Origin of the sequence: Gimesia fumaroli, assembly GCF_007754425.1 — a bacterium.
Taxonomy (GTDB): domain Bacteria; phylum Planctomycetota; class Planctomycetia; order Planctomycetales; family Planctomycetaceae; genus Gimesia; species Gimesia fumaroli.
In genome coordinates this window covers 4,300,648-4,358,318 of the sequence record NZ_CP037452.1, presented here as the reverse complement: position 1 = coordinate 4,358,318, position 57,671 = coordinate 4,300,648, and the positions used below count along the sequence as shown (strand labels likewise).

Annotated in this window: 37 protein-coding genes and 2 pseudogenes (2 of these 39 only partly in view); 21 read left to right on the top strand and 18 right to left on the bottom strand. The window is 49.9% G+C overall.

Annotation, left to right across the window (positions count from 1 at the left end; translation table 11 throughout):
• A protein-coding gene (locus tag Enr17x_RS16425) for a hypothetical protein (protein WP_145310554.1) crosses the window boundary here: on the top strand, positions 1-2,505 show its 3' portion. It extends 78 nt beyond the left edge of the window; only the last 2,505 of its 2,583 coding nucleotides appear in the window; its start codon lies off the left edge, out of view; its stop codon occupies positions 2,503-2,505.
• A gap of 170 nt (positions 2,506-2,675) precedes the next feature.
• Here Enr17x_RS16425 and Enr17x_RS16420 read toward each other — a convergent pair whose 3' ends face one another.
• A complete protein-coding gene (locus Enr17x_RS16420) occupies positions 2,676-3,674 on the bottom strand; it encodes a S1/P1 nuclease (protein WP_198000619.1) in 999 nt (332 codons plus the stop codon).
• 293 nt (positions 3,675-3,967) lie between these two features.
• Here Enr17x_RS16420 and Enr17x_RS16415 point away from each other — a divergent pair, with 293 nt between their 5' ends.
• The 4 genes from Enr17x_RS16415 to Enr17x_RS16400 all read left to right on the top strand — a co-directional run bounded on the left by Enr17x_RS16415 (position 3,968) and on the right by Enr17x_RS16400 (position 7,788).
• Complete coding sequence (locus Enr17x_RS16415; RefSeq protein WP_145310550.1) at positions 3,968-5,329, top strand: hypothetical protein; 1,362 nt, start codon at positions 3,968-3,970, stop codon at positions 5,327-5,329.
• A gap of 72 nt (positions 5,330-5,401) precedes the next feature.
• The gene (locus Enr17x_RS16410; protein WP_145310549.1) at positions 5,402-6,325 is read left to right on the top strand and encodes a hypothetical protein; all 924 of its coding nucleotides are present in this window, start codon (positions 5,402-5,404) and stop codon (positions 6,323-6,325) included.
• Between the two features lie 123 nt (positions 6,326-6,448).
• On the top strand, positions 6,449-7,315 hold the full coding sequence (locus Enr17x_RS16405) for an endonuclease/exonuclease/phosphatase family protein (protein WP_145310547.1): 867 nt from the start codon (positions 6,449-6,451) through the stop codon (positions 7,313-7,315).
• Between the two features lie 86 nt (positions 7,316-7,401).
• A complete protein-coding gene (locus Enr17x_RS16400; protein WP_145310545.1) occupies positions 7,402-7,788 on the top strand; it encodes a hypothetical protein in 387 nt (128 codons plus the stop codon).
• Positions 7,789-7,832: 44 nt separating this feature from the next.
• Here Enr17x_RS16400 and Enr17x_RS16395 read toward each other — a convergent pair whose 3' ends face one another.
• The 4 genes from Enr17x_RS16395 to Enr17x_RS16380 form a co-directional block, all read right to left on the bottom strand.
• A complete protein-coding gene (locus Enr17x_RS16395) occupies positions 7,833-8,852 on the bottom strand; it encodes a hypothetical protein (protein WP_145310543.1) in 1,020 nt (339 codons plus the stop codon).
• A gap of 189 nt (positions 8,853-9,041) precedes the next feature.
• Positions 9,042-10,640 (bottom strand): GNAT family N-acetyltransferase, encoded by a 1,599-nt coding sequence (locus Enr17x_RS16390; protein ID WP_198000618.1) that lies wholly within the window; start codon positions 10,638-10,640, stop codon positions 9,042-9,044.
• 4 nt (positions 10,641-10,644) lie between these two features.
• A complete protein-coding gene (locus Enr17x_RS16385; RefSeq protein WP_145310539.1) occupies positions 10,645-11,823 on the bottom strand; it encodes a M20 metallopeptidase family protein in 1,179 nt (392 codons plus the stop codon).
• Positions 11,824-12,029: 206 nt separating this feature from the next.
• Complete coding sequence (locus Enr17x_RS16380) at positions 12,030-12,407, bottom strand: potassium channel family protein (protein ID WP_145310537.1); 378 nt, start codon at positions 12,405-12,407, stop codon at positions 12,030-12,032.
• Between the two features lie 368 nt (positions 12,408-12,775).
• Here Enr17x_RS16380 and Enr17x_RS16375 point away from each other — a divergent pair, with 368 nt between their 5' ends.
• Positions 12,776-13,882, top strand: coding sequence for an alpha/beta hydrolase (locus Enr17x_RS16375; protein ID WP_145310535.1), 1,107 nt, complete (start codon positions 12,776-12,778; stop codon positions 13,880-13,882).
• A 79-nt stretch (positions 13,883-13,961) separates the two neighbouring features.
• A complete protein-coding gene (locus Enr17x_RS16370) occupies positions 13,962-15,152 on the top strand; it encodes a serine hydrolase domain-containing protein (RefSeq protein ID WP_145310533.1) in 1,191 nt (396 codons plus the stop codon).
• Positions 15,153-15,194: 42 nt separating this feature from the next.
• On the opposite strand, the gene Enr17x_RS16365 is transcribed toward Enr17x_RS16370, so the two are convergent.
• The 4 genes from Enr17x_RS16365 to Enr17x_RS16350 form a co-directional block, all read right to left on the bottom strand.
• Positions 15,195-16,307 (bottom strand): C45 family autoproteolytic acyltransferase/hydolase, encoded by a 1,113-nt coding sequence (locus Enr17x_RS16365; RefSeq protein ID WP_145310531.1) that lies wholly within the window; start codon positions 16,305-16,307, stop codon positions 15,195-15,197.
• Positions 16,308-16,329: 22 nt separating this feature from the next.
• Positions 16,330-17,364: a N(4)-(beta-N-acetylglucosaminyl)-L-asparaginase gene (locus tag Enr17x_RS16360; RefSeq protein ID WP_198000617.1), complete on the bottom strand. Its 1,035-nt coding sequence runs from the start codon at positions 17,362-17,364 to the stop codon at positions 16,330-16,332.
• A gap of 106 nt (positions 17,365-17,470) precedes the next feature.
• Positions 17,471-17,887 (bottom strand): DUF2721 domain-containing protein, encoded by a 417-nt coding sequence (locus Enr17x_RS16355; RefSeq protein ID WP_145310529.1) that lies wholly within the window; start codon positions 17,885-17,887, stop codon positions 17,471-17,473.
• Positions 17,888-17,955: 68 nt separating this feature from the next.
• Positions 17,956-19,401: a sulfatase-like hydrolase/transferase gene (locus Enr17x_RS16350; protein ID WP_145310526.1), complete on the bottom strand. Its 1,446-nt coding sequence runs from the start codon at positions 19,399-19,401 to the stop codon at positions 17,956-17,958.
• A gap of 191 nt (positions 19,402-19,592) precedes the next feature.
• Between Enr17x_RS16350 and Enr17x_RS16345 the strand changes: the two genes are divergently transcribed.
• Both Enr17x_RS16345 and Enr17x_RS16340 read left to right on the top strand, forming a co-directional pair.
• Positions 19,593-21,083 carry a glycoside hydrolase family protein gene (locus tag Enr17x_RS16345; RefSeq protein ID WP_145310524.1) on the top strand — a complete coding sequence of 497 codons (1,491 nt, stop codon included), beginning with the start codon at positions 19,593-19,595 and terminating at the stop codon, positions 21,081-21,083.
• A gap of 77 nt (positions 21,084-21,160) precedes the next feature.
• Entirely contained in the window at positions 21,161-22,876 is a 1,716-nt protein-coding gene (locus Enr17x_RS16340; RefSeq protein WP_145310522.1) for a LamG-like jellyroll fold domain-containing protein, read from the top strand.
• Between the two features lie 109 nt (positions 22,877-22,985).
• Here Enr17x_RS16340 and Enr17x_RS16335 read toward each other — a convergent pair whose 3' ends face one another.
• On the bottom strand, positions 22,986-25,790 hold the full coding sequence (locus Enr17x_RS16335) for an SIR2 family NAD-dependent protein deacylase (protein ID WP_145310520.1): 2,805 nt from the start codon (positions 25,788-25,790) through the stop codon (positions 22,986-22,988).
• A 563-nt stretch (positions 25,791-26,353) separates the two neighbouring features.
• Between Enr17x_RS16335 and Enr17x_RS16330 the strand changes: the two genes are divergently transcribed.
• On the top strand, positions 26,354-28,012 hold the full coding sequence (locus Enr17x_RS16330; protein WP_145310519.1) for a hypothetical protein: 1,659 nt from the start codon (positions 26,354-26,356) through the stop codon (positions 28,010-28,012).
• A complete protein-coding gene (locus tag Enr17x_RS16325) occupies positions 28,009-28,353 on the top strand; it encodes a hypothetical protein (RefSeq protein ID WP_145310517.1) in 345 nt (114 codons plus the stop codon). Before Enr17x_RS16330 ends, Enr17x_RS16325 begins: the two co-directional genes overlap by 4 nt.
• 13 nt (positions 28,354-28,366) lie before the next feature.
• Here Enr17x_RS16325 and Enr17x_RS16320 read toward each other — a convergent pair.
• The 5 genes and pseudogenes from Enr17x_RS16320 to Enr17x_RS30255 form a co-directional block, all read right to left on the bottom strand.
• A protein-coding gene (locus Enr17x_RS16320) for an IS3 family transposase (RefSeq protein ID WP_449267334.1) occupies positions 28,367-29,466 on the bottom strand; the annotation gives its coding sequence in 2 pieces (ribosomal slippage) (positions 28,367-29,211 and positions 29,211-29,466; 1,101 coding nt in all).
• 75 nt (positions 29,467-29,541) lie between these two features.
• On the bottom strand, positions 29,542-29,931 hold the full coding sequence (locus Enr17x_RS16315) for an IS3 family transposase (RefSeq protein WP_198000616.1): 390 nt from the start codon (positions 29,929-29,931) through the stop codon (positions 29,542-29,544).
• A 21-nt stretch (positions 29,932-29,952) separates the two neighbouring features.
• Positions 29,953-30,296: pseudogene (locus Enr17x_RS16310) on the bottom strand (transposase); the annotation flags it as partial.
• A gap of 262 nt (positions 30,297-30,558) precedes the next feature.
• Positions 30,559-30,693, bottom strand: a pseudogene (locus tag Enr17x_RS30440) (IS110 family transposase); the annotation flags it as partial.
• 132 nt (positions 30,694-30,825) lie between these two features.
• Positions 30,826-30,960 carry a hypothetical protein gene (locus Enr17x_RS30255; RefSeq protein WP_261343394.1) on the bottom strand — a complete coding sequence of 45 codons (135 nt, stop codon included), beginning with the start codon at positions 30,958-30,960 and terminating at the stop codon, positions 30,826-30,828.
• Between the two features lie 1,391 nt (positions 30,961-32,351).
• Between Enr17x_RS30255 and Enr17x_RS29650 the strand changes: the two genes are divergently transcribed.
• Genes Enr17x_RS29650 through Enr17x_RS16290 form a run of 4 tightly spaced genes read left to right on the top strand, consistent with a single transcriptional unit; the run spans position 32,352 to position 51,334 of the window.
• Positions 32,352-32,882, top strand: coding sequence for a golvesin C-terminal-like domain-containing protein (locus tag Enr17x_RS29650; protein ID WP_198000615.1), 531 nt, complete (start codon positions 32,352-32,354; stop codon positions 32,880-32,882).
• Entirely contained in the window at positions 32,812-50,523 is a 17,712-nt protein-coding gene (locus Enr17x_RS16300; RefSeq protein WP_198000614.1) for a Calx-beta domain-containing protein, read from the top strand. The genes Enr17x_RS29650 and Enr17x_RS16300 overlap by 71 nt, the downstream gene beginning before the upstream one ends.
• 12 nt (positions 50,524-50,535) lie before the next feature.
• Positions 50,536-50,943, top strand: a complete 408-nt coding sequence (locus Enr17x_RS16295) for a DUF6960 family protein (RefSeq protein ID WP_145310508.1) — start codon at positions 50,536-50,538, stop codon at positions 50,941-50,943.
• On the top strand, positions 50,921-51,334 hold the full coding sequence (locus Enr17x_RS16290) for an RNA 2'-phosphotransferase (RefSeq protein ID WP_145310507.1): 414 nt from the start codon (positions 50,921-50,923) through the stop codon (positions 51,332-51,334). The genes Enr17x_RS16295 and Enr17x_RS16290 overlap by 23 nt, the downstream gene beginning before the upstream one ends.
• On the opposite strand, the gene Enr17x_RS16285 is transcribed toward Enr17x_RS16290, so the two are convergent.
• The 3 genes from Enr17x_RS16285 to Enr17x_RS16275 all read right to left on the bottom strand — a co-directional run bounded on the left by Enr17x_RS16285 (position 51,310) and on the right by Enr17x_RS16275 (position 53,560).
• Complete coding sequence (locus Enr17x_RS16285; RefSeq protein ID WP_232100747.1) at positions 51,310-51,669, bottom strand: hypothetical protein; 360 nt, start codon at positions 51,667-51,669, stop codon at positions 51,310-51,312. The two genes, Enr17x_RS16290 and Enr17x_RS16285, sit on opposite strands and share 25 nt — an antisense overlap.
• 210 nt (positions 51,670-51,879) lie before the next feature.
• A complete protein-coding gene (locus tag Enr17x_RS16280) occupies positions 51,880-52,176 on the bottom strand; it encodes a DUF6959 family protein (protein ID WP_145310506.1) in 297 nt (98 codons plus the stop codon).
• A 25-nt stretch (positions 52,177-52,201) separates the two neighbouring features.
• Positions 52,202-53,560, bottom strand: coding sequence for a polymorphic toxin-type HINT domain-containing protein (locus Enr17x_RS16275; RefSeq protein WP_198000613.1), 1,359 nt, complete (start codon positions 53,558-53,560; stop codon positions 52,202-52,204).
• Between the two features lie 385 nt (positions 53,561-53,945).
• Here Enr17x_RS16275 and Enr17x_RS30075 point away from each other — a divergent pair, with 385 nt between their 5' ends.
• The 6 genes from Enr17x_RS30075 to Enr17x_RS16250 form a co-directional block, all read left to right on the top strand.
• Entirely contained in the window at positions 53,946-54,137 is a 192-nt protein-coding gene (locus Enr17x_RS30075; protein ID WP_232100746.1) for a hypothetical protein, read from the top strand.
• Positions 54,137-54,391 carry a transposase gene (locus Enr17x_RS30070; protein ID WP_232100745.1) on the top strand — a complete coding sequence of 85 codons (255 nt, stop codon included), beginning with the start codon at positions 54,137-54,139 and terminating at the stop codon, positions 54,389-54,391. Before Enr17x_RS30075 ends, Enr17x_RS30070 begins: the two co-directional genes overlap by 1 nt.
• 275 nt (positions 54,392-54,666) lie before the next feature.
• Positions 54,667-55,911, top strand: coding sequence for a hypothetical protein (locus Enr17x_RS16265; RefSeq protein WP_145310504.1), 1,245 nt, complete (start codon positions 54,667-54,669; stop codon positions 55,909-55,911).
• A gap of 236 nt (positions 55,912-56,147) precedes the next feature.
• Positions 56,148-56,414: a hypothetical protein gene (locus Enr17x_RS16260; protein WP_145310503.1), complete on the top strand. Its 267-nt coding sequence runs from the start codon at positions 56,148-56,150 to the stop codon at positions 56,412-56,414.
• A 645-nt stretch (positions 56,415-57,059) separates the two neighbouring features.
• Positions 57,060-57,257 carry a hypothetical protein gene (locus tag Enr17x_RS16255; protein WP_145310501.1) on the top strand — a complete coding sequence of 66 codons (198 nt, stop codon included), beginning with the start codon at positions 57,060-57,062 and terminating at the stop codon, positions 57,255-57,257.
• Positions 57,258-57,583: 326 nt separating this feature from the next.
• Positions 57,584-57,671: the start of a ParB/RepB/Spo0J family partition protein gene (locus tag Enr17x_RS16250; protein WP_198000612.1), read on the top strand. The gene runs 1,382 nt beyond the window's last position; only the first 88 of its 1,470 coding nucleotides appear in the window; its start codon is at positions 57,584-57,586; its stop codon lies off the right edge, out of view.

The window sequence follows — 57,671 nt, the reverse complement described above, 5'->3', positions numbered from 1 at the left end:
CTGATGGCCCAGGAATCGAAGGACGCCGCAACTAAGCCGGTGCCGGGAGAGGAGTTGCCCGATCTGGAAGCACGCCTGCGTGCCGTCAAAGGCATGGAGAAACAAGCGGGTGAAGATCAACTGAGTCTGCATGAGCTGGTTCGGCAGGAAAAGTATGCGGCGGTCATTGGGCGGATCCGTGCAGGCGCTGATCTAAGTGCGCTGGATGAGCAGGGACAGGCTCCTTTGCATATTGCGATTACGGAGCGTCAAATCACGATGTCGCTGATCCTGGTTAATAACGGGGCCGATATCCATCAGAAAAATCAGCAAAATCTGACGCCCCTGGATCTGGTGAAACAGGATTCCGATCCGGAGAGTGCCGCGGAGATGATCTCGTTACTCGAAAAACGATTTGCACTGGTGAAAGCGGGGAAGCATAAAGTCCCGCGACCGGAGCGGACTCGCCCGGTTTCGGTCTGGCTGGAGCCGTTGAAAGCCCATCACGCGAAACTTAAGAAAATCGATGAACGCTTCCGGATTCTGGGCGCAATGCAGACTCTCCCTCCGAAAAAGGATGTGAAACAACAGGGGGAACTGCTGGTCGCTGCCGCGCAAGCCGCCTGTGCGTATCTGGATCAATATTCGAATACGAACCGGGGGCCGCGACGCGGTCTGTTTGAAGAACGGGAACTGGTGCGCGAGATGCGTGCGATGATGGAACGCTCGACCATTATCCTGCAGCAGCTTTCACAGTTGCAGATGCCTCAGGATAAAGATGCGGGATATGCGGCCCGTTCCCGGAGTGTTGCCCATGAGGCGGTGTTATTTTATCTGAAACAGGAAGTGGAAGAGAAACTCGACCAGGAAGGGTTGGGGGCGTTCATCAAATCAGAACATCTGCAGATGTTCCGAGATCGCTCTACCCAACAGATCGAGAAATCGATGAAGGGTTACCTCGATCAGCAATTGCAGCAGGTCATTGGCATTCGGCTCAATGATATGAAGTCGCTTCAGGCGGCCGCACGGGCCAAGGTGCGGAATGAGATTAAAGCCCAGGTGGCCAAATTGGTCATGAATATTTCCAGCTATCATTTGGTGATCCGTTTTGCGCAGGACGTGGTGCTGGAGTTGCTTGAAGAAAAATTGTGGCCTAAAATTCGCGAGGAGTTGCGACCGAAAGGGAATCTGGAAGCCCGCACCAGGGCTTCGGTGGCGACGTTAGAAAAGTCTTACGAAGAACTGGCAGAATTAAGCAACCAGGATCCTACCACGCTGGATCTGCGCGAAGCATCCAAAGTTCTCCGCCGGGCCGAGGGGCGGGAGAAGGCGATGAAATATCTGCTGAAAGATGCCAAAAAAGCGAAGCGTCAGGATCTGCTGGACGAGCTGGAAACGACGCAGAATATGTTAAATCTGCGCTACAATCTGGTGACTTACCAGTTCATGCTCAGGGAAGACAACCAGGTTGCCGAGCAGGTGAAAGACGAAAATACAATCATGAAAGGCCTGCTGGAAGTGGCCCGCTATCTGGTGGGGCATATTTCCGATTCGAATCTGGTGCTGCTGGGAGTCGATTCTCCCCGAACGACGTCCTCTTTCACTATTTTTCCAACAGTCATGGAATTCGATCAAAAAGGTTACCAGCGCGAGCAACTGAGCCGACCGGATATCACCGTCAAAAAGAAGCGGTACTATAAGGTCTGGGAAAAAGAATATGTAGTGCGGAGCAGACTGAAAGGTCGCACGCTTTACAGCTACCGTTTCTGGAGGCCCGCGCGCGGCGGACAAATGATGTCGCGAATGGGGAACGATGCCTGGATCTGCGGCATGACCCCCGGCATGCATGTCGTCCAGGCGCGTGTGGTGACGCTGGACGGGGAAATCTACGACTTTGAATATGAATTAGAAGTCCGACCTCTTTCAAAACGCGATCAGGATTTGATCAATTATGCTTACCAGAAAGTTAAAAAGGAACGAGCCAATTTTACCCGCGCCGATTCAGCCGAGGAAAAAGCCCGTGTGGCCCGTTACTACAGCGGTGCGCTCACTTCGTTGATGTACACGCTGATGCGTTATGGGGGAGAAAAGAGCTGTGAGGTGCAGCGCTTCCTGGATGAGTGCAATGCCGTCGCTTCGTTCATGCTGAAGGGCGAACCGGATGAAGGGCGGACGTTAGAGGCTCAGTACATTAAAACGATGGCTGCCATGTGTCACATTTGTAAACAGCGGGGAACACCGGAATTCTTCGAGAAAGCGAAGCAGTATACAGCCCAGGCCGAGAAGGTGCAGGCCCGCCCCGGACTCAGAAAAACCCAAGAGATGGCGGGCTGCTACGATGCCTTGAAACAGATGTCGGTGACGATCTTCAATGATGTTGCGGAAGGACGCAACTATCATGAAAAATCGATCCAGGCCAAACTCAACGCGGGGATCCGGCTGTTTGACATTGACTGGTTACGCAGTGAGTTTCCGAAGCAAATTAAAGTGCCTGAGAAAACAAAGGAAGTCACGTCGAAAGAGTGAAAGTCTTTTTTAAGCAGTCAGGAGTAGTCTGCCGTTCCTCAACGATTGATATCTGGGAGGTTCTACATTGAAGAATCAGAAATTGGATTTCCTCGTGGTTTATGTTTGTCTGATGGAAAGTCATACCATCTGAAACGGATGCAGTACGCTGACAGGAAGAAGGTTTAGGTTCATTGAACATTCTTGATCAGTTCTGCCAGTCGCCAGCCTGACTGGGCGGCTCGTTTGGCGGCGATGGTGCCGGCCTGCTGGTAGTAGCTTTTCGGCAGTGAAGTCAGCTTTTGGAATTTACCGTCGGTTACTTCACTCTTTAGAGCGGCATCCAGAATTTCAGAGCAGTAGGCTTTTTCGCGGGCCAATTCATGGCTTTCGTTGATCCAGGTAGAGAAGTCCATCTGCTGTGTTGCTTTCTCGCCGAGTTGTTTCATTGCCGGATTGCGGGCAATGCCGACCGCGTGGCCGACGATGTCGGAATATTTGAAGCTGTTTCCCAGTAAGCCGTCCCATTGGGAATGCAGATTGGATTTGCCAATGCGGATGCTGTTGCCGCCTAGATCGCCTTCGGGAAACGTCTTTTGGGAGAACAGAGCCGAGGAATGCAGAGGCTGATGACTGTCGCCGGTCAGGTGCATGATCCAGCAGAGGTAGACGGCTTTGTCCGCTTTACTGACGGCGGAGTCTTTCATTTGCGTCACACAATATTCGAGTGCCTGCAGGATGTTAAACTGCGTTGGGTCGTCGCCTTCTTTAATCGACGTTGCAATATTAGTAGGAAGAATCGGGCTGAGGAACTGTTTCGACTCTGCATTCAGGTAGATCGGCTGGTTGATGTAGTGCCAGGTTCCGTGGTGATACTTTTCGCGATTTGCATCATCAAATCGGCGGGCAATATCGGGCCAGGTCGCAGCACGCATGAAGAGCCAGCGGTTCTGGATTGCTGGACTTGCTGTTTTGATGACATCTGGCATTCGCGATTGAAAATCCTGTTCGTACCGGGGATGCTGTTTCAGTAACTCCACCATTGCCAGTTGCGTTGCGGGTTCCAGTTGATCATAGGCGATACTCGCAATGATGCGATGCCCGGCAAAGTTCCAGGCGTGTGCAAAACATTGTGAAAACAAAACCAAGACAACAATCAGCGGAATGATTCGCAGTGAGTAGCGTTTCACGGTTAGAACACCTGATGAGAGGAATGAAAATGAGAATCGAAGTCTCATCTATAAAGAATCTCCTGAAGAGAATACAAGCAGCGAACGACTCGGTTTATCAAAAATTCATAATCGTCCGATCGTATCAATGCTAGTTTTCAGCATCCTGTTCACTACGGTTCGAAAATGCTTGATACTTCCGGCAGGGGTGTCTAGACTGAAAGAACATGTAAACTCCTCACCCCGGTTAGATGCATCGTGGCGCCCGATCACATTGCGACTCCCACCGTCATTCATGAAAAGAACCCGGTACCATGCAGTTCTTGATACGAAGCCTTAGCGTTCTCGTCTTGCTCACGACCTCTCTATCTCAGATCTCAACAGCGGCTGACGGAACATTTCCCGTAGAATCAAATCTGAAAGCCGGCGTTGCCAAAGTGGACATCACGCCTGCGGAAGTCAAACAACTGGAAGTCGTGGGGCATCGTCGCAAGGTGACTGGCGTTCGTGATCCTCTGCGTGCCGGTGTGCTGGTGTTGGATGACGGTCAGACCAAAGCAGCCATCGTCACGCTGGATTTAATTGGTGCCTATAAAGAACTTGTGGAGTTATCTCGCCAGCAGATTGAGAAAGCAACAGGCATCCCGGCGGCGAACATCATGGTGACCGCCTCCCATAATCACTCTGGACCCGGCTTTGATGCAAACTCAGTGTGGGGGCAGGAATTGATTGCTAAACTCGGAGATGCAGCAAAGCAGGCGACCGCGAACATGAGTCCCGTGAGTGTTGGTTACGCAGAAGACAAAATCGGTTTCAGTATCAATCGACGCAAAGTGATCAACGGACGGGCTGTGGTACGGCTCAATGAGGAAGGTCCTAATGATCCGCGGGTTAAAGTGCTGCGGTTCGACGATGGAAAATCATTAACACCAAAGGCGGTGCTGATGCATGCGGTTTGTCATCCCTGTTTTTTTACCTGGGGTGATAAAGGATCGATGCCTTACCCAAACGGGTATCCCAAAATGAGTGCCGATTTTCCCGGTGAAGCACAAACGTTTGTGGAAATGTGTTATGGGAATCAGACCAGTTCACTATTTCTGCAGGGTTGTGCAGGAGATATTCGTCCGAACTTGCCCGGCTATCCCTATCGTTGTGCGGATGAAGCCGATATTCAGTGGGCAGGGCGAGACTTGGGAAGTGCTGTCGTACGGTCGCTGTCGCGAAGTATGATCCGTGAAGAGTTAGTCAATCGGGAAAAGTTTTATCAGATTCGTGTCGCAAACACTGTCGTTTCGTTGCCTGGTAAAGCAGGGCGAATCGACGCGGAACTGCAGGCGATCAAAATCGGCCCCTACCTGCTGCTGACGATGCCGGGAGAGCCGATGGTGGAATACGGTATGAAGCTGGAAGCAGACATCGCCGATCGGGCGATTCCCATCATCGTGGGCTACGCCAACGGATACATCGGCTACATCGCCACTGCCGATTCCTACAAAGTCGGCGGCTACGAACCGACCCGATCGAAGCTGACGCCGGAAGCAGAAGCCATCATCCTGACCGAATTGAGCGAACTGGCCGATCAGGTGATTGGTGATGTGTTCGAATCGTTTTCCAAGCACCCGAAAGATGTCAAAAAGCGGGAAGCCGCAGAAAAGGCCCGTGTTGGAAAGCCGTAAGTGCGAGCTGCGTTTTACATTCAAACTAGCAAAAGGGGAAACCGTTCTCCCCATTGAAAGAAAATCGATCTGATGACCATGTTGAAATCTGTCTTAACCTGTTGGCTTGCTGTCATGTTGATTTCTGCCAATGAGGTACAAGGCGCCAATCCTGAAAAGACTGACAAAAAAGCGACCTCACCTCGTCTATATGATGCAGGTGTGCCTGAGACCGGTTTTCTGACGCTGAAGACAGAGAACTACACCGTTCCCCTGGATGCAGCCAGCGGTTGGACGATTGAAAAGATGTCCTATCGCGGTCATCAGTTTGGTCTCAATAACGGCCATTATGGGACTGTGTTGCGGCCCAAAGGGGCTCAGTGGTGGGGAACCGGGCACAAAGAAGGGGGCCGGGAAGTAGTCCATCAGGTCAAACTGATTGTGGATGGACAGGACGTTCCCATCACGAAAACCGGGGAGACGATTACCGGAAAACGGATTGAGTTCATCAAGGATTCGACGATCTGGAAGTTCAAAGTTCGTGCCGAGATTGTTCTGACCAACAAGGAATTATTCGAACGAACGGAGATGGAAGCGCTCGAAGACTGTGATCTGGATTTACTCTATTACTTCATGCACTGCTTTCCTCCCTCTACCACCAGGTGGATTGCTCAACTCCCGGATGGATCAATCGAACAGGGGCCGCTCGCTCATTCTCAGAAAATGGCAGTCACGAAAGACACAACCTGGGTCGCGCAATATGACGAGAAAGATCAACTAGGCCTGTTATGTTACACGCCCCGCGTCATCGCCGGTAACAAAAGCGCGAGCCACATTTGGGACCTCGATCGTTATCACAAATACTACCTGCGGCACAACAACGGACAGTCCTTCAAAAAGGGCGAGAAACTCGACTTTACAGTCGTCGTGAAAGCCGTTCCGAACGAAAAGGGTGACTGGAAGGAAACAAAAAAAGCAGCGTCTCAATTGATGAAGCAGTTTCCGGTTGTGAAATAAAGCTTGTAGTGTTGAAGCATAAAAGAGAGTTGTTGAAGCTGGGACTTTCCGCCGAAATTTTTCGATGGGGTTATTCGTGTGACAATGCTTCCTGCAGACTCAGGAATATAAGGACGTACTACAATGATTATTTCGCGACGTCAATTCTGTGCTGCTCTCGGGGCGGCTGGGATCGCGGCAACGGTTTTACCAGTCTCTGCTGCTGATAAACAAACAGCGCCTTTGCGAGTGATAACATATAACGTTTTCGGTTGCAGAGGGTGGCCCGCTAATAGGCCTCTGGCGCGGAAAGCGGTTGCGAAAGACCAGATGTTGAAACGGATTTCGATGGAACTGGCTTTGTACGAGCCAGATATCATCAATTTTTCGGAATCTCCCAGTGAAGCGGTGACCAAAGCCATCGCCAAGGTACTGCGCATGAATCATGTCCGCTTTCCCAGCGGCGGTAACTGGCCGGGGACGCTGCTCAGTCGGTTTGAAATCACCGATTCAGAGAACGTTCCCCTTGGATATGAACGTCCGAAGGATCTCTTCACACGTCACTGGGGACGCGGCACGATTAAACTGCCCAACGGCGCACCACTTGTTGTTCACTCCGCGCACTTGTATCCGGTTGCCGATCCAACAATTCGATTGAAAGAAATCAAGGCGATGCTGGCGTCGATGCAGGGGGATTTCGATTCAGGTCACTCGGTTTTACTGATCGGGGACCTGAACCATAGTCCGGATACTGAAGAATATCAACTTTGGAAAGAGGCAGGCTGGGTCGACACGTTTGCCAAGGTCGGCAAGGGAGAAGGAATCACATTCCAGGCAGACGTGAAAAACGAGCGTATCGATTATGTCATGGCCTACGGTCCCATTGCGAACCAGATTGTTGAATCGAGACCACTGTTCGAAGGGGCGTTTCGATTGAATCTGGCCGACGAGAACTCGTTCGCCCTCAGCGACCACCTGCCACAACTGGCGGTGTTTGGTGAGAAGAACTGAGTTTAACAGCAATACAGTCGAGACAATATGCCGATCCCTTTTTCAGTCATCCATTTCACAAATTCGACGATCTTTAAGGACGCGATATGAGCACGACGAACTGGTGTGAGATCTATGTCGATGGGAATATATCGTGTCAAGCGTTAGCGGAAGAAGTGATTGCGATCACGAATGCAAAGAACGCTCATTCATATAACGGTCGCAGATGGGAGGTGAGTACGACTGTGCTGTCAATCGACGTAGAGCGGAACCAAAACCAGAAATATTCTTCGATATGGTCGCGTATCAGTGCATGGTGGCGCAATGAAAAAGTAGCAGATGACGAGTTTCTGTTCTATCCTCTTGTCATTTCGGCGGAGCCAAACCACGAATCGGTTTACAAAGAATACAAAGATTTGATAGCGCAAATCATTCAAAGAATTAAATGTTTAGGGCTGCGTTTTGCGCTGGTCGCTGATTTTGAAGTTGAATGAACTTGGGCGAAATGACTGAGGAACGGGGCAGCCCTTTTCCTTGTCTAGCGTTTGATTTCATCGGGTATTTCGTATTGGCCCACTTTGACACCTTGATTTCGCAGGGCATTCATGACCGCCTTGTAAATATAGGGGTTATTTTCGGGAGCCCTGCGATTCTCTTCGGTCCATTCTTCATGCTTCAGATCTTTGAACGCCTCATCATCCAGCTTGCTGAGTTCAACGATAATGTCCCGCATGACTTTCCCACCTTGAAGAAAACGGTCCCTGAGGACTGGGGTCCCATCTGCATAGTTAAGATCAGCCAGTTCTTTACCCAGCATTTTAGTTGAGAGAAAACCGTCTCGGTCGGTACGGGCAGCAATCGGGTTCCACAGGACGTGCTCGGATTTAGAACCCAGTTTTGGCAATTGAGCAAGATGCGCGGGGATTTGCGGCCAGGGCCCTCGGGGAGAATACTTAATATCTCCGATTCCGTCCTTGCCTGTGGCATGTTCTGACCAGCGTGCCATCCCTTCCAGAAACCAGGGATTTTTGAATTGCGTCGCACCATATTGAACGAGGTGGAATGTTTCATGAGTGGGAGTGACGTTTTTTGTAGGGTCGAGCTGACTGGAAATCGACATCACGATACAGCGGTCTTTGGGGGTACCCTCGGGAATTTTTCGAGCACGCTGCGCACTTGAAAATGCGATCCCATTGTTGCCTCCCATCTCCTTGCGGTCGCGGATACTGACCTGAATACAGTTGGGGCTCTTAAATCGCTCGCTTTCAAACGGGTCTGGAAACTTGAGGACGCGACAGAACAGTTGATGGGCGGCCCAGACTTGTTTCGCCACATTTTCTATCTGATCGGGTACACCGTTTTTGTCAACGTCGACTGGAGAGACCGCACCAGTACCTTCCTTGACATAAAAGACTCGTACATATTCGAAGACGTAGTGTTCCTTGAGCTCCGTCTTTTTTTTCTGCTGGGCGGAAACAATCGAAGTAAAGGCTAGTACACAAAAAAGAACTGAAAGTGCGATGATACGGCTCTGCATGTGACTACGATTGTGTCTCATTGAAGTAGACCTTTCGGCTAACGACCAAACTGGCCGGGTTGGCGGACCGTTGGAGATACCACTGACACGTGAAGAATTGTATATCAAAAATCGTAGCCGAAGAATGAAGCATTGTCAATCTAATTCATACGTCTTGTTCAGCATTGACTTGAGCGGGAGTAACGCATTTGCTGACAATGAATTATGAGCTCACTTCTGCTTAAAGAGAGCGTGCACATTCATGCGTTGCAACTTCTCAGCCAGTTCACACGCGTGATTGCGAAATAGAATCATGCCGATGTCGGGGCGCGTGTGAACGAGTTGTTGGAGTGCATCACGGGAAAACAGCATCGCCTGACCCTGACTTTTGACGCGTGCCGAAACGCGATGCGAGGGTTCCGAAACCGACGCCAGAGCGCCCAGCGATTCGTGGACGCAGATCGTACCGACGGTCTTCCTATGACAATTCTGAATCTCCACTTCCCCGGAAATGATGACGCGAATTTTGTCGGCTGGATCATCCGGTCGAAACAGCACATGTCCCTCTTCCAGCGTTTCCAGTTCGGCTGAAGCTGCGACATACTGTTGCTGCTCTGCCGATAAGCCTGCAAATAAGGGGGCGGTTTTCACTGTCTGCATCAGAATGGGGAGCGCTGTTCTCAGCCCGAGTGATTGATCTACAAGATCCGCGATGGTCTTGCCCGGTTCAAACACTTGTAATGCATCCCCATTCCAGATCGAAAGGAGGCACACCATACGCACGACATCCAGGCGTTCGACTTCGTGAAATATCATCGCCGGAATATAGGCTGCCGGCAGAAAACCGTTCTCCAGAAACGTCTGCTGCATTTGCGGTGAGAAGGCGCTGACGTCCGCTTCCAGATAGTCAATGCTGTATTCCTCCCGGCAGCGTTGGACGAGTTCGGAGACCAGAAAATAAATGGGCGAATCATCCAGAGAAACGAGTTCGAAGATTTTTCCGGTTCGTTCATGTTCATCAATCGAGAAGCCAATCGCGCCCACCATCACACCATCGCGATACGCGAGCAGGTATTGTGCGTGGCTGGCACGTAATTGAAACAGACCATAGTGCAGTCGCATCCGTCCGAAGATTTCCCGTTGTTTGATGCGGCCCCGTTCAAAACGGAGCAGAACGGGGTACAGTTCTGACTCCATCTCCTGGATTTCAAACTGATGAAAATGCGGATACGCGCGGGGTTCGGCTTCGATGATCGCATCGCAATTCAGCTGACAATTCTCCAATGCGAGTTTGGCAAGCGGATAGACTTCCGGAATGAGATGGGGATGATTCCGCCGCAGTTCAAGTGCGTGCCCGAAGTGACAGACATACAAGGCCGCTGATTCCCTGTCGCCGAGTTGAAATTTGTTGGGCAGCAATCCGACGGGATGAAACCCATGCTGGTGGGAAATGCGTTGGGAAAACTCGTGGGCACTTCGATTCTCGACAACTCCCACGTGCAATCGGTCTTGAACGAATTCAACGCGCGCCTGCATCAATTTCTTTCCTATCCCCTGACCACGTCCCTGAGGATGGACGACCAGACGCCCGAATTCGGCAACGAGATCGGCATGAGCGCCGACTTCCAGCAGGACAGAAGCTGTTCCAAGAACCGTACTCGTGTCTGAATCTTCTGCGACAAGAAACAGCGCATCGTCGCTCAAGATCAGGCGTTTGAGCGATTGGATATCGTAATACTGGGGATAGAAATAATCGTCACCATAGGCGATGTGGAATAACTCGCTAATGACTTCCGCATCCGTCTCCCGGGCTCTGCGAATTTCAATCATGGTTTCACTCTCCCTGTGCAAGGAGTCGACGTCCCGCGGCCAGTCCGACAGCGTGATAATACGTTGCGCCCACATTCAGCGCCTGCTCGTCAAAGTCAAATCGGCTGGAGTGAGCCGGAAATCCTTCTTTGCCGGCCAGCACGCTTCCAAATCTCACATAGCAGCCCGGTATTTGCTCCATGTAATACGCAAAGTCTTCTCCCCCCATATTGGCAATTTCAAGCTTTCTCAGTGCCTCTTCTCCGAGTGAATTGCGCACGGCCTCTCGAGCCAGTTCTGCTGTGTCCGGCGGATTGGAAAGAGGCGGCGTCCCCAAGTCAATCGTGACATCAATGACCGCGTTATGCAGTTCACCAATGGATCGCGCGATGCGTTCTATTGAACGATGCAGACTCTCTCTGACAGACTGCTCTTGAGCACGAATTGAGCCATCAAGCTGGGCACTGGAGGCGATCACATTGGAAGCGGTTCCTGCTTCAAAATGACCGACAGTCACCACGGATGGATGGGCCGGGTTGACTTCCCGGGAAACAATCGTTTGTAACGCCATCACTAACAGAGATCCCACGACCACGGAATCAATGGCTTCATGAGGGCGGGCGGCATGTCCTCCCTGACCGTGGATCTTAATATGAAACTGATCGGTGGACGCATTGACGGGACCATCGGTGACGGCCACCGTTCCTGCTGGAAAATGCCGATCCAGATGGCCGCCGAATATCAGGGCAACATTCTCAAGGGCGCCGTCTTCAATCATTTTTTTTGCCCCTTTTCCCGTTTCTTCGGCGGGTTGAAAGAGGAACCGAATCGGAGCCGGACGGTCTTTTTCTTGAGCTAATAACGCGGCCGCGCCAAGCAACATACTGGTGTGGCCATCGTGGCCGCAGGCATGCATCACTCCGGGAACCTGGGAGGAAAACGGTAACCCTGTTTCTTCCTGAATGGGAAGTGCATCCATATCGGCACGCAATGCGACATAGGGAAGATGATCGTGCTTTCCGGGAAGGTTTGCGACAATTCCCGTGCCCGCGACGCCTCGTTTGCAGGGAATTCCTAACTGATCTAAAAACGCGGCAATCCGGTCCGATGTTTTGTACTCGTGCCAGCTCAACTCAGGCTCAGCGTGCAGTTCACGCCGGAATGACACAATTTGCTCAAACAGTTTTGAATCTAACCCGGTCATGGTTGTACCTTCGCTGCCTTCTGTCATCACCAGGAATAATGGTGCATTGTACTATCACTCCTCTATTCTTTAATTCATACCTCTACCTCCTGTATTATATCAGATCAAAGAGAAAAAACACGAATTGATTTGAGTGATCACGTCTCTTACTCAGGTGCATTCTCTTTTCAATCGAGCATTGCCTGGCAGTTCACTTGTGAAACAGATTACGTATTTTGTGTATGCTGTTCTTCCTGTTCAAGATCCATGTGTCGCTTTGCCGTCTCATTCAAGGCCCGTGTCGCGATGGCAATTGTGAGACCTACCACGACCATCCCGATCAGGCCGATGCAGATACTGATCAGTTTTCCCAGCGGCGTTTCGGGTGTAATATCGCCGTAACCAATCGTGAGCCCGGTGATCAGTGTAAAATAGACGGCATCTCCAAAGTCGAGATTCTCAAATCGCCAGATCAGAAACGCGCCCAGCAACAGGCTTAGCAGGAGTGCCACGAAGACCTCTCGCACATAAGAGGCATAACGCACGAAGGCACTGAAGAATTCAACAAATAGGGGAAGGCGTCTACGGAGTAAGTGCTTAAACATGGGGTCGGTCTCTGATGGCGAAAGTGAAATGAAGCCAGATTTGAGAGCGAGGGATAGATACGTTAACCGGAGCCTGCTCTCATCTTGTTCGTTAATTTGAATCTTACACGATTGATGGTTCTGCGAATAGAATGGTTCCTGCGTTTCGTGTCATTCCTGATCTCTCGTAGAAAGAATGCAGATTCAGAGATCTTTCTCTGGCACCTTTCCTGTCTTGTTTCGATACACAGGAAAGCCGCTTGATTCGTCTTGTTTCAGATGTTACTTTTAAGATGACAGAATCTGTTCAACTTTCCTGTTATCGTCCCGTGCGACGGAGATGCCTCTTTTTCCGTCTAATGATAGCCCGCCATACCAAGGAGCTGCAATTGATCTCTGCTCTTAAGAAAACGATCATCGTTACGATCATTCTACCCACAATATTCTCAAGCTCCCTTTTTGCACAGAAGCAGCCGGTTCGTCTCAACCCCGATGATCTGCTTCAGTATCGAGATGAAGCCGGAAACATAAAAAAGGTTCGGACAGCGGCTGACTGGAAACAGCGGAGGCAGGAAATCATTCGTGGGATGGAAAAAGTTATGGGGCCATTCCCTGGCGAAGACCAGCGAGTCGCTTTAAATGTGAAAATCCTGGAAGAGGTTAAACTCGACAAATATACCCGGCAGTTGATCACCTACCAGTCGTCTCCTGACTCCCGAACGCCGGCCTACCTCTGTATTCCCCATTCAGCGAAGGGAGGAAAGAAGGTTCCCGCCGTTCTCTGTTTGCATCCCACCGACAACAAGGCGGGCCATAAAGTTGCGTTGGGACTGGGGGGACGTGAAGGGAGGCAGTACGCTGCCGAACTGGCGGAGCGAGGTTATGTCACCATTGCGCCCGCCTATCCCCATCTGGCGAATTACTGGCCCAACCTGGGCAAGCTGGGATTTGAGAGTGGCACGATGAAAGCGATCTGGGACAATTCCCGTGCGATTGACCTGCTGGAATCACTGGACTACGTGGACCTGAGCCGGGGAGTCGGTGCCATCGGCCATTCGCTGGGCGGTCATAATGCGATCTACACCGCAGTCCTCGACCCCCGCGTTTCCGCCATCGTCAGTAGTTGCGGCTTTGATTCCTACCGCGATTATTACGACGCCGCCGAACGCGTCTGGTATTTCGGCAAAGGCTGGTGCCAGATTCGTTACATGCCCCGCATGTCTGATTACCGTGGCAAACTGGATGAAATTCCCTTCGATTTTCCGGAACTGCTCGGCGCACTCGCACCCCGGCCCGTATATGTCAATGCTCCCCTCCATGATTCCAATTTTCGCTGGAAAAGTGTTGATCAGTGTGCCGAGAGCGCCAAACCTGTGTATGAGTTGTTGGGAGCAAAAGAAAAGCTGGTCATCGATCACCCGGATTGTGATCACAACTTTCCGTTGGAACAACGCAACCGTGCCTACCAGCTGTTTGACTCCGTTTTGAAAGACTGAAAAAAGCAGGTCTCTGTTCGTGTGCTTCAGTTGCAGAAGTACCGAACAAACATCCGCACAGGCGAAGGAGGATAACAGGATGAATGACAGAAATCGTGGCTGGTTCCGACTTCGCATGTTCCTGGGATATGTCGTCGTCATCTTTGTCTGTCAGATTGACTCAGGTGAGTTGCTGGCTCAGCCGTCTCGTGATCGACAGGATTTATTCAATCGCCTTGATTCATTGATATCCAAGGGGATTGAACAGGGAGTTCTGGTCGGTGCACAAGCTGCAATCGGTTCGACAAGCGGGATTTCAAAGACGAAATCTTATGGAGTCATTAAGCCACAATCAGCATTAGCGGTTAATGACGAGACTCAATTCTGCATTGGTTCTTGTTCAAAGCCCATTGCAGCTGCCTGTATTTTGACGCTCAGAGACAGCGGTGAACTAGCATTTGAGCAGTCCATTGATAAGTGGATTCCGGAAACACGTCAGTGGGAGCTGGAAGACGGTCAGAATCTGGCCCGGGCGCCGAATATGAAAGAATTGCTCACGCATCGAGCGGGCATCTATTCACAAAAAGCAAAGCCGATGACAGCCAGCCAGACCCGTGCGATTCGTGATTTCGAATTGAGTCTGGAAGATTCAGTCAAAATGATTCAACAGCAAAAGCTGATCAGTCAACCGGGAGAAAAGTTTGCCTACAGCGGTGCTGGATACTGTCTGGCCGGTTACGTTGCTAAAAAAGTAACCAGTAAACGCTTCGAGGAGCTGTTGCAGGGACGGCTCTGTTTCCCACTGGGAATGAAACACACAACCTATTTTCCGGATATCGAACAGTCGGCAAATATTGCGTGCCCCGGAGTGCGTGGTAGTAACGGGAAACTCATTGCTCACCAGGGGGCACCTCATCTCTTGGGGAAGAAACTCAGATTTCCGCTCATTGGAGGCAGTCTCTACTCAACCGCATCTGATACAGCCCATTTTGCGAGTATGATCCTGAATCGCGGTAAAAAAATGCAGAAGCAGGTGTTGAGTCGCGAAGCCTGGCAGTTCATGACCAGTCAACAATATCCCAGACAGAGATACGGCTTGGGGTGGGGACTGACGAGACAAAACGGGCAAACGACGGCCTTGCAGCATTCAGGAGCACTGTTGGGATATCGCGGTCTCATCCATATTGATCTCGAAGAAAACCAATATGTTGTCGTGTACTGGACTCTGTCTGATGTGAAAGATGCTCGCGGCAAACAGTTCTCTCGCGCTTTGCAGCAGTTGGTTCGTTAATTCAACCAGTGGTCAGGAATCGAACCTCCTGGGAAGCAGCAATCACTTCAGATAGTCTTTCAGTTTGAAATGCACGAAGGGGCGTTGATAGGCTTCGTTCTGCTTCTCGGCGTAGGAGACCCAGAGTTCTAACGTGGTGGCATCGTAGACCACGTCCAGAATGTTTCCCCCTTTAATGGGAATCTGGCAGGCGATGTCTATCATTTCCGGGGCACCGATTTTGCCGTAGACTTTTTGCAACGGTCCAAATGCCCCGCGGCCTTCGTCCTGGTAGACCAGGTTTTTCATGACGGCCGGCGCCAGTTCGTCATTGGGATCATTGTCTCCCCAGATCACCAGATCAGGTGCGTGTGCCAGCATCTTCACGGCACGCAGATTGGCACCGTCGCCGACCACATAATGATACTTTTTCATCCGTTTCGCATTTTTAAAAATGTCGATCGCCTGTTCCAATCCGTCTGCGTCGTACATCACCTGCCGAAACAGGGTGGTGAAATGCACGCCGTTGATGTCGAAAGGATAATCTTTACCGGGGGAGTCTCCCATCTCCGACAGCACAATTCCTTTCGCGTTCATTCCGGTATTGGCCCCGATGAAGCCGGCGAAGGTGATATTTACATGCGGGACACCGTTTTTCGGGATGTAGACCGTAATGCAGGGATAATCCTGCACGCCTAGACCCATCGACCAGTCCAGGTTTCGCGTTTGATAGAGATGGCCATCTTTGGTGGCTGAACCCCAGGCAGCGATACTGCTACAGGAATAGTCCATCACCACAGGCATGGTATGTGCCCTTTGCAGCATTTTTAAGGACATGCCCGACCCTTCTGCAAAGCCGCGTAATTCTTCTTTGAAACGCGGGTCAGTATGCGGTGCGACGGATTTCCAGACTGCATCCAGACTGGCATTCGAGCAACGTTCCGGAGCAGCCGTTTGCACCTTTTTCATCAAGGATTGGATCATTTCCGTTGCGTCTGCTTTGATCAGCGTTCCCTGTTGCTTTCCCATTTCATAAGGCGTGCCTTTAACCACGACTACGGGAATCTGATCGGCGCCTTTACCGATCGATGTCAGATAGCCTTCCGCCAGTACGGTGCTGCAAAAACTGAGACAAGCAATAGAAAACACGATGACAAGCTGACTGATTCTGATCATGATGAATGTTCCATCTTTAGATTTATTTGGTTTCGATCAGGTAAGAGCCTTCGATGATTTGCACACCGGCAGCGGTGATGATTGCGGCTTTGGGTGGCTTGTCTTTTGTACCACGAATCGATGCGCAGCCGGCTTCGCCCTGTTTATTGATGGCGACGATCTTATCGTTGAAGTCAACTTTGTCCGGGCCGCCGTTAATCTTCACGATCCTCTGGCACAATGCTTCACAGGCCTCGCGAGGGCTCTTGCCGGCCCGCATCTGTTCCACAACGAAAAAACTGCCACAGGTCCGCAGGATTTCTTCTCCCCGTCCGGTAGCGCCCGCTGCACCGACTTCGTTGTCGACATAAAGACCTGCGCCGATGATGGGAGAATCGCCGATTCGGCCGGGCAACTTGCCAAACAGACCTGAGGTGGTTGTGCAGCCGGCGAGATCGCCTGCGGCGTCGAGCGCCAGAATATTGATCGTTCCTGTCGGCCGTTTATCAAGATCGTAGTTCCCGTCTTTCGGCGGGAACCGGTCGTCCTTGTCGCTCAGATTTTCCTTCCAGCGGAGCCACATTTTGCGGGATTTATCCGTCAGCAGATTCTCTTCTTTAAATCCGTGCGCCCGGGCAAACTCCTTCGCCCCTTTGCCAACGAGATGAATATGGTCGGTGCGTTCCATCACCAGCCGGGCGACGGAAGAGGGCGTTTTGATATTTTCTAGTGCACCGACGGAACCGCAGTTGTGCGTTCGCCCATCCATGAAAGACGCGTCGAGTTGTACAACTCCGTCTTCGTTCGGCAGGCCGCCGTAACCGACTGACTGGTCTTCCGGATCGAGTTCAGTGACCTGGGCCGATGCCTCGACCGCATCGAGGATGTCGCGGCCCGCATCCAGGGCTTTCCATCCCGGGAGCAGAACCTTCTCGGCCCAGTCTTCGCCGCGACTGCACAGAATCAGCGGTCGGCGGGGTGCCCGTTTTTCTTTCGCTTGCCCTGACATGGTTGCGAATAGTGAGAGCGAAGCACTCAGCCCCGCGACGTTTTTGATGAATTTTCTTCGATTTGTCATGAGCTGATTATAAGGAGATTCGTTTGGGAACTCCAAACCTTTTCTGAATTCTGGATAGTTTTAGTAAATCCGAGCAGCTTAATCGAATTGATCTGCGTCCAGACAATCAATCCTGCCCGCAGTCACGCTCCACACGTTCAAAGTGTTCGTCAATGACATTCAGACTGAGCAGCGATTCACGAAACAGTTGTAAGGAAGCGAAGACAACGCAGGCGATGCCAACGATGGTCAGTCCGCCGACGAACCAGAGTGATTGAGGACGCCAGAGATTCACGACACCGCCAAGTAAACTTCCCAGTGAAAAAAGACCGACGCTGACATACAGGCTCGCCAGAGCATCACGGAACAAGCGAGATCGTTGCTGGAGATTGCGCGACAGGATTTGGGCGTGGGCATCGGGATGGTCGAGCAGGTGATGGAATTCGGTATGGATTTGACCAAACCGGGCCGATGTCGAGACAATCAGCAATGCGACGCCAGGTAGAAGGATTAAGGGGGTGAGCCAGAATTCGGTGCTACTCATGTTTGTTTAGATTTCTGTAATGCTGTAAGGTGAGTCCTGACCTCTGAGTTTATGCGATCCATATCGATTCAATTTTTCTTTTTCTTCCCCTTTTTGGGTTTGCCCTGACCTGGAATGCCCGGTTTCTGGTCCCACTTCTGCGGTGGGTTCTTCTTGTAGATGGGGGCTCCGTCCTGCCTGGGAAACTGTGCCGCGATCGCGGTCAGTTCTTTCAGTGCCTTCTGTGCGGCGGGATCTTGCGAGTCGATCAGGTTCTGTTCTTCCCAGGGATCTGTTTTGAGATCAAACAGCTTGATCGGCTTGCGATTGGTGTCGATCCAGAGTTTGAACCGCTGGTTGCGGATCACGCGGTCGTCATATTTCAGCGCAGGCACCACACGTCCTTCGCGCAGTGCTGCCGGGCCTCCGCCCATCGACATGATCCACTCACGCGGCCCCGCCTTGGCTTTGCCCAGAATCAGCGGGGCGAACGATTTCCCGTCCACCACACACTCTGTTGGTAAGGTGCCACTTCCCAGCTCGGCGAACGTCGGGAGCAGATCGCTAAAGTCGACCAGCGCATCGGTCTCGACTCCTGCAGGCACTGTGCCGGGACAGTTGACGATGAAAGGCATAGCGGTACCGTTCTGCTCAGTCATTTTTGTCTTGCCGCCGCGGACAAGATGGCCCAGACGATGATTTCTCTGACCGCCGGTGCCGTTGTCGGTGGTGAAGACAATGATTGTATTATCACGGATACCGGTTTCGTCGAGCGCTCTGACCAGCTTGCCGACCAGCTTGTCGGTGTAGCGGACCATGCCCGCAAACAGACGCCGCTTGTTCGTTTCGTCTTTGTTATCGGGCGTCGTGGTCAAAGGGCTGTGTGTGAGCACCATCGGGTAATACAGCAGCATTGGCTGGTCTTTATGCTTGCCAATGAAGTCGATCAGGTAGTCACAATAAATATCGGGGCCGAACTGACCGTTATAGGTTTTGCTCCCTTTCCCTTTGACGTTGATATAAGGGTTCCAGTAGCGATTGGCGCTGGGAGGATTGTCTGCTTCGTATCCGGTCCACATGCACCAGTCGTCAAAGCCGGCTTCGTGCAGCGCCTGGGGTTCGACGCGAAAATCATCGATCTGCCACTTACCGGCGGCACACGTTTTGTAACCGGCTTTTCTGAGAACGTTGGCGTAGGTCGTGTTTAAGTTAGCATCAAAATGTGCGCTGGCGCCCCAGCGGGGGACATCCCAGTGATTAGTCCAACCATGCCGAAATGGATATTGTCCGGTGAGCAGCGTGACCCGCGTCGGCGTACATTGGGGCATGCACCAGGCATTGTTGAATTTCATCCCGGTCTCGGCCAGGCCGTCAATCGCGGGTGTCTGGATACCTGCTGCGCCGTAGCAACTGATCCATTCCTTACCCAGGTCATCGACCATGATAAACAGGATATTCGGCTGTTTAAGCTCCGCTGAGACAGTGGGCTGAATCAACAGCAGGAGAAACGTCAGAGACAACAGAGCGCGAATCATGGCTGAATCCTTAATCAAGTTGCAAAGCCATAGTTGAATATAGGTGCACCTCGATTCTAGCCGGGAATCAAGGACATCGCAACGATCTCCCTGAAGTCTGAGTGGCGCGTGTTGTAATCTGAATTGGGGCAGGATAATCTAGAAGCAGTTGCGGATAATAATTTTATTGAAAAATTCTGGAAAGTGCTCACATGATATCTCGAACGCTGTTTCTGTTGTTGAACCTGATGTTGGTTTCTCTGGTGACGTCTGTTGTGGTCGCAGACGACTGGGTAATTGACACGCAGGAAGAATGGACGGACGCGGCCGAGTACCAGGTTCAACTGGCAATCAAAGAGGGAATGGCGATCCCGACCGCCAAGTCGGCCAGCTTTTCGGCGTATGTGAAACGTTTTGACAAGAAACAAAAGGCAAAATCGTTGATCATTGAGCAGTCGCCTCTCTGGCAGAACTGGGAACCGATTGCGAACCTCGGACCGGCGAATCTGCAGGACGCCCCCGTCTTTCTGGCGATGGGGCCGAACAACTACTGGGTCTTTGGTCGCTACGGCGGCGCAAAAAAGAAAAAAGGATTTGAACCGAAACCAGCGACTCTGGATGGCTTCGACGTCTCACTCCAGACCACTCCCTGGAAACGACAATTCGATGCACCCGGCGGACTGGAAAAAGGGCTCGGCGGTTATCATGGCTGGCAGAGCCGCGACATGGTCAACTGGGTTCATCACGGCCCGGTGACGGAAGCTTTCTCCCGCTGGGTGACAAGTGCCGAGCAGAAAGACGGCAAGGTTTATATCTATTACGACTACCCCAACGACCAGGACCCGCACGTCTACATCGACGAAGATCTGACCGACGGTAAACCGGGCACAGACATGGGACTGGCAGTCGACGATCCCTCCCACGGTTCCGACGCTGGCTTCATTCGCGACAAGGAAGGCCGCTTCCACGTGATCTTGGAAGACTGGAGCCCCATCAATGCCAGCAAACGTTCCTGGGATTCCCCGCTCGCCGCACATGCGGTCAGCGAAGATGGTGTGAAGGACTGGAAATTCCTCAAGCCACCCGTGGACAACCGCACTAAAGATACCGGCAAGGTCGCCGAATATAAACATCCGCACTGGCTGCAGCATCCTAAATGGAATACGAACATCGGCAAGTACAACGTACATGAGCCCGAGCAGGAAGCTTACGGCGACTGGGCGGCGATTTGTGTTGGCTCGCAATACTACCTGTTCGGCGACTACGATCCCGCAGGCGGCGGACACATGAGCGTTGGCTGGTTCACCAGTCCCACGATCGATGGCCGCTATCAGTGGTGCGACAAAATCGGCACCGGTCATCCCGATCCCGACATCGGTTTCGCCAACGGTCGCTTCTATCTGTTCACACAGCAAAACACCGATTACGTCAGCCCCGGCCCCTGGGTGGGGCAGGTCGAAGCCCGTGTTGTTGTCGATACCGATGGCGATGGCAAACTCGATACCTGGACCGACTGGACCGAAGTCAAAGAGACCTACGACTACACGCCCGGCTTATCAAAACACGTCAAACGCACCCCCGCAAAACTCGACCTGACCAGTTTACCCGCCGGCTACGGCTTCGGTTTTGAATTGAAGCTGAAAGACACAACCGAGAATAAGTCGAAGCCGATGATCGATAAGGTGACGCTGACGTTTGAGTGAGAGGCCACTTCACCAGATCTTCATCTCCTCTTAATTGAATTAAGCGCGGATACTGCGCTACACTGCATGGAACTGAAATGGCACGCCAATTGTGGACGCCGTGGAACTGGTTCTCTGACGGAAAGAATGTGAAAATGTGTGTTTCAAAAACGCTGAGGGGACTCGTGGCAATCGTCCTTGTTGTGACCGGTGGAGTTTCGGTTCTGTCGGCGAAGGAATCCGCGGAGTCTCGTTCGCAGAAACGAGTGCTGATTATCGGCATGGATGGCACGCGGCCCGATGCACTGGCGAAAGCGAAAACGCCGACTTTTGATCGGCTGATCAAGGAAGGGGCGTTCACGGACAACGCGAATATTCTGGGGGAACGTTATCAGAAGAACGACACCATCAGCGGGCCCGGCTGGTCGAGCATTCTCACCGGCGTCTGGGCCGACAAGCATGGCGTGCACGATAACAACTTCAAAGGGAAGAACTACGAACTCTTTCCGCATTTCTTCAAGCGTCTGAAACGCGAACGGCCCGACGCAAAAACGGCGTCGCTCGTTTCCTGGGCTCCCATTCACGAATTCATCCTCTCCGAAGCCGACATCGCCGAGGTCTTCCCTTTGCCCCGTGGGAAGAATCAGACCGCCGACCTGCGCGTCTCTGCCGACAAGCTCGACATCAACACCCACGATGGTAAATGGCATCACCTGGTTGCGACGCGTAAGCAGGGTCAGCTCAAACTGTATCTCGACGGTCGACTGATTGGATCGCTGGAAGGCGTTGATCTGGAATTTCCGCTGGGAGGTGATTTCTATTATTTGGGCCGTGATAGTCGCTCCGGCGCGACTGGCTTTAACGGACAACTCGATGATATCCGTCTCTGGAAACGGGCCTTAACCGAAGCCGAGATCGCACAGGCCGCTTCGCAAATGTCCCCCACCAATCGTCAGGGGCTGCTGGCGGAATATCTGTTCCAGGGAGAATTGAACGATTCCGCTGGCCATTCCAAAGGACCGTTTCCGGCGCAGCCACTTACGGAAAACGCCACAGTTCGCTACGCGAGACACATATCAGACACCGAACTAAATCGCATCGACTTCGCCCCGACAGGCGAGAAAACACACGGCCTGCGAATTCCACTTAACGATTCGTTGCGAGACCTTACCCGTGGCGACTTTACCATCGAAGCCCGATTTATGACGACCGACAAAGGACGCAACATTCTACTGGGCAACTATGATGGCAAAGCGGGGGCATTAAACCTGGAACTGCACGAAGGTAATTCAGTGCGTGTCTACTTTCAGCCGCCCGATCCGAAGAATGCAGGTGCACTTGAGAGAGAAGGCATCCGCGATCAACAGATCGCCGCCAAGGCAGCCCAGATCCTGCGTGAAGAAGACCCGACGGCACTGTTCGTCTATTTCCATCAGACCGACGCTACCGGCCACGCGATTGGTTTCAGTCCCGAGGTTCCCGAATACGTCAAGGCGATCGAAAACATCGACGCCCGCGTGAACACGGTTCTCAAAGCCATGCAGTCACGTCCGAACTATGCCAACGAAGACTGGCTGACAATTGTCTGCACCGATCACGGCGGCTTGAAACGGAGTCACAGCAACGGTCTGAAGGTGCCGGAAATCCGCCGGGTTTTTTTGATCGTGCACGGCCCCTCAGCACAACCGGGCCCCATTCCCAAACAGGCCTATCTGGTCGACGTCACCGGCACTGCCCTGACACATCTCTTGGGAAAAGTTGATCCGAAATGGCAACTCGATGGTAAGGCCGTTGGGTTGGAACCGCAGGAATAGCTGGCTGGCACTTATAAATTGATAGCTGGGGCACAGCTCTTCTCTGAAAGTGAGATCTTAAGTCTTGATGTTACTGAGATCAGGGGGAGTAGATCAATTCTGCATTCCATTAAGGTCGCAAACCAAGGTCAGGTTTGTCTTGAGCACTTGCTTCATAGTACATTAAGATCGACAAAATATCAGACGCGAAATCCAGACAATACCTTTTAAACACAAATTCTTCGCGTGCAATACTCTCATTTTTGATATTCAGGGAATCGTCAATCATTTTTTGTTTTTTTTGATCCCAGTAAAAATCGTCACCTGCAAGATATCCACACATTGTCATTCCCAATCGATTTCCATTTTCCCATTCGCAATGCTGTGGACCAATCGGAGCAACAATCCAAGGTCTTTCTGGAGCTTTATGGAATAACTTTGCACTTGAGTCTTCAGATCCGCCCAGAGTTACGTGATCCTGCAATCGAGCATATGGATCGAACTCAGCTCGTCTCATTGTATGTTCGATGTATTTATCTCGTCCTTTTATTTCAATTCCACGATATCCATTTATACTTGAGTGCCCTGGAGGTCCAACTCTTGCAGCATTCCTGGATGCAATGCAAACAGTTTTTGCCAAGCCCTGTGAATCGCTATTTACTGTGAATAATCTCACTCGCTTTAGTCCACACCCTTGGCCAACAATTGTCTTCAGTAATCCATCGATCACGCGTTTGCGAAATCCTCGATCTTTGACACGTGATCCCCACGACTTTCCTTCGTCGATTGGTTGCAACGTTTCAGCTACAGCTTCAAGGAATTCTGCAGCTCTCCCTCCCTTTTCACTTGTAGTACTTCGCTCGTCATCATTCTGACTTCGATCTATAGGCTCATTGGCAATAACATGTAAAAGCCTTCTGGCACGTTCCATCCCTCGCCAAAATCTCGTCTTAAAAATCCGTTCATATCTTTTGTCTACAGAATCTAAATCCGGAATGTCTTGAGAAGTCGCACCACCAGACCACCCAACGAATACCCCTGCAGTATACCCTCGCACGTGGACTGGAAATGCACATACAGGCCCTTCAATATCAAATAATTCAATCCCTCTTTTTGCGATTACTGGTGGATGTTTTTTCAGAGCTTCCTTTGTGTCTGAAATTCGAATTGTCCTTCGTTCTCGGAACGCTTCACTGGCTAATGCAGCTTCCTCAAAGTCGTAAACGATTTTATTATTATTCCCATTTCTTTGGGTCTCATCCAGATTACGTAATGTTGCACTTAACTTACCTGCGTAAGGGTCGATCTGATATAGCAGACACTGAAGGTCCAGATCGTCCAGATCACGACTTCGTCTCAATTCTTCTTGAAATTCAAAAGGATTTGCACTGTATTTTTTGAGAATGACAGCTGAATCTGCCAGACGATTCGACTCATAGCGGGTTGAACCAATTCGGTCAGCGAATTGTCGAGCAACCTTGTAATGATACTTGGAAAACATATAGCCGGCATCCGCTTCAAGTGTAACAACACCAGAACGATGACCGTCCACATAGACAGGTACACACAACGCACTGCCAGCATCTTTGTATCTTGGCGTATAATTGGCTTCCAAAAATCCTTGAGAATCTAGATCCCTGGAAGAATTATCCACGTCAGATAAATGAATATAGTCATCTTCAATTTTTCGTTGTTGAAACAGGCAGCTTTGAATCGAGTCGAGTGCTTCTGGAGTCTCTGGTGCTGGACTATATTTTGCATCTTCATCAGTTACTTCGTACTCAAAATTGCGATATAAAATACGGTGTTCCGGCATCGATGAATCACACATACTTACGTAGCCATGAGGCACTCCCAGGCGGAGAACTAAATTTTTCAGTAGCCATCCTACCTGTATACGTTCACCAGCTGGCTGAAATTTACTTGACGGGTCTTGTAAAAACTGTGCGAAACCGTGCCGATAAGGATTAGACAATGCAGTATGAGAAGAAATACCACCAATATGGTATAGCAATGCTGCTACACCACCAGTAATATCGCATTGAAGACTGGGGACATGAAGGGGAGGAGCCACAATTGTGCGAATGTTGTAGGATCGTTCAAGTACTTCTGAATATTCTGGATCAAAATGATTTTCAGGAAAAATCGCGTAATGAGGACCAAAAACATCACCGTAAAGCGACTTTGCCTCGTCCATAAGCGCAAGTAGGTCTGGATCGGAAAAACTGACACCAACGAAAAGGAACGTGCGAGTTGCCAAGAGCATCCGAAGACTGTTGAGTAATGCATAATTGACTTGTAACAAGTCCCGATAGTGCGATCGCGCCAAAACGACTGACTCGCGCACAGCATAGTCACCGTGAAGTTTCAGGACACAGAAGATACCCGAGCGAACATTCTGTAGTACATCATATGGATTTTGCCAAGTCAGGCGAGGAACGGAAAAGTGATATGCTGTTTCCAGTAAACAATCGTAATTTGTTGTGACAGCTAAAGAGAAAGGAATGGACGCAATTGCACGGTGAATCGGAGTGGGGACTGAAACTTTACCAAAAACTCGATGAGTCACGTCTTGTAACTTATTACCAAACACATTTTGAAGCATCTCTGCAGCAACGAGATAATCGCCTTCAAGAATTCTTTTCTGGATACTGATGGCAGCATTTTGTGAATAGGCGCGCGATTCTCTTTCCAGTGCTTTCAAAAATTCACGCCAATCCGGTAATCCGGCAGCTTTTGATGCGCCTGCACCTACATAAACTACCGCGTTACCATTTGCAATCGCTTCAGTCAGGGGACTGGTATGGGCAGTTAATCGTCCAGAATGTTCGCCCTTGTTATCAAGGGAATGTTGTTGGCGAGTGGAGATAGGAGGGGGAGGAGATATCGCAGAAAAAGCTTGCCATGAACAATCAAAAAATGAGGGGGATGCCATATAATCCTGGCTGTGTACATATAGTGCTGGTGGTGCTGACTTGTGATTGCGTGTATGTGTCCTTGTGTGTATGCTTTTTACCTTACATGAAATTCTACTTATTTGTCAACAGCTGTAGGGAAACGTACTTGAAGATTATGATGTAAGGTTTAATTCAATCGAAACTCTTAGTCGATTAGGCGAGAAAAGATTTAGGTTGCATGAGAGTATGACAAGTGGACTATGCTCTGTGCTGTAGGACCATAGCATGAATTAGATAGAAAGAACTGTGGTGGCCAACTTGTTCAATATACCTAGCTCCTATTGGGGCAGGTAAAATACTTTCATCCGATTGTTCCATTCCGGGAGCCAACAATGTCGCTCTGTAAGATACGCATTATAAATGACTGCTACTAGCACACATGCTTCTATGTGTTTTGAACTTGTTGCTATTTTTGTTTATTCACAACCGTAAATAAAAGCAGTGACTTAACAATTCAAATCAGATAGACTACGTATTGATGTAATTAGGGTGATTTCTGCATATAAAAAAGTCTTTTTTAATACCTGAGGATGTCTATGGAATGACCACGTTTAATCAAACGAAGCCAATGTTACTTCCCAACGACGTTGATCAACGTGGCTCTCACGATGAATTCCATCGTCCATCAGATTATGAACGCATCCTCTCATTTTGTCTGAAAAGAACGGCACCAGGGGATTCTGAGTTCAATAAAATATCAGACGCTTCAGACGAGTCACTTAAGCAGGTTTCTGAGTTAACCCTGCTGGGACACCGGGCCATCCAGCATACGGGTGAGTTGCTTGATCCTCATCTGAAACAGCTGGCAGATAAATATAGAGGTAGTTCACATGACAGACGCTATGAAATTTGCGAGCAACTCTATGAATCGTTGTTAACTCAGTCCGAGCCCGTTCGATCTCAAGAAGAACTGCTGGAACATATCTGGGATGATCTATCGAATCAGTCCTGTAACCGAATTTTCGCGCAGCAATTCTTGAGACATGGAAATCCCAATTGTTTTGGTCGTGCGTTGATCCTGCTTGCTTTTGCGAAACTCGCGAATGCGACTGTTTTGGGGGCGACGCCCCTGATTCCCGGTTCGGAACTTTTAATCCGTCATGATGGTCTCGTGGCAAAATGGATTTTAAGACATGCCCAGAGACACAAAGTAAAACTGAGACCAGAGCTGATTTCGTTTTTGCAATTTATCGTTAAGCGGCCTGAAATCGATCGTATCCGGCCGCTGATGTTTCATATGGGATTGGTATTTCAGATCAGTCCCGCTTGCTGGGTTTTAATTGATCCGCACGCGAAAGCGTTTGGCAAATATCACAATACAGCTCTGATTTCTCACATTGAGGAAATCAGTCAACAGAGACCACAGGAAATATTCAGCGCAGACTTTCGCTCTGAAACGAATCTAAAAAGTGGGGACCAACTCAGACAACTAAAATCCTTAACCCGGTTTCTGGATCAACTTCAAGCTCTCAGTGAATGTCCTGTCGGAGAAGCCTTGATGGCCATGGCAAAATCTCAGTTTCTGGATTTTGTGCTCAGTGACGATTGGAACATTCCCCAGGAACAGAAAGAAAAGATCGCTGCACAGCTACGGGGGGAGCTGGCCCCGGTGGTTAAGGAGCGTTGTCTGGAACCATTACTGGAAACGCAGCACTCCCGGTCGACGCTATGCCGCATCCAGGCATTCTTGGAATATTGTTTACTGTTGGACTGCGGACAAGAATTTGTCGGCCTGCTTTCATTTCACGTTTCTGCCGACACGCAAACTATGCGCCAGGAGATGTTGCAGCTATCTTTTACAGAACTCCTGTCAGAACTGATCGCACGGTTTCATGGGGTTCTGTTTAATCAATCTTCGCTGAGTCCTGATCAGGAAATATTACATCCTGTTGTTGAACTATATCAACCGGGATTTCGTGTTGGCATCGAACTGGTCTCGCATGTCAATGCCGTCACTCTTCGTTCAGAGAAAATCACGCGACTGTTATCGCATATCTGTCAGGGACAATCGGTCCAACTCTCAGCGGCGACAGAGATTCTGCGCAATCCAACAGAAACAATTCGTCGATCATCAAGACAAGCCTTTGATCAATTGGAATCAGCAGAAATTAAGTCGTGCCGACTTCAGGAAGTTCTGAAACGGATCTCTATTAAAATATCACGCATACACACAAAAACTGGGGAGCATGAACAATTATGAATCAGAGTGAAAACAACTTTATCGAAAACGAAGCAGGGCAGATTAAAGTCAGATTGAAAAAAACGTTGGGTGATATTGAGGGCTGCCGCAAACATTATCTACTGGAAGCCATCCCGGGGATGATGTCCGTGGTAGAAAATGTCATCAAAGAATTTATCGACGAGACGAAAAATAGCGTGGAATTTGCCAACGCACAGCAAGAATTACAACATGCAAATTATGACCAGGGTGAATTAACCCGCTTGGTTCGCCAGTATGAAGCACATCCCGCGATGCAGATCGCCTTGAACGTTGCCTACGAAGTGACCTTGCCCCCAACCTTGATCCAGTTGGAATGTTAGAAATTCAAGGTAATCATGCCCGGCGCGCCGGGCATGATTTTTTCGCAAACTCCACCGGGGTCTGATTTCCCAGTGAGCTATGTGGGCGGTTTTCGTTGTAGTCCAGCCGCCACTGGTCGATTTGTTCCTGAGCATCTGCCAGGCTTAAAAACCAATGCTGGTTTAAACATTCCTGGCGAACCCGTCCGTTGAACGATTCAATATACGCATTATCCGTCGGTTTTCCAAGCCGACTAAAATCCAGAGTTACCTTGTTGAAGTAAGCCCACCAGTCCAGGCTCTTCGAAATGAACTCAGGACCGTTATCCACGCGAATCGATTGAGGACAGCCCCGAACCTCTTTGACTCGCTCCAGAGCTGCTACGACATCATCCCCCGTCATCCGGGTACCGACCCGAATGGCCAGACTCTCACGACTAAAGTTATCGACTAACGTTAACAGCCGGAATCGCTTCCCGTCAAACAGTTGGTCGGACATGAAGTCCATACTCCAACTCTCATTAGTGCAGCTGGCTTTCGGTCGCGTTACTCGGACCTGACAACTTCGATTCCGCCGTGGACGTTTTCGACGCATTTGTAGGCCTTCTTCGATATAAAGTCGGTAAACCAGCTTATGATTTACTTTCCATCCTTCACGCAACAAGAAAATATGTAACCGCCGATAACCGAAATCCACACGGGTACTGGCAAGATCACGTAACCGGATTCGTAATTCGGCCCGCTCGTCTCGAACACTTTGGTAACGGTGGCTAGCTCGCGGAAAGTTCAAGGCTTTACAAACACGACGTTCACTTTCGGCATAACTGACTTGCAACCGTTTCACCACTACTCGACGACGATCGGACCTCATACCTTTCCCTGGACAACATCCTGCAACATCTTTTTATCCAGGCTGAGATCGGCTACAAGCTGTTTCAGCTTTTTGTTTTCTTCTTCGAGTTGCTTCAGGCGGCGTACTTCAGCGACTCCCATTCCGGCAAACTTCTTTTTCCAGCGGTAGAACGTTTGTTCGGAGATGCCCATCTTGCGCGTCACCTCAACGACAGCGGTTCCTGACTCAGCTTGCCGTAGTGCAAAAGCGATTTGTTCCTCTGTGTAGCGTTTTCGTTTCATAGATCTGGTCCTTTTTAAAATGAAAGAATAACAATATTTCTCACATTCCGCATGGATCAAGAAACGGGGGGAAGGTCACACCTGCAAGGCCAGACACTCCCTCGTATACTCGTCTAAAATCGTGAGCCACTTGAGTGTGGTCCCCGTTTCTGTGCGATCAAAAATAAAATCCCAGCACCACACGTGGTTTTTCCTCTCAGGCCGACGGCGATGACAGGCATTCGCTCCCGTACCCAACGAGCGTTTTTTTCTTTGTTTTCTGGGGACTTTGAGCCCTTCTCGACGCCACAAGCGGTAGATCCGTTTCAGGTTCACCTTCCAGCCAGTCGCCTGCATCATCCTGCCGATACGGCGATACCCGAAACGGGGGTGTCGCCGTACCAGCTTCAGGATCTGTTTCAGCAAAGCGGCTTCACCATCAGGTGGAGTCGCCTGATAGCGTTGACTGGAACGGGGCTGATCCACCAACTGACAGGCTTTGCGTTCTGAAACCTCATATGTTTCCTGCAGATGCTGGACTGCCTGGCGTTTGCGAGAAGGGCTTAGAAGTTTCCCTCCGCAATATCCTTGAGCATCGCTTTATCGAGTTCGGCTTCAGCGAGCAGCTTCTTGAGTCGGCTGTTTTCCTGCTCCAGTTCTTTGAGCCGTTTGGCCTCTTCGGCCTTCATCCCGCCGTACTGAGTTCGCCAGCGATGAAAGGTCTGCTCACTGATTCCCATCTGCTGGCAGATTTCGCCAATTGTCTTTCCCGCATTCTGCATCGCCTCGGCGTCTCGCAATTTGCGGATAATCTGTTCCGGGGTATGTCGTTTACTGCGTCGTTTCGTCATGATTGTCTCCTATAAAAAGTCTATTGGAAACTCTCACAACAAATGGATCAAGTTAAGGGGAGCATGCCAAAGTCTGGAAAAACGATCCGAGTGCTGCAGACCGATTACGACAAATCGTTGATCATGCTGACAGTATGCTCCCCTCCGGAAGCGAAACCTTTACCAGCCCGCAAGCACCAACTTAACCCATACCAGGCAATAAACGGGGCGCGTGGCAACCCTGCACAGATAGAAAAAGGGGCAGCGACTGTCTTGGATATTGTCAAGAGGAGAGAAGATTCTGATTCCAAGTCTGGTTGTTTTTCATCATTGAATTCAGGATGGTGAGAATTTTTCTCATGCAGGCTGTGAGGGCCAGCTTCTTTGGTTTTCCTCTTCCCAGTAAAGAAAGATAAAACGTTTGATGCGACTGTTTCAGCGGGTGGCTACTAAGGTTGCCTTGTGAATTACGCATTATTCTGACTTCTGCTGACATACCTTCTTCTCTCTCCTTTAAACTTGCTACTGCCGCGTCAATGGCGGGGCTAGTCTATAGCATAAACCACAGTCCGACGTAGAACTGGCCGCCGTCAGAAAATACATCGTTTGTGGCGCTCCGTTTGGCAATGAAGAGTGGATCACTCAAACCGTCTAACGGCTGGACCTGGAAAGCACGATCAAGCATCGAGGTAGACTCTGGAAAAATGAGAATGGTTCTTAGTACTTTGCATACGAGCATTATGTGCTGCAAGTTCATCTAAGCTGCTTCTGGTGATATCTGGTAGGATTTGCCTGCCGTTGAATTGGCTTGTTTTCGGGTTTCTTTTCCGTTGTGAATTGGGATCGCAGGTCACCAGGCGGGCGGCCACATCGGGCTGCGTCCTACTTTTTATACTGGTTTGAAATCATGGTCTGGTTTTGTTTGTTACTCTGTCAATTTCCTACTCACTTTATGAGGCTCGGATGTGCATCCCGGCTGCCCCTCTTTCTTATGGGTAGAACTATGGGGGTGATGTGCTTTTTCTTCGTGCGCTTGTTTGATCTGATGCTCTTCGTCAGCGATGAAGGGATGTCTAAAGGGAGTCGCTTATGTTGTTTACGAACGACATGCGAAGCGCTGCGAAGGCTTCACGAAGCGGCCGGAAAGCGGTGCGAAGCGTTCCGATGTCGTTTGATAAATGAGGTGCGGGTGAGCAGCGATTTTGAAAATCGGTCTGAAACAAGCGGTTTTCATAGTGCTGATGTTCTCAGTGGTTCAGAAAATTCAGCTGAACCAGTAGTGAACTCTCGCGCGTGCGACGCTATCTCCGCATGATCGTGTTGATACGCGGGTTGCCTTCAAGGCTGATTTATTCAGGGAGAACGATCAGAATTTCAGGGATAAAAATGAGGCAACACAGCAGAAAAAGGGGAACAGCCAGGAACAGGCTCGCAGATCGTAAAGTGCTGTGGCGAAAGAGTGTAAGAAAATGAGGGCGCAGGGACTTGAACCCTGGACCTACGGATTAAAAGTCTAGAAAATCGTCAACCACCAATCACTCACCAGATACCAACCACGAAATACAAGCTGAATTATAGTGTCTACTCTACTTCTTAATGAGTGGCTGGTAACTTGCTGGTGGGTGAATGGATGCGGGTTTAGGTACCATTTTTGGTACCAGTTATCAATGCGTTTCTTCGATTGGAACGCTCGCAATGAAACCAAGTTGATGAACAACCTCTTATCAACATAATAGACGGTCAAGGCTGAGCAGAAACTCGACTTGAAACAGTGGCATATTGATTTTTCACCAGAAGACTGGTCCAGACGTACAAGTTTAAGTAGATGTTTCCTATTTTATCATTTACGTTTGATTACTATTAATATCTCATTTTCATTGAATTTGTATAGATAATTCGAAATTCGTACGGTATTCTCCTCCTTCTGTTTTTGTACATAAAACCATGCCGCTGTCACTAAATTGACAATATGGATAGGTGATATCCGCAGTGTTTATGTACTGATTCGCATTGCCATTCATTTGTTGTCCACAGTGAAGCAGCAATAGATTTACATTCGGTTGAGAGGAGTTCACCGTGCTCATATCCAATTGGCTCAGTTCTTTGGTTTCCCGTATTCGTCGCCGCCCTCGCTACAATTCCCGCGCGCGACGTGCCATTCGAAAACGGTGGCAAGCCATCCAGCAAAACCGACTCACAACTGTAGATCGCCTGGAAGACCGGACACTTTTAACGGCACAGATCATTGACAATGGCGATACGGGATTCAGTCAGACAGGCACCTGGATCAGCGCGAGCGGCAACCCCACCTTTTATCAAGGCGATTATTCTTATGTAGATGGGGTTGGAGGCACGGGGCAGAATACATCGTCCTGGGCATTCTCAAATCTTTCGGCCGGAACCTATCGGGTCTCAGGAACCTGGGTGCCGGAACCAAACGGAGGGGCAACAAACATGCCGGTCACGATTTCAGGAATTGTGGGGGGCGATGTTTCCATGTCCGTTAATGAACAAGTACTGGAACACGATCTGTTTGATGACGGTTTCTATTGGCAGGATCTGGGCTATTTTCAGCAATGGCACAATTACAGTAACGATTTCCGATAATCAGACCGACGGTTACGTGCTTGCGGAAGCATATCGGGTCGAGAAAATCAGCGAGCTTTCGATTTCTGATGTCACCGTTGATGAAGATGCCGGAACCGCGACGTTTAGCGTCACATCCAGTCTGGCCGCAGGCAGCGCCTTTTCTGTCGATTATGCGACAGCCGACGGGACCGCCACTGCTGGATCAGACTATACTGCTGCGTCCGGTACGTTGAACTTTACCGGTAGTTCGGCTGGTGAAACACAAACGATTATGGTTAATATCAGTGATGATACCACACAGGAATCGGATGAAGCATTTCTGGTCAATCTCTCGAACGTGCAGGCAACCGGTCTGATCGTTGGCCTGGTGGATTCTCAGGCAACGGGAACAATCGTCAATGATGACTATCTCAAAATCATTGACAATGGCGATGCCGGATTCAGTCAGACAGGCACCTGGATCAGCGCGAGCGGTAACCCCACCTTTTATCAAGGCGATTATTCTTATGTAGATGGGGTTGGAGGCACGGGGCAGAATACATCGTCCTGGGCATTCTCAAATCTTTTGGCCGGAACCTATCGGGTCTCAGGAACCTGGGTGCCGGAACCAAACGGAGGGGCAACAAACATGCCGGTCACGATTTCAGGAATCGTGGGGGGCGATGTTTCCATGTCCGTTAATGAACAAGTACTGGAACACGATCTGTTTGACGATGGGGTCTATTGGCAGGACCTGGGTTACTTTCAAATTGCTGCAAACGGTACGATCACTGTGACCATTTCCGATGATCAGACGGATGGTTATGTGCTCGCCGAAGCGTATCGGGTCGAGAAAATCAATGCCGACAGTACCCTTTCGATTTCTGATGTCACCGTTGATGAAGATGCCGGAACCGCGACGTTTAGCGTCACATCCAGTCTGGCCGCAGGCAGCGCCTTTTCTGTCGATTATGCGACAGCCGACGGGACCGCCACTGCTGGATCAGACTATACTGCTGCGTCCGGTACGTTGAACTTTACCGGTAGTTCGGCTGGTGAAACACAAACGATTACGGTTAATATCAGTGATGATACCACACAGGAATCGGATGAAGCATTTCTGGTCAATCTCTCGAACGTGCAGGCAACCGGTCTGATCGTTGGCCTGGTGGATTCTCAGGCAACGGGAACAATCGTCAATGATGACTATCTCAAAATCATTGACAATGGCGATGCCGGATTCAGTCAGACAGGCACCTGGATCAGCGCGAGCGGCAACCCCACCTTTTATCAAGGCGATTATTCTTATGTAGATGGGGTTGGAGGCACGGGGCAGAATACATCGTCCTGGGCATTCTCAAATCTTTTGGCCGGAACCTATCGGGTCTCAGGAACCTGGGTGCCGGAACCAAACGGAGGGGCAACAAACATGCCGGTCACGATTTCAGGAATCGTGGGGGGGGATGTTTCCATGTCCGTTAATGAACAAGTACTGGAACACGATCTGTTTGACGATGGGGTCTATTGGCAGGACCTGGGTTACTTTCAAATTGCTGCAAACGGTACGATCACTGTGACCATTTCCGATGATCAGACGGATGGTTATGTGCTCGCCGAAGCGTATCGGGTCGAGAAAATCAATGCCGACAGTACCCTTTCGATTTCTGATGTCACCGTTGATGAAGATGCCGGAACCGCGACGTTTAGCGTCACATCCAGTCTGGCCGCAGGCAGCGCCTTTTCTGTCGATTATGCGACAGCCGACGGGACCGCCACTGCTGGATCAGACTATACTGCTGCGTCCGGTACGTTGAACTTTACCGGTAGTTCGGCTGGTGAAACACAAACGATCACAGTGAGTCTCGTTGATGATTTCATCGTCGAGTCCGATGAAACGTTTCTCGTCAATCTGAGTAATCTGGTCACCAGTGGTACTATCACACTGGCAGACTCTCAAGGGGTAGCCACAATCATTGATGACGACAGTGTCAAGATTGATGGCACAGCCGATGCGGATGACTTTCAGGTACAGATGAATGCAGATGGTGTGACACTGGAAGTCTGGAACGGTGCTTCTCTCGCATTTTCGGATCTCCTGACCAATGTGATGGAACTCAATATCAACGGCGGCGCGGGGGATGATACCTTCACGGTGGATCTGAGTAACGGTCTCCCGTTCCCCTTCGGTAATATCAACTTTGATGGCGCAGCCGATGGAGGTTCGGTTGTACTCGAATCGGGCAGCTATGCTGGCTCGCTGACGACCGTCTCTCATACCTTGAACAGTGAGACTTCAGGCACAATCTCGATCGATGGTCAGCTGATCAATTATATAAGCACCGGTTCGCTCGCCGACAATCTGGATGTCACTAATCGGGTGTTTGATTTCCTGGGCGGTGCAGAGACCGTCACGCTGTCCGACACCGGCACCAGCAGCGACGGGCTTTCCAGCATTGACTCCACTTTAGGCGCTGCGGTCACCTTTGTGAATACGGTTGCTGCCGTCAGTCTCCTGACCGGTTCCGGCAGTGGCGCTGATGCGATCAACGTCATAGGGCTCGACAGTCTGAATGCAGCCGACTTCACTATTACCGGCGACAGTGACGATGATGTGACGTTCCTGACCAATGCCACGGCCATGGGAGCCAATGATCTGACGGTTGCCGCGCAGACAATTACTGTCAGCAGCGGCATTTCGTCTTCGACAGGCGCAATCTCTCTCACCACCAGCAAAAATATTCTGCTCAACTCCGGCAGCAGTCTGACCACCGTGGACGGTGGCATCACGCTCCTCGCCAATAACGGCGGGACCGCTACAGGTACCTTCAGCGGTATCGAAGCGAATAACGCCACAATTCAATCCACGGGGACTGGGACGATCCTATTAACCGGCTACGGAGAAAATAAAGAAGGAATATATTTACATGACGGTACAACAATCAGTTCCACCGCAACCGGTGTGTCTGCGGGAACGATCACTCTGAATGGAATCGCAGGAACCGGTGCTTCGAATCAGCATGGGATCCTGGCAATTATTACTTCGATTGAGAGTGTTGATGGTGCGATTTCACTGACGGGGCAGGGGGGCGGTGATGGAGCAGGAATTTTGAACAACGGGCTTTATCTTGATAACATTGACATCCATTCGACTGGTACCGGCGTCAATGCAGCCACGATCTCCCTGGACGGGACAGGGGGAGTTGGATCCAGCATCGTGCGCGGTGTCCAGACTGGGGCACTTTCTCTAACAAGTGTTGATGGTGACATTTCCATTGCCGGTGTGGGGCAAGGGGATGTAGCCGGAAGCGACAATATAGGGATTGTGCTGGGATCGGCCACGACCATCTCTTCAATGGGGACTGGAGTCGACGCTGCCGATATCAGCGTACACGGCACCGCGGGCGCAGGAGCTTCCTACAACCAGGGCATTTATGCGAGTGGTCAGGTCAATACGAGCAGTGTTGCAGGCGATATTTCTGTTGTCTCGGATGGTAATTTCTTCATCAGTACCAACAGCGCGATTACCTCGACTTCAGGAGATATTGCGGTCGATGTGAATTACTCCAATGCCAGCAATGTTGGTACGCTGTCTATGAACAATACCACTTCCTTTATGACAGGCAGCGGGGATATCGATGTGGATGCAGACGGTGATATCTCGTTGACACGCATCTCTACGACAGGAAACGTGACCATTGATTCGACGTCCGGCGCGATCCTGGACAATGATGACACTTATATCGACATCATCGCTGGCACCGCTGCTCTGGCGGCCGCCGGTTCGATTGGGACTTCCGGCAACCCGTTGACGGCCCAGATGGATGCCCATACCGCTGTCTCGGGAATCAGCGACATTCATATCAACAATCGCGAGCTGTTTTCTGTCAATGACATCAGTGTTAACGAAGACGGCACTTTCACCTTTACCGTAAGCATTGACCACGCCACGGACCAGAACGTGACCGTCCTGGCCAGTACTGCGTATGGCACCGCCGATGCAGGGGACCTGACTCCGATCAGCAATCAGCTGGTCACGATTGTTGCCGGACAGACTTCAGCGACTGTCACCGTGAATATCACCGATGATAGTCTGGTGGAAGACGACGAAACCTTCACCGTGGTACTTTCCGATCCTAAATACAATGGCGCCACGAATACCACAAGGGTCAACATCGGAGATGGAACTGGAGCCAGCACAATCTTGGACAACGACACGGCTTCCTTGTCTATCGACAACATCAGTGTTAATGAATCCGATGGCACTGCAACACTCACAGTCACTCTGGACAACAGCGTTGATGCCGGCTTCACGGTAGATTATTCCGCCCAGGCCAGCACAGCAACCATGGGCAGCGACTACACACTGGCAGCCGGTCAATTAACTTTTGCGGGCACGGCGAATGAAACACAAACGATCACAGTGACGATTAATGACGATACGACAGTTGAAGGCCTCGAAAGTCTGTTTGTGAATCTCACAGGTATCACAGTTCCAGGAAACCGGAATATTGGCTTCGCAGATTCCCAGGGCGAAATATCAATCACTGATAATGATAGTGCTACGCTATCGATTAGTGATCGAACTGTTGACGAAGACGCGGGGACCACAACTTTCACATTAACTCTGGACCAGACCGTACAGAATGGCGTCAGCGTCGACTGGTCGACCGCCGATGGTACGGCGACTGCTGGAAGCGACTATACAGCCGATTCAGGCACACTCAACTTTACGGGAACCGTCGGAGAAACTCAAACGATTACTGTGACACTGAACGATGATATGGTTGTCGAGTCTGATGAAACGTTTCTAGTCAACTTGAGTAGTCTAACTGCTGCTGGAGATGTCACTCTGACACAGTCTCAAGCCACGGCAACGATGACAGATAATGATAGTGCCACTCTATCGATTGACAATCTTAGCGTCGACGAAGATGCGGGAACCGCAACACTCACGGTATCACTGGATCAGGCAGTGCAGGGGGGAGTGTACGTTGACTGGTCAACTGCTGATGGTACTGCTGTCGCTGGTTCCGATTACACAGCCGGCTCCGGTACTCTTAATTTCACTGGAACAATGGGTGAAATTCAAACCATTACAGTGACCCTCACAGATGACAGCATTGTAGAACTGAATGAAACGATTCTGGTCAATCTCGAGAATCTTGTTGCCAATGGTAATGTTACGCTGGTGCAGAATCAGGCGACTCTTACTATCACAGATGAAGACAGCGCAAGTCTGTCAATCGCTGATATTTCTTTCAATGAAAGTGAGGGGACCGCAACATTCACAGTAACACTGGACGAAGCAGTACAAGGAGGTGTTTCTGTCGACTGGGCAACCTCTGACAACACTGCTATTGCAGGTACAGATTATACGGCTGGCTCAGGGGCACTCAACTTCACCGGAACAGCCGGCGAAACAGAGACCATTACCATCACGATTGCTGATGACAGTGATGTCGAACTCGATGAAACATTCCTGGTGAACCTAAGTGATTTAATTGCGAATGGTAATGTTACGTTGGTCCAGACACAGGCTACAGCGACTGTAATGAATGACGATGGTACTGACCTGTCTATTTCGAATGTGGTTGTTGATGAAACGGCAAACAGTGTTACTTTTTCTGTTACATCCACTGTGGCAATTGGAAGTGCGTTTTCCGTAGAGTTTGCAACAGCTGATGGTACTGCAGAAGACGGTTCTGACTATACATCAACAAGTGGAACCTTATATTTCGCAGGAAATGTCGATAATGAAACTCAAACTATCACGGTGACTTTAAGTGATGACTCAATAGTCGAATTGGACGAAACCTTGCTGGTCATTCTTACTAACCTGAGTAACAACGCAAGCGTGACCCTCACACAAAGCCAGGCCACCGCCACCATTACCGACAATGAGAGCGCGACACTGTCGATTGGAAACCAAACCGTTGACGAGGATGCCGGAACAGTTACATTCACGGTGACCTTAGATCAGGCCGTTCAGAGCGGTGTCAGTGTTGACTGGTCAACTGCTGACGGGACGGCTGCCGCTGGTTCCGATTACACTGCCAGTTCCGGGACACTCAACTTCACCGGAACAGCCGGCGAAACCCAGACAATTACCATCACGATTGCGGACGACGGTGTCGTGGAACTGGATGAAACGCTGCTGGTCAACCTCGGTAGTCTCGTAGCCAGTGGAGACGTGACACTCGCGCAAACGCAGGCCACCGCCACCATTACCGACAATGAGATCGCGACACTGTCGATTGGAAACCAAACTGTTGACGAGGATGCAGGAACAGTTACCTTCACGGTGACCTCAGATCAGGCCGTACAAAGCGGTGTCAGTGTTGACTGGTCGACTGCTGACGGGACGGCTGCCGCTGGTTCCGATTACACGGCCGGTTCCGGGACACTCAACTTCACCGGAACAGCTGGCGAAACCCAGACCATTACCATCATGATTGCGGATGACGGTATCGTGGAACTGGATGAAACGCTGCGAATCAATCTTGGTAGTCTCGTAGCCAGTGGAGACGTGACACTCGCGCAAACGCAGGCCACCGCCACCATTACCGACAATGACAGCGCCAGTCTGTCCATCGCCGATGTCAGCGTCAATGAGAATGCAGGAACAGCCACGATCACGGTGACCTTAGATCAGGCCGTTCAGAGCGGTGTCAGTGTTGACTGGTCGACCGTAGACGGGACGGCTGCCGCTGGTTCCGATTACACGGCCGGTTCCGGGACACTCAACTTCACCGGAACAGCTGGCGAAACCCAGACCATTACCATCATGATTGCTGACGACAACGTTGTGGAACTGGATGAAGCCCTGCTGGTGAATCTTAGTAGCCTCGTAGCCGATGGCGATGTCACACTCGCACAGACTCAGGCCACCGCCACCATTCAGAACAATGACAGCGCCAACCTGTCCATTGACGATGTCAGCGTCAATGAGAATGCAGGAACAGCCACGTTCACGGTGACCTTAGATCAGGCGGTGCAGGATGGTCTAACCGTTGACTTCTCGATCAACGATAACACTGCATTAGTAAACAACGACTATCAACGATTATCCGGCATGACAGGGACGCTTGTCTTCTCTGGTAGTGTCAATGAAACTCAGACAATCACCGTTAATATCATTGATGATAATATCGTCGAATTAACGCAAACGTTTTCAGCAGAACTTTCGAATGTTTTGTATGCCGGTATCACAGCGGCCCCCCTCTTAACGATTGCTGACAGTACCGGGGTTGCAACCATTACGGACGATGAGCCCGCTGCAAACATCAGTATTGCCGATGTTGCCGCAGCTGAAGATGGTGGCTTTGATTTTGAGATCTCACTGGATCGAGTTGCCGACAAGGATATCACGGTCGTCTTGAACACGGCTTATGGAACAGCTGACAGTGCAGACTTCATGGCCATCGCAAATCAGGTTGTTACAATTGCTGCTGGTTCCACAAGTGTTCTGGTGCCTGTCACCGTCAATGCGGATCTATCTATTGAGAGTGATGAAGACTTCACGGCAGCCCTGACAGACCCTCGGATTGATGGTGTCAGTGATTCCATGAAAGTCACTCTGGCAGATGATACGGCGACGGGAACAATCCAAAATGACGACGTCGCTACAATCTCCATCAGCGATGCCACAGTCGATGAAGACGCGGGTACGGCAACGTTTTATGTCTCGGTCAGTCATCAAATCGGACAAGTCTTTAGCATTGATTACACCACGGCCGATTCCACAGCCACAACCAGCGATGGAGACTATCTTGCCAATTCAGGAACCCTGGTCTTTTTCGGAAACGCCGACACTCCCATGGGAGTGGAAACGTTAGCCATCACTATCTTGATCAATAACGATCAAAAATCAGAGTCGACTGAAAACTTCTACGTTAATCTTTCCGGGCTTTCTCTCAGTTCGCCCGACCTGATGCTTGGTGATTCACAAGGCGAAGCGACGATTAACGATGATGACAGTGCTTCGTTCTCAATCAATGACATTACCGTAAACGAAGCCGCGGGCATTGCGGAATTCACGGTATCCCTAAACAAAACCGTCGATTCCGGTGTCTCTGTTGACTGGTCCACCGCTAACGACACAGCAACCCAGGGTGCAGATTACACTCCAGATTCTGGTACTCTGAACTTCACCGGAACTGCCGGCCAAGAAATAAAAATCAGCATTACGTTACCTCAGGATACGGACGTTGAATCCGCGGAACAATTCTTAGTCAACTTGACGAACGCGCAAAGTTCCGGTCAAAGTGTTGGCATCTCTGATGCACAGGGAGTTGCCACAATCACCGATGACGACAGTGCATCTCTGGCTATCAATGATATTTCTGTCAATGAAGGAAATGGCACAGCCACTTTCACGGTAACACTCAGCGGGCAAGTAGGTGAATCGGTCACCGTGGACTGGTCGACCGTCGATAATACTGCTAATGAAATTGACGACTACTTCGCCGATTCAGGGACACTCACCTTTGCCGGCAATAATGGAGAAACTCAAACGATTACCGTGGACCTGCAGGCTGATCAGATTCTGGAAGCCGCCGAGAGCTTCTATGTCAATCTGACCAACGCGTCTGCCGCAACAAAGAGTGTCACGATTTCTGATAATCAGGGTGAGGCCACGATCTCTGCAAATGCGGAAGAATTCTCGATCAACGATGTCATTCTTACCGAAGGGAACGGTGTGGGAACCAAGGTCATGACGTTCACCGTCACCCGTTCTGGTGCTGATCTGACAAGCGCGGCAACAATCGATTTCCGCACACTCACAGACCCCACCACATTAGGCGGTGGTGACTACGTCGCCATCACGACACCAATCACGCTCACGTTTGCAGCCGCCGATCCGGGAACTGACACCCAAACTCAGACCGTCAGTGTCACAATCAACAAAGATGACATTGTAGAACTCGACGAAGAATTCACCGTCCAAATTGAAAACGCCTCCATGGGAACCATTGCCAAAGCGCAGGGCATTGGCACGATTGCCAATGATGATCAGGCAACACTCTCGTTCTCTGGGCTGCAGTTTTCCGAAAATAATTCGACTGCCACACTTGTCGTCACTTTAGACAAAGCTGTTACCGGAGGTCTGACGGTAGACTGGGTTACGGCGGATATCGATGCACTGGACGGCATAGATTACACCGCCGACGCTGGCACGCTTACTTTTACCGGTAATGCCAACGAAACCGAGACGATTACAATCACTCTTTTAAATGATGTTTATGTCGAACCAGACGAGTCATTTGCCATCAACTTCAGTGACTTGGCAATCGGAGATACACTACTTGATGAGAAAGTCAGAGAAGAGCTTCTACAGAACGTCTCTCTGACCAGCGAGAGCGCCGTCGTTGATATCCTGAATGATGACGACTCCAGTAGTCCAAGCATCTACATCATCAAATCTCTTTATGATCTGGAAGCACCTCTTGAGGAAGTGTTGTTCAAAGTCGTCTTAAGTCAGACCGTGGTTAATGGTGCATCATTCAGCTATACTACTGTTGATGGAACTGCAGTCGCGGGCGAAGATTATTATGGAGCATCAGGCACGATCAATTTCCAGGGGAATGCGGGAGAAGAACAGTTCATCACTGTATACCTTATGGGCGACTCTATCCCTGAACTCGATGAAATCTTTTATCTGGAACTGACACAGTTAACCGGAACGCCGCTCCCCATCGATCAGTCGAATAATTATGCAACAATATACGATAGTGGCAGAACTCCTCTCCCCGTTACCATCGAAGACGTTACTGTTAACGAAGGCGACGAAGTCGCGCACGTTACCGTTTCAATCCCACAGTCAACTCTGGTTGACCTTTCTATGCTGGTCAATACAGGCGATGTCTCCGATACCGCCGGGGCTGCCGATTACTTCACTCTGACGGATTACCTGGTCACGATCCCCGCCGGCGAAACGTCAGTGGCCATCGACGTTCCCCTCTATCGCGACCTCTTGGTCGAAGAAGACGAAACCTTTACGATCAGTCTTTCCGATCTCAGTGCGAACGCTGGCGGTGGCTGGGCAACCTTCTTCGGTGGTGATGACACCGCCGTCGTCACAATCACCGACACGGAAACCACCGGTCTCAGCGTGTCTGATGTCACCGTGGATGAAACCGCCAGCACCGCCACCTTCACGGTTTCTCTCGCTACAAAAGCGACAGATGCCGTCACCTTCGATGTCTCTACACTGGATGGCACCGCGACCGCCGGTTCAGACTATACCGCCATCAGCAGCCAGCCTTACGCCATCACCGCCGGTCAGACATCTATCGACATCACCGTCAGTCTTACAAACGATACGCTCTTCGAAGGAGATGAAACCTTCTCGCTCGTGCTTTCGAATATCCTCGTTGGGGGCGTCGTCGACGACCGTCTAACCATCCTTAACAACACCGGCGTTGCCACCATTGAGGATGATGAAGCGGCCAGCATCACTATTGCCGACCTCTCCGTTAATGAAGCTGCCGGAACTGCCACCGTCACAGTCACAGTCGATCAGGCGGTTGGCTACGCTTTCAGTGTCGACTGGGCAACCCAGGGGCAAACGGCAACCGGCCAGTCCGATTATACTACCAGTTCCGGCACACTCAACTTTACCGGTATGTCTGCCAACGAAACTCAGCAAATCACTGTCCCCATCACCGACGACGACCTCGTTGAATGGGATGAAATCTTCCTGGTCAATCTCAGCAATGTCTCTGTCTCGGGGGCGAATGTCACCATTGCCGACAATCAGGCCGAAGTCACCATCACCGGCAATAACGATATCGCACAGCTTAGCATCGGCGATTTGACGGCTCTCGAACATAGCCAGTTCGGCTTCGAAATCACCCTCGACAAAGCCGCCACGAAAGATATCACTGTGCTCGTCAGCACCGCCGATGGTACGGCAAACTCGTCCGATTACACCGCGCTCACTGATTACCTGGTCACCATTGCCGCCGGTGAAACTTCGGCTGTCGTCTATGTCGATGTGATCGATGATACCCTGATCGAAGCCAGCGAAACCTTCACCGTCTCACTTAGCGGCGAACTGATCGACGGTGCTACTGATGCCTCCCGCGTCGGTATTGCCGACGGTTCCGCGACCGGTACCATTTCCAACAACGACTTCTCCGATCCATCGACCACGGCCAACGCCGTCGATGACTATTACTTCGTCAAAGTCGAAGACCTGGGGACTACCTTTGAACTGAACGTCCTCAACAACGACACCCGCACCGGCACCACAACGATTACTTCCATTACATCCGCATCCGGCGGCGGCACCGCTGCGGTCGGGCAGACCGCCGGCGATGATATCGTGATCTTCACCCCCAGTGATTACGCATCCGGCACGATCACCTTCAATTATACCTTTGAAGACTCCGCCCTCAACACCGGCACTGGTCAGGTCACCATTGTGATTGTCGACGCCTACGGCATATACGGTAATTTCAAGAACGACCGTTACGAGCCCGGCATCGATACCCCGTCACTCGGAAAAGTCCCCGAATACATTTCCCAGGAAGGCTTCGCCGCCGACTATCTCACGAAGTTCGACAGTCCTTCATTGATCGACGACACCGAAACCGTCGATACCCTGGACACGGTCATCTATCAGAATGCTTTGGGCACCGGCGGCAGCTTCTCGGTCACGACCGAAATTGACTCGACCCTCACCCGCGATTACACCGATCTGGGAGGTGGCAACTGGAGCTATCAGGAGACACTTCAATCGACCTACACGATTACCACCAGCTTTTCCGAAGCGATCGGCGTGTCCGGATTTAACACCATCGACCTGGTTCAGTCAGGCAGTCACAACTATCAGTATAACCTTGACTACACCGCCGCCGGCACCGGGAATGCCACCACAACCTGGACCCTCACTGAAAACGCCAGCGATCATTACGAAATCGACGCCGACTTCTCCATCGAAGAAGCAGGCGAAGACGAATTCACAACGGTCGTCACCGAAACCATCCTCGACAGCACTTATAACTACGGCAATCAATCGTTCACTCTTTCAGCCTCGGAAACCCGCGAAGATGACGGTATGGGGGGCGACATCCTGATCGCCGAAGCGCATGCTATCACGCTGTTCCAGTACGACGAATACAAAGAGGAAATCACGTCCACCGCCACCGTTGCCCAGGGCATGGCCCAACTCGGCACGACCGTCATCTTCGTCAACACCTACGGCTCCAACCAGTGGACCCGCAGTTCAGACCGCGATTACGATTACGACGCCGTCAACGACGAGTACAGCAACTTCGAAGGTTTCAACTACAGTTCCAACGGCACCGACCATTATTCATCCGTCGAATCAACCAACATCCTAGGCACTATCACCACCACGGAAGATATCACCGTCTCGGAAGAAACGACCGACGCAAACGGCGTCGTCACCCCCGCTGTCGTTCTCTCGACCACCATCACCACAGACAACGATATCGACATCGACACCACCGACGTCACCCACGATGAATTTTCCTTCAGCTACATCGGCGACAAAGACTTCAACAACCTCGGCTCCAACACTCTCGACACCGAGCTGACCACCTACTCCTACACCGACTCCGGCTACAGCGACTATAGCACAGACGCTTATTCCGAAGTCGATGTCAACACCGTTAACGACAACGGCACCAGCCGTCTCTACACACTCGATGACAGCATCGAGAATTCTCACTCCGAATACGAAACCACCACCAGCAATACCAGCCGTTCCGGAAACACCAGCGGAAACGCCCACTCGGAATACACATCCTCCGGCTGGAGTAATTACGACACTTATGCCTCGACGATCTTAGAATCCAATGATGTAAGTGATCCCGATATTGTTTCCAATTTCACCTCGATTGAAATCACCGACATTGATGGCAGTGACAACTACCGGGATATCGAAATCCTGGACGAACAACTTATCAGTGGTCACCTGGAAGGCACATCTTCGTACCTGTCATCCAGTCACGGTGTCGATCATCACAGCCTCTCTTCTACAACTTCAACAACATCGGTCAACACGGAATATCCCGGTTCCCAGTTGACTGTCATTTCTCTGATCGAGACAACCGATGCGGGAACAACGAACTGGGGTTCGAACTATTCCAACAAAGGCAACTATCAGAGATACGATGCCATCAATCCGATCTCGTCTCCCGGCCTGATTTATCATTCCTCTAATCTGGAGAATTACGCTGACACCTCTTCAGGAAACCGGGTGACAACCTACCATACCCTCGATACATCCAATTACAATGAGGGTGCATCCGTGATCGTGAACACGTCTGACGATTACGACGAAACAAATCGTTCCTACGACTTCGTGGAAACATCCTCTGGCTCTTCCGAATACACGACCGATGAAGTATCGAATGATTCCACCGGCGATGATCGGAAATCCACTTTCACCATCGACCAGGAAGACCAAACCAGCTACAAAGAATCAAACGGCAGCGTCACTTACGATATTGACCAGATTTCCACACAGTTTGCCGATACCGACATTGATGGCATCACAACCGATATGACAGCCCTTGACACATTCATTGAAACGGGCAGCAAGTCCTGGAATGTGAATGACGGCAGTGTCTCAACCTATTCCAGTACCGATGTCACAAACACCGTGGATGGCGGCGAAAACTGGACTGACGGATCGGGATCTAACAGTGAAGCGACCTCGCATGACTGGAGTGAATACAAGGAGTCTGGCACCAGCAATTTCACACAGCATTCAGAATCAGATCGCACCACCGTCGACGAAAGTGTCGCTGGTATCAAAAACACGGTGCACGTCGCTTCTGAGTATGATGAAACAAGCGGCACCGTCACCCCCGAAGAGGGTGCCACGCCGATCACAAACAACAGCTTCAACACCTCGCTCCGTACGGACGATTATCTCTATGCGGACGGGACGACTTCCAGTGTGGTCAATTCCGGGTCAGAGGAGAAAAGTGCCAGCCTTTATTCCCAGACCGAATCAAGCTCATTCGAACTGATCAATACCACGCACCCGGCAGTGACGAATGTGCAACAGGGGACTTACGAGAATACGCGTAGTCTTGGTGAGCGTTCTTCCGATGTGACTACCACGGAAATAACAACTACTACCGGCACGCTACTGACCGAAGAAACTCTCGATACAGAAAACACAAATCCTCTCGTCTCCGAGTATATCCTTGATAACATTCATTATGTGATACTGGGACAGATAACGAGTGAAGAAGTACTTACCGATCGATCTGTTTTCTCCAATGCAGAGACTACAGATGTGATCAAAATATCAGCGCAGTATTCAGGGCAGACAACTCCTGATATAGCAGCGATTATTATGAGACTGGACGAACGTGCGGGGTCTGCAACAACACAAAGTGAGGAACCGATTGCGCCGTATGCGGTCAGCGGTGAGTATGGCGGAAGTACTGGTGCTTCCTTTACAGTAGGCGATGGTTTATTTATCCCTTCTGGCAGCGTTTCTCCCCTAGGGGGCTCGTTTTATCAAATAAGCAAGAGTTCTTCTTTTTCTACGGATACCGGCAGCGATTCCCTGGGCAGTCGGGAAATTCTGAAGATCAACTTCCTCGGCACAATGGGGGTCGAAACGGAATCGTTCAGCGAATCGACCGGCACGAACGAATTAACCGATCATGATCTGTTGTACGAGACTTTCAATGCATCGCAGGTGACTCCAGTTCCAGATGACAGCAGTAGTTCTACTGCGTTGCCAGTCCCATCGTTCCAGACTTCCCACAGTAGTTATTCGGAAGACTTCGGTGACGATCCTCAAGACACTCACTCGACGACCACCTACCTTTCAACTGCGAGTTCTGAAGACGCCAATGGTAATGTAACTCTCACTACAACCAGACGTGTGACCGCCAATACGAATCAATCGTGGTTACTGGATGAAGAGAGTGAAAATGGAGGCGGCAATAACGGATTCAATGCGGATCTGAATGGCCATGGAAGTTCTTCCTATAGTGGCGTCTATGAGGAAACGGTCACCAGTGTTCCCGACCCGAATAATCCTGGCGAATATCTAACCTCTTCCGTTGTCACTCATGATTTCGTGACCCATTCGGAAGAGTATGTTCACAATGATTTTCGGTTCGGAGGCAGTAACCAGTTGGGTAGTGGTTGGGCTATCGATCTCCACTTCGTAGACATAAGAAATCACGTTGCCGATACCGAAGTCAGTGTGGTGGTTACGACAGACAGCAATGACGTCACAACCGAAACCGGTACCCGGCATACCTTCCGTGATAACTACGACCACACCAGTTATGCCCTCAGAGTGGATGGTAACTTCGGCGGCGGTAACGGCCTTTCGGGATCGTTTGGAATGTCAGTCGACGGCGGTACGACTTCATCTAGTACCGAAGATATTACGATGATCGATGGTACCATTACTGATCGAGCTATTACGGAACTTCTCACCAGTTCTAATGGCAATCACTTCCAAATGTCCGCTTCAGGCGATGGATTTGAATTTGTCGCCAGTAGCGGCAGTGCTAATTTTCTAGAGCAGCACAAAAGAGGTAATCTGAATTATGAAGTGATTGAGGGGATCCGTAAGAACCAGTCCAACTATCGCAATATTATTGAAATCGATTCTAATAGTTACTTCTCTGGTAAATGGAAATCATCCGGAGGAACAAATGATAAAACCTTATATCGGATGACACGTTACTTTAACCAGGGCGGTGAAACAACCGATTTTCAGGTGAATCAATATGATAAAACCAGCAAACAGACGCAGGCAACCACAAATGGACAGACAGGAGATACAGGAACCCAGCAAGTTAAAAACGTGACCCATGTTGCGAATTCCAACGGCCTTGGTGATGAAACCGCTGGACCGGGAAACATTTTACGAACCACTACAGACATTTATTACACAAATACTGATGATCAAGGAAATTTGAATCATAGTAATGAAGCCCTCGGAGGCACGTCAGTCCAGACGTTGACCAACTCAGACGCAGACCAATTCGCGATATCCCTCCCGCCGCTTCCCATATTTGATCCGCTGTCATACGTATCAATCATGCTCGGATTTTTAAGTGATCCGGAACTATATTCAGGAACGCCAGGATTTCTTGAATTCGGATCGCCGCAAACCGCACCAGTCCCCACGGGCGATCCGGTTTCCAGCGGCACCCGGGAAGACGGCACCTACTGGGAACACTACGACAACGGCGACTACTGGCTCTATCGCGAATACGAGAGCGAAGGGGGCGAGCTCATAAACGAGGAATGGGGCTACAAAACCCAGTCGTTCAACGATCTGCTGCAGTCCTTCTACCAGTTGATCGAAGAAGCCAGACAAAACACCGTCATCGACAAGATCGACGACTTCTTCGCCGACCTGTCGGAAGTTGGGGACTTACTTAACGAAACCAACAATGTCCCCGATGAAGCAGAACAGGCAAGAGATGCGATTGCGGAGCTACAGGAAGATCACTTACCTGATCCTGCCACAATCAACCCCAGTCGTCGACCATTCGGCGTCTATAATGCGGATGCCCCCTGGTATGAAATTATTGTACATAATGAACTCGATGCTGAGGAAGCTGCAAATAAACAAAGACAAGATTTGTTAGATTCCTTTGTATATCAGTTAGGTGTGATACAGGCTCTCGAGGAAGATCTTGAATTAAAAGAGGGGATTCTTTCAGTTACAAGTTTCAACTGGCTGGATTATCTGACGGGAGGCAAGATTAGAGCAGAGAGACTGGAACTTCAAAAACAATTGGCAATTGCTCAAGCAGAGTTAAAAGCATTGCAAAATAAATTAAAAATTCATCTAAAAGATCAAATTGGGCCACTCTCGAATAAATTATTGAAAGAAAAGTTCCAGATGGCACTCGATACTGCGATAGCAAAAGGATACTTTAAGGATGTTGCTGAAGGAGACATAAAAGCATTAGAAACTGCTTTAAAGGACCCAGTAACCTATGCATATATCACAGGTGGGTTAGTCGCTTTGGGCGGTGCATATGCAGCTTCATTGACAAATGTTGGTGGATGGGCAGTGACTCTTCTGGGGAATGCACTGACTGCTGGGGCAGTTGGAAATGCGCTTAAAGATATCTATATAGCATATGAATTAGTAAATGGAATTGATTTTGAAGAGGAAGTCGATCCAGCAGCCCAAAAAATTGCCAGACTGTTAGTCTCAGCCTTTGAAGAAGGGGCATTAGCAGTTATAATTCAAGCAGGTGTAAGAGCTTTACCGAAGATCAAATTGTTTGGAGTTGATCCTGCAACACGAGCCGCTGACGAAACGGCAGGAGTCCTCGTTAATGGTCACTACATCAAGAATCCAACGGCAAAGAGTCTCAACTCCTTGCTCACCGACAGTGGCAAGATAGGTGGGAAACAGATGTCTGGCAGGTACATGTATGTTATCGATGATGCGGGAAACATCACAATTGGCACGAGAGCAGGGCAACGAATGCCTCATCCGACACTGATCGGCGGTGCGAATCCGCAAGTGCGTGGTGCGGGCATCGTAGATATTCGTGGCGGGCGAATTTTCTCAGTTGACAACGTATCCGGCCACTTTAAGCCGGGAGCAGGCTCGCTTGATGCAGCACGAAAGGCGTTCGGCAAACTGCCTGACAGTGCTTTTCATCGGAACTTTGAAGGTTACTTGCCGTATTCTCGTTGAGGAGTCTTGGTCGTGGACATTACTGTTGGAAATTGGGGCCTCTATCAATGGTTTGAGGAGCATGGTCTTGAGTTGATACATCCCAACGATCTCGATGCCATTCGTAACCTTATGCCCAACGGCAAGCTGTTCGAGGTTACCGACAATGATGGCGATTATCTGACATTGAGGTATGGCAACCACACATATCGTGTAAATCCCAGTCTGTTTAAGCTGGTTTCGACACCACCATTTACATTCGGTGACGTCGTACGAATTCGTAAAGGTGGGAGTGTGATCTCAGCAAAAATCTGTGACATATTGTGGCATTTCCAGAGGTCGGAGCCTTACTACCATTTGGCGATCAACGGCAAGCGATTGACGAAGCAGTATTGGTTAAAGGACTTTCTTGACGCAGATGAGAAATTCAACACAGTTTGATATTGTGGCTGTAAGCAAAGCCACTTCGCACGCCCTTCGTCACGAACCTTGGCTTTACGAACTGGAACTCGATGATGAAGGTTGGACTCCCGTCGAATCGCTGCTGGCATCGTTAAGGAAGGAACGACCCGAGTGGGCTGGCTTGTCTAGGAACGACCTTGTGCAGATGATCACACGGTCATCGAAACAACGTCACGAGATTCTGGGCGGCAAGGTTCGTGCCCTCTACGGCCATACTATCGCCGGCAAATTAAAGAAGACACCTGCCACCCCACCTGATGTGTTGTTTCATGGCACCAGCCCCGATGAACAGAAAAAGGGGTCAGGACCGAATGGCACTGCCTGTTGTAGCGTAACAGTTTGCGTTCATACGATTGCCTTCCGTTGTTGATGGTAATGGTATCTTGGTTGCTTCAGCAAAGCCAGCACTTTGGTGCGGCGTTTATTGGCTCTGGGTTCTGTTCGACCAGTGCGATGCCCCACACGTTCGCTGCAGGGGACCTGCTGTCCGAGTGTGACCATTTCATGTGTGACCTTCGTGACGGCTCCCAACAACCAGCTTGCAGCCAGCATCTGTTGCGTGGTGGTAAACGAGAGGGAACGCGGATCACGGTCTGTCGCAATGCCACTCTGCAGCATTTTCAATCGAATCAGATTGTACGCCAGCAGGCACGACCAGAGTTCGGTGAGCACCATGTCGGGCGCTTTCGCACGCAGAATATCCATACCCAGCGAACACTTGATGCTTTTACCCACACCAACCCAAGGAAGGTCTTGCCAGAACGCAGCATAATGCCAGGAAAGGTTTTGCCAAACACAATTTCCAGCGAACTGGCAAAAAATCAGAAAATTAAAACCGTGACTGCGTCACGCTGGAGTCGTTGCGCAAACACAAACTCAAAAAACAGCGGCAGTGCCATTCGTCGCTGACCCTTTTTATGCTCCCATCTCTGAAACTCGATTTGGATAGGGTAATTCAAGACCATAAGAATCCAATACCATTTCATAGAATCGAATTCGTTCGTTTAAGTCATCAAAAAGCATACCAGATATATCTTCAATATCTTCATGTTTTGCTCCAGCTTCAGCTAGCTGAAGTATTTTTTCTGCAAGATTATAAAGATGCTTTAGATTATCACCTTGAATTACCATGCCAGGATAGTTACGACCCGGTGTTTTTAAGATAACAGCGTTTATTGAATCTGACAAAAGTTCAACTTGAATATTTTTCATTTGAATTATGGCCCTTTAATATAACTTAAAAACCATTAGGACGAAATTTAACATAAGGAAGGTCTGAATCTATTGGCTCGAAAAATTCGATGTCGCTTCCTCTTCTGATGTTACCGTATTGGTCAGGTCGTGGACGACCTTTAGGCAACAAAAATCCTGCCTTCTTTTTGAGGTCGCGTAACTTTCGAGTTGGTTCAATTCCATCAATTTTGTTGATTACGTAGTCCCAATCAGACTTTCCAGGCTTAAGTTCTTTACCAGCGTTTACACGACTACCTACTATAGTTACTTCTACCTGGTACTCATCGGCAAACTTTTGAATCTTGCGTGCATCTTCTACATTTATTTTATTTAGAGTTACATTACCACCAATTTTAACATTGGTTTTTTTACTTCCAGTCGAGTCAGTAAATAGTTCGACAATTTCATCTACGTTATCTGAATTAGTCTTTACTCCAGTGTTCTTAAAATATTTCTCAATTTCAGCATCAGTAAGCCCCTTTCTAAGTTCGGGAGCTTTATTGAATTCTTCAATTAACTGTTTCGCTTTTTTTTCCGAAAACACCCCTGGTATTGGATTACCGGAATCATCAAGAATTTGCCATGTACCATCCTTTAAATCTTTCACCGTATAAGTATTATGTACCCAGATCGAGAATCCCCAGCTTTGTTTTCCTACAAAGTAGGTTCGATCCTGTTTCACTCTTAAATTGTACACCGTTTCATATCGACCGCTTTTGGTCACCGACTCAACAGCAGTCAGTTGATCATCGTGTCCCAGTAGCTGATCTCCTGCTTCCAATTCACCGGCTGGTACCCAACCTTTGCCGGCAACAAAGAATGGATGCTCCTCTGTTGTTCCTATGACCTGACCACCAACGCCAAGCTCCATTATTCGAGAAGCCAGCTCGAATACCTCTTCAACTATACTGGTTTTGACTGGATGCTCAGGGGCATTTTCAGGGCGTGACAGAATCTGGTCACCTGGTTTGAACGTTGCAATATCCTGTTCGCCATCTGGAGTCAAAACGGGGGTTCCGGCTACAAAACAAGTGTCATGATTTACGATATGCGAACTTACATCATAATCTTTTTTCGTAGCAGGGGGAGTTTCTGTCTTCTTCCCTTTGGGTAAGGCTTTCCCACCAAAGTGGAAAATCAGTCCCAATGCACCAGACTCTGAAGCTTCTACAATGAGTTTTGCCAGTTTCTTAGCAGCGGGGTCCAATTCAGATTCGTGAGTGACTGCCTTCACTTCAAGATATGCCTCGTAAAGATCTGCAAGTACCTGTCCTGCTTCACCTGCTGTCCCAGCAATTAAAAGTACATCCACCGCCCAAGTAACAGGAAGATAATGAGCGGCGGCGTAGGCACCACCGAACACAGCCAGTGCTTCTGCTAATTGAATATAAGTGTCAGGATCTTTCAGAGCTTTAATGTCTTCACTTACTTCAGCGCCGAAATATCCTTTCTCCCACGCCTTTTCTATGACGCTCGCAAATTTTTCTGGAAGCGCAGTGAAAGCATACGGTCCGATAGCTTCTACTGGAGCACCAATGTCTAAAATATCACGTAATCTTTGTGCTTCTGCCTCAGCAATCGCTAATTGCTTTTCAAGTTCAATTTGCTCGGGGGTTTTTTCGTTCGTTACATAATTTCGACCAGATGAAAACCCGGGGACTTCATATGTTCGAGCTTTATCTAACTGAGCAATTTTTTTCTTGAGTTCGACAGAAAAAGGTGTCAGGAACCTTAAATTGACAATTTAGGTGAATTTCGCTTTAATGCTGCTTATGGGACGACCAAAACGGGCCGCTCAGGCGGGATATCTTTATCATGTGCTCAATCGGGCTAACGCCCGGATGACGATCTTTGAGACGGACGAAGACTACGCCGCCTTTGAGCGGATCTTGTCGGAAGCAGTCGAGCGGTTTGAGATGCGCTGCTCAGTTATTGAGTGATGCCGAACCATTGGCATCTGGTCGTTCATCTCAGTGAAGACGGTCAGCTCTCCCGCTTCACAGGCTGGCTCACGCTCACCCACACCCAGCGCTGGCACGCCCATCGCAAGAGCACCGGCTCCGGTCACGTTTACCAAGGACGATTCAAATCGTTTCCGATTCAGGATGACGAGCACTTCTATACGGTGTGCCGGTATGTAGAACGGAATGCGCTCACAGCCAATCTGGTCAAGCAGGCCGAAGATCGGCGATGATTCGACATGCAGTTTCTGTGCCTGTTGGAGTAGATCAAGAACGACGGCACACAACGGGGGACGACGATCAGTTTCGATCTTCCTGAGACAGATGCCCCAATCACCCCTTGTCTCGGCAACGAATCCGCTTAGAACCTGGAAGCCCAGGGAGAACATGTCTACCTGGTTGGTCCTCTCGGGACGCTGGTACATAATGACTAAGACGCATTGACAATCTCAGAAGAGTTGCCTTAGAATCCGGCTCCTTGAACAGTCGTATAATTTGGGAGTCAGTGATGACACGTCAAAAAAAGATGTTATTTTCCGTAGTCACTTTGGTATTTGCCGTGTCAGCTGTCCTTGCGTCTGTGCCACTCTTGATACCGCCCACTGATACCGAATCTGAACCGCATGCTGCGTCTGAAGCCCCTCCCATCGAAAATGTCGAGAATGAGACCCAATTGGTGCTTTCTGAAGATGAGGAGTTCATGCAAAACCTGAAACAGCAGATCAGGAGCAACGTGGCAGGACTTGAAAAAATGGATGATCAACAATTTGAACAATTTTTGCATGAGAACCATAAGGTCACCTCAGATTTTATCAATACCTATTTGGCTCAACAAACGGTTTCACTTTATTCTCCCTCTCGCGCGAAAACCTCTCTAAATTATACGTTCGATAGCAATAAACTTGATTTCAACACAACTGCAGAGTACTACCCGGCTCAACCCGATTGCAAAGGGGACAAACTTGATTTTGAAATATTAGCCGCGTCGAATTTTGGTCTTCGTGGATATTGTATCCGTAATGACAGCGTCATTCGTGAATTCGGAGAATATAATACTGCCTATTTCAGTACCTGTTACGATCCACAGAACGATCTGGTCGCTTTTGCGATTCGAGGTTTGTTTCGGATTGACATCTACAACAGAAGTGACTGGTCCTTGGTGAGATCAATCGACAATATTGCTGCTTCAAGTATTGAATTCTACCGCGGTGATCTCTTCATCGGTGGTTATAAAAAAGATGGCGAATGGTTTAAGTCGTCCATTTTTCAATATTCCGTTGATAAGGGAGAAGTGACAAATGAATTCTTCTCGACACTTCTGGCTGACGTCAGAGGCCTCTCATTCCATGACGGGCTGATGGCTATTTCCGACAGTTATCACAATCGTATTATTATGCACGACCTGAACTCAGGTAAGACCAGACTCCTGCTCAAGGGATTTTATTATCCGAATGGAATCCACCTGATTTCGCGAGATCGGATTTACGTTGCTGATGAGCATCACCATCATATCAGATTGATTGACCTGGCGAGAATGCGTGAAATATGGAAGTCCCCCGCCGGCCAATTGAAAGCACCGTGCAGTATTCATCAGGTGCAACAGGGCAAATGGATGGGCATGTTACTCATCTCTGATACCGATAACAATCGAATGATTGTCGTCGAACCTGAAACCTGGAAAATTATTTATGAGGTGGCCAGCATCCGAGGGGTACTTAAGTCCGTCCCGATTTTTCGAAGTGATACCCGTTAACCTGCATGCCTGTCATTGATGAGGGCTCCCCGATTTTCAATCGCAGACGGTATCGCCTGGGCAGTGGCGTTTTTCGCTGGCCACAGCCTGTGGACTGGATGCTGCCAGCGGTCCTTTCAAAGGAAAGCAGGCCAGTGAGATTGCTTTGCTACGCACACTGTTTGGCCGAAGGACGTTGTTGCCTGTGATTGCTGTTACCACTGCTCCTTCATGATAATGGGAGACGATCTTAGGAGATGACGGTTATTACCACACTTCTCGATGAGCAACATACCAAACAGGGCATTACCGAGTCATACGGCTTTCGCTGGAAAGTAGAACTCGATCTGTGCTGTATTAAAGATTCATTGAATTTAGGGCATCGGTGTAAAGCTCCTGCGACGATTCGTTGTGAATTGTGGACGACGATGCTGGGGTACAACTTAATTCGCACGACGGCAGTCGATGTAGCCCTCCTACATCAGAAACGTCCCCGGCAAATCAGTTTCACGGCAACGCGCTAGATTGTTCTGGCAGCCTGGATGTTGGCTATCTGCGAACAACACGATTCGCAGGCAGTGTGCGAAATGTGCCGAGCGTTGGCGAATCAGATTGCCACGTGTGAAGTCGGTAACCGTTCCGGTCGCATTGAACCTCGCGTCATCAAACGCAGACCGTGATGCGTTCAGTGAAACACAACCCCTTGCGAGTGAATCTGGTCAAGCAGTCAGAGGAGTGGGGGTATGGCTCCTCCTGGACTCGGGAGCAAAAACAGGCCACCCCGGAATGGCTGGCGACGCTCAAGAATCCAGAACTGCCACGAAACTGGCGAGCCCCGGTCAATAAACCCCAGACCGGCGCCGAGCTGTCCGCCCTGCGTAAATGCCTTACCCGCGGCACCCCCTTCGGCAATGACAAATGGACCAGCAATACTGCCAAAAGGCTGTCACTAGAAAGCACCACCCGCCCCCGCGGCAGACCAAGGAAACCACTATGAATGCAACATATTTGCACACAATCGAACTGACGATCTGGGTAAACGAGATTATTTCAAAAAACACCACATTTTGCGCAAAATACAATTGACTACCACCAGATATCGATTAGTATGGTGTCAGTCCTTAGAGAAGGTATGGAGTTTTATTTCACTAGCAGAAGGAATTTGCTACATGGAAGGAACTGGTGCGATTGAAAGCGGCAAGGCCTATACGTTGGCCCGCTTTATGGAGATCACCGGAATCAGACGATTCGCATTGGACACGGCCCGCAGAAATGGCCTTGTTGTCCGCAAAGCAGGGCGCCGCTGTTTTGTCCTGGGTCAAGATTTTCTTGACTATCTCAAGTCACCCAAAGCCGCACAGAGTTAATCTGCGCCTATTGGTGATGACTCCCTGTCCGCCTGGAGGTGGCCGCGTGTGGCTCGCTGGAGGAAGCCACGACAGATTTTTAAATCCGCGTTTCTATCTTGAGTAATTGATCGTTTTGATAGTGCTATCAAACTCGATTGTGTGTGGTTCGTGTTCGTAGAGAGCGTACGGACCGACTCGACTTTTTAATTCTGCAATTGTGATTCGTTGACCTGTGCAGTCTCAATTTAACCGGGGAGTGGTACGCCCGGTGGGATCTAGTTCTGACTGCATGGGACATCGAATCTGAGATTGCTTTCCGAATTCATTAAACAAGGATAAATCTCTTGGTAACCGAACCAATTGAAACAGCGACTCCAGACACTGAAAACTCAGAATTGGGACTAGTCCCAGTTTCGGAAAATGCAAAAACGG

What these genes read in the sequence shown, in the direction of transcription:
- Enr17x_RS16290 (WP_145310507.1), top strand. Translation starts at nt 50,921, where the DNA reads ATGAGAAATTCAACACAGTTTGATATTGTGGCTGTAAGCAAAGCCACT.
- Enr17x_RS16355 (WP_145310529.1), bottom strand. Translation starts at nt 17,887, where the DNA reads ATGAGTAGCACCGAATTCTGGCTCACCCCCTTAATCCTTCTACCTGGC.
- Enr17x_RS16365 (WP_145310531.1), bottom strand. Translation starts at nt 16,307, where the DNA reads ATGATCAGAATCAGTCAGCTTGTCATCGTGTTTTCTATTGCTTGTCTC.
- Enr17x_RS16410 (WP_145310549.1), top strand. Translation starts at nt 5,402, where the DNA reads ATGACCATGTTGAAATCTGTCTTAACCTGTTGGCTTGCTGTCATGTTG.
- Enr17x_RS16385 (WP_145310539.1), bottom strand. Translation starts at nt 11,823, where the DNA reads ATGACCGGGTTAGATTCAAAACTGTTTGAGCAAATTGTGTCATTCCGG.
- Enr17x_RS16345 (WP_145310524.1), top strand. Translation starts at nt 19,593, where the DNA reads ATGATATCTCGAACGCTGTTTCTGTTGTTGAACCTGATGTTGGTTTCT.
- Enr17x_RS16285 (WP_232100747.1), bottom strand. Translation starts at nt 51,669, where the DNA reads ATGGATATTCTGCGTGCGAAAGCGCCCGACATGGTGCTCACCGAACTC.
- Enr17x_RS16255 (WP_145310501.1), top strand. Translation starts at nt 57,060, where the DNA reads ATGGAAGGAACTGGTGCGATTGAAAGCGGCAAGGCCTATACGTTGGCC.
- Enr17x_RS16260 (WP_145310503.1), top strand. Translation starts at nt 56,148, where the DNA reads ATGACGGTTATTACCACACTTCTCGATGAGCAACATACCAAACAGGGC.
- Enr17x_RS16380 (WP_145310537.1), bottom strand. Translation starts at nt 12,407, where the DNA reads ATGTTTAAGCACTTACTCCGTAGACGCCTTCCCCTATTTGTTGAATTC.
- Enr17x_RS16415 (WP_145310550.1), top strand. Translation starts at nt 3,968, where the DNA reads ATGCAGTTCTTGATACGAAGCCTTAGCGTTCTCGTCTTGCTCACGACC.
- Enr17x_RS16350 (WP_145310526.1), bottom strand. Translation starts at nt 19,401, where the DNA reads ATGATTCGCGCTCTGTTGTCTCTGACGTTTCTCCTGCTGTTGATTCAG.
- Enr17x_RS16265 (WP_145310504.1), top strand. Translation starts at nt 54,667, where the DNA reads ATGACACGTCAAAAAAAGATGTTATTTTCCGTAGTCACTTTGGTATTT.
- Enr17x_RS16300 (WP_198000614.1), top strand. Translation starts at nt 32,812, where the DNA reads ATGACGGTTTCTATTGGCAGGATCTGGGCTATTTTCAGCAATGGCACA.
- Enr17x_RS16370 (WP_145310533.1), top strand. Translation starts at nt 13,962, where the DNA reads ATGAATGACAGAAATCGTGGCTGGTTCCGACTTCGCATGTTCCTGGGA.
- Enr17x_RS30070 (WP_232100745.1), top strand. Translation starts at nt 54,137, where the DNA reads ATGCCGAACCATTGGCATCTGGTCGTTCATCTCAGTGAAGACGGTCAG.
- Enr17x_RS16280 (WP_145310506.1), bottom strand. Translation starts at nt 52,176, where the DNA reads ATGAAAAATATTCAAGTTGAACTTTTGTCAGATTCAATAAACGCTGTT.
- Enr17x_RS16390 (WP_198000618.1), bottom strand. Translation starts at nt 10,640, where the DNA reads ATGATTGAAATTCGCAGAGCCCGGGAGACGGATGCGGAAGTCATTAGC.
- Enr17x_RS16395 (WP_145310543.1), bottom strand. Translation starts at nt 8,852, where the DNA reads ATGAGACACAATCGTAGTCACATGCAGAGCCGTATCATCGCACTTTCA.
- Enr17x_RS30255 (WP_261343394.1), bottom strand. Translation starts at nt 30,960, where the DNA reads ATGCTTGATCGTGCTTTCCAGGTCCAGCCGTTAGACGGTTTGAGTGAT.
- Enr17x_RS16325 (WP_145310517.1), top strand. Translation starts at nt 28,009, where the DNA reads ATGAATCAGAGTGAAAACAACTTTATCGAAAACGAAGCAGGGCAGATT.
- Enr17x_RS16405 (WP_145310547.1), top strand. Translation starts at nt 6,449, where the DNA reads ATGATTATTTCGCGACGTCAATTCTGTGCTGCTCTCGGGGCGGCTGGG.
- Enr17x_RS16360 (WP_198000617.1), bottom strand. Translation starts at nt 17,364, where the DNA reads ATGACAAATCGAAGAAAATTCATCAAAAACGTCGCGGGGCTGAGTGCT.
- Enr17x_RS16400 (WP_145310545.1), top strand. Translation starts at nt 7,402, where the DNA reads ATGAGCACGACGAACTGGTGTGAGATCTATGTCGATGGGAATATATCG.
- Enr17x_RS16330 (WP_145310519.1), top strand. Translation starts at nt 26,354, where the DNA reads ATGACCACGTTTAATCAAACGAAGCCAATGTTACTTCCCAACGACGTT.
- Enr17x_RS16340 (WP_145310522.1), top strand. Translation starts at nt 21,161, where the DNA reads ATGGCACGCCAATTGTGGACGCCGTGGAACTGGTTCTCTGACGGAAAG.
- Enr17x_RS16335 (WP_145310520.1), bottom strand. Translation starts at nt 25,790, where the DNA reads ATGGCATCCCCCTCATTTTTTGATTGTTCATGGCAAGCTTTTTCTGCG.